Origin of the sequence: Mesorhizobium intechi, assembly GCF_002879535.1 — a bacterium.
Lineage (GTDB): Bacteria > Pseudomonadota > Alphaproteobacteria > Rhizobiales > Rhizobiaceae > Mesorhizobium > Mesorhizobium intechi.
The window spans coordinates 1-56,465 of record NZ_PNOT02000176.1 but is presented as its reverse complement, the minus strand read 5'-3'; the positions used below and the strand labels follow the sequence as shown (position 1 = coordinate 56,465).

Below are 56,465 nucleotides of genomic sequence, written 5' to 3'. Positions count from 1 at the left end.
AGCGTGATCATGTCCTGCGGACCGGTCAGCCAGCCCATGCGCCAGCCCGTCATGCCGTGGCTCTTGGACATGGAATTGATGACCAGCGTGCGCTCGGCCATGCCGGGCAGCGAGCGTGGCGAGACATGCTCGCCGCCGCCCAGCGTCCAGTAGACCTCGTCCGACAGCAGCCAGAGGTCGTGCTCCCTGCAGATTTCGGCCAGCTGTTCCAGCCGCTCGCGCGAATAGACCGCACCCGTCGGATTGTTCGGCGTGTTGATCAGGATGGCGCGGGTGTTGGGCTTGAGTGCCGCGCGGATCATGTCGGCGCGGGGTTGAAACCCATCGTCGGCCGGCGTCTCGACGACGGTGAAACTGGCGCCGGCGGCGCTGAATGTGTTGGGGTACGTGGCATAGTAAGGGGCTACGACGATGGCATGATCGCCCTGGTCGAGAACGGCCTGCACGGCCGCGTACAGGGCGGCCTGGCCGCCCGGCGTGGCGATGACTTGATCAGGCGTCGTCTCCACGCCGGTGCAGGCGCTCGAAGCGGCCGCCATGGCAAGGCGCAGGCGCGGCAGACCGGGAAGCGGCGTGTAGTGGTGATTGCTGCCGCGAACCGCTGTCACGCAGGCCTCGATCGTTTGCGAGGGCGTGTCGAAGTCGTGATCGCCGACCGACAGCATGATGATGTCCTCGCCGGCTTCCTTGCGGGTCCAGGCGGCGAAATGAACCTCCCAGCCATCCTTGCCAGAAGGCACGATGCCGGAGATGCGCGATGAAGGTCTGGGCATCACTGAACTCCCGAGATCTGGTAGCCGGCCTGTTCGAGCCGGCCGCGCAGTGCGGCGATATGGGCGGGGCCGACTTCGCAGCAGCCGCCGACGATGTCAGCACCGGCCTGCACCCAACCGATCGCTTGCTCGGCATAGGCGTCCGGGCCGAGGTCGTGGCGGGCGTGCAGCACATCGACGGTGCCGCCGTGCTTCAGCGCCTCCGTGGATGTGAAGCCATTGGCATAGGCGCCGACCGGGCCGCCGAGATCGATCAGTTCAGGCAAGGCGGCGGCGATCGCTTCCGGCCGGCAGCAGTTGAGTAGCCGCGCCGCTATCGGCAGGCCGTCAAGCGCGCTTGCCGCGGCGGCTATTGTTTCACCGCTGCGCAGCCGCGGCGCTCCGTGATCGGCGAGCGTCCACGACACCCAGACCGGCTTGCCGCTTTCCGATGCCGCGGTGACGGCCGCGCGCGCCTCATCGGCGGAGGCCATGGTTTCGCAGAGGAAGAGATCGACGCCATCCGCCTGCTCGGCGACGATGCGGCGGTAGATGTCGAGCGCCTCCTTGTAGGGAATGGTCAGCGCCGGGGCGTAGCTGCCGAAAAGCGGCGACAGGCAGCCTGCGATCGCTGCCTCGCCGGCTTCGTCACAGGCCTGCCTGGCCAATTCGATGCCACGCTTTTGCAGCGGCTTGAACAGGTTCTCGGCCCCCTCGCGCGCCAGGCGTTCAGGTGTCGCGGAATAGGTGTTGATTGTGATGACGCGGGCGCCGGCACGGATGAATTCGGCATGCAGGTCGCGCACCAGATCGGGTTCGTCGATCAAGACCCTGGCCGACCACAAAGGCGTCGGCTCGGATTTGCTGCGCCGGACCAGTTCCTGCCCCATGCCACCATCGGTGAGGATGACGTTTTTCATGCGCGAAGCCTCTCGTTCCGGGGATCCCATAGCGGCTCATCCTTCTGCACGACCGCATGGAAACGGTCGCCGAAGATTTCGACCTCGACGGAGGTGCCTGGCTCGGTCAAATCCGCGCGCAGCATGCCGAGCGCGATCGACTTGTCGATGCGATGGCCCCAGCCGCCCGAGGTGGTCTCGCCGACGATCTGGCCGCCATGCCACAGCGTCGACATGTAGGGCGCGTCGCAATCGCCGGGGTTTTCGACGACCAGCGTGACGAAGCGCTTCTTCACGCCTTGCTGCTTTTCATTCTGAAGCGCGGCCTTGCCTCGGAAATCAGGCTTCTCCCATTTGACGAATCGATCGAGCCCGCCCTGCAGGATGGAATAGTCGGTCGACAGGTCACCCTTCCAGGTGCGGTAGCCCTTCTCCAGCCTGAGCGAATCCAGCGCGTACATGCCGAACGGTTTCAGCCCGTGCTTCTGCCCGACCGCCCAGATGGCGTCGAAGATGGCGGCCGTGTCGCCGATCTTGGTGTGGATTTCCCAGCCGAGTTCGCCGGCGAAGGAGACGCGAACGAGCTTGGCCCAACGGCCGGCTATCTCGGTTTCCTGATGCGTCAGCCACGGCAGGGTAAGATCAGCGTCGCAGACATCGCCGAGGATTTTTCGCGAATTGGGGCCGGCCAAGATCTGAGTGGAATAGTCCTCCGTGCGGTCGGTCAACATGAAGCCCGCATCCCGGGGCATGCGAGACTTCAGCCATTCGAAATCATGCCATTGCGCGACCGCCGCGGTGATCAGCGTCATCTGGTCCTCGCCGTGGCGCACGACCGACATTTCGGTGACGATGCGGCCCTTGTCGTCGGCGAAATAGACAAGGCCGATGCGGCCGGGCTTCGGCACCAGGCCGGTGACCTGCAGGCTCAGCCATTCGGCGGCGCCGGGACCTTCCAGGTTGAAGCGCGAGAAGCCGGGCAGGTCCAGTATCCCGGCGGCGTCGCGGACGGCGAGGCATTCTTCGCGCACGCGCTGTTGCCAGGGTCCGTCGCGACGGAAGGTCAGTGTTGCTTCCTCGGAAATGTCATCGCCGGGTTGCGCGTACCAGGTGGCGCGCTCCCAGCCATTGTACGCGTCGAAGCGACCGCCCAGCGCCTTGGTGCGGTCGTGGATCGGCGACAGCTTGCGGTCGCGCCCTTCCGGCCAGGCATGGCGCGGGAACTGGATGGCGTATTCGTTGCCGTAGATTTCCATGCCCTTGGCGACGCAATAGTCCGGCGCCGAGGCAAAGGACGTAAAGCGGCGCGGATCGCAGGACCACATATCCCATTCCGTCTGGCCCTGCGTGACCCATTCGGCCAGCACCTTGCCGGCGCCGCCGCCCTGGGCGATGCCGAAGGTGAAGACGCAGGCCTCGAAAGCGTTGGGCACGCCAGGCATCGGCCCGATCAGCGGATTGCCGTCCGGCGCATAGGGGATCGGTCCGTTGATGACCTTGGACAGGCCGGCCGTGCCCAGGATCGGCACGCGGGCGACGGCGTCCGCCAGGTAATGTTCCAGCCGGTCGAGATCGTCGGGGAAGAGCTGGAAGGAAAAGTCCTCCGGCATCGGATCGTCGCGATCAGCCCAGTGCGCGCGGCAATTGCGCTCATAAGGGCCGAGATTCATGCCGGCCTTTTCCTGGCGAAGGTAATAGGACGTATCGACATCGCGCAGCAGTGGCAGCTTCCTGCTCTGTTCCTTCGACCATGCGGCGAGCTCGGGGATTTCCTCGAACAGGATGTATTGGTGGCTCATCACCATCATCGGCACTTCGCGGCCGAACATCCTGCCGACTTCGGCGGCACGGTAGCCGGCGGCATTGATGACGATTTCGCAGCGAATCTCGCCTTGCGGCGTGGCCACCACCCATTCGTCCTTCTCGCGGCGCACGCCGGTGACGGGGCAGAAGCGGATGATTTTCGTACCCAGGTCGCGCGCGCCCTTGGCCAGCGCCTGGGTCAATTGCGCCGGGTCGATGTCGCCGTCGCTCGGGTCATAGAGCGCGCCCTTGAGGTCGTGCGTCTCGATGAAGGGGTAACGGCGCTTGATCTCGTCGACGCCGACCACGTCGATATCCATACCCTGATAGCGGCCCATGCCCTTGGCGCGCTGGAATTCCTGCATGCGCTCTTTCGTATGGGCAAGGCGCAGCGAGCCGGTGACGTGGTAGTTCATGGGATAGTCGACCGCGTCGGCGAGCCCGCGATAGAGCTCGGTCGAATAGCGCTGCATGTTCATCAGCGACCAGGACGAGGAGAAGGTCGGGACATTGCCGGCGGCATGCCAGGTCGAGCCCGAAGTCAGCTCGTTCTTTTCCAGGAGCACGCAGTCGGTCCAGCCCGCTTTGGCGAGATGATAGAGCGAGGAGGTGCCGACGACGCCACCTCCGATGATCACCACGCGCGCCGTGCTCGGCAAACCCGCCATGTTTTTCTCCCAAGTCTTATTTCAATAAACCGGTGGCGAGACCACCCAGATGACAACCGCCGGCACGGTACCTGGATTGCGCCAGCGATAGGGCTTGCCTTCGAAGCGGAAGGAATCACCTTCGCCGAGCCGGTGCCAGACGCCTGCTATCTCGATCTCGAAAATACCCGAGACGAGATAGCCGGCTTCCTCGGTCGGCCGAAGCTGCTCGGTCTTCATCTCCGCGCCCGGCGCGAAGATCGAGCGCACCATCTCGAAACTACCACCGAGATCGGGCGACAGGAGTTCTTCCACCAGGCCGGATTCGCTGGTGCCAAGCGTGCGACGCCTGCCTGCCCGCACCACCACGCCCCGCTCGCTTTCGACCGGCACGTCATGGCTGAAGAACAGGCTGATCGGCACACCGAACAATTCGGCGAACGCTCTGAGATCGCTGAGCGACGGCGTCGACAGGCCGCGTTCGACCTGGCTGACCCAGCCGACCGAACGGCCAAGTTTCAGGGCGATTTCGGCGAGCGTAAGCCCGCGTGCCCGCCGCAGCGCCCTGATATCGCCGGCCAGCACGCGTTCGTCAGGTCCTTGCAATGTTCGTGCGCTAGGAGACGCCAAAACGCTCACGTCATGAAAAATTCAACCTGAATTTCATGAGAAATCAAGCTCATGAAAAAATCAAGTAGATTTTCACCAATGCTCAAGATTTGCTTGCAGGATTTTGACGCTTCATGCAAAGGCTCCGCCGCGAGCGGCGAGTGGGGACGTCCGATCGATGCAACGGCTAAGGGACGGCCCATGTTGGAAAAGAAGGCTCGAATCGCGGATGAGGCCGAGATCGTCGACGAGGCGATCGTGTCGCGCCGTTCGGTGCGCGCATTTCTGCCCGACATGATCGACGATCACACCATTCGCGACATCCTGGCGGTTGCTGCGCGCGCTCCGTCCGGCACCAACATGCAGCCATGGCGGGTCTACGTCACCAAGGGCGAGACCAAGCAGCGGATCTCGAATGCCATTCTGAATTCCGGTATCCGCGCCGAAAAGGCCGACTGGGACGAGTATCGCTACTATCCCACCCAGTTCTTCGAACCTTATCTGACGCGGCGACGCGCCAACGGTTTCGGCCTGTACGGCGCGCTCGGCATCGGCCGCCGCGAGGTCGACAAGATGCGTGCCCAGCACGACCGCAACTTCGTCTTCTTCGACGCGCCGGTCGGCATGATCTTCACAATCGACCGCCGGCTCAACCAGGGCTCGTGGATCGACTACGGCATGTTCCTGCAGAATATCATGGTCGCTGCGCGGGGCAGGGGCCTGCACACCTGCCCGCAGGCCGCCTTCGCGCCCTATCATCGCCAGATCCGACCGGTGCTCAACATTCCAGACGAGGAGATCGTCGTGTGCGGCATGGCGCTCGGCTATGAGGACACCTCCAAGCCGGAAAACGCCTTCCGCACCGACCGCGTGCCGCTGGAAGAGTGGGTGACGTTCAGCGAATAGCCGCTCCGGCGGTTGACTTCCCTTGGCATGCCATTGTCGCAAAACCGCTGCACACTTTTGGGCGACCTACACTATTCCGTATTCAGGTGAGCGCCGTGACCGCTGACATGGGCGCCGTCCTGTGGCGTCAGCTTGAGATAGGCAAGCAGCGCGCAGAGCGTGATGACGCCCTCGATCGCGAACAGGATCCGGAAATCATTGGTCACAGCAGGCCCGCCGCCAGCCAGGAACGACAGCATGGCCGCCGCGAGGCCGACACTGACCGCCACCGCCAGCTGCCAGAGGATGTAGTAGAGCGCGCTGAAGCGGGCGAGCTGGTCGGGGGCGATGTCGGAATAGGCGAGGTTGCCGGTCGAGGCCCATTGGACGGACCGAAAGATGCCGAAAGCAAAGATATAGCCAAGCACGATCCAGACCGGCGTCGTCGCCTGGATCAAGGCGAAGCCGGCGACCATGGCGGCAACAACGGGCGTGTTGAACACCAGGACGCGGCGAAAGCCGAACCGGTTGAGGATACGCGGCATGAAGAAACGCATGATCACCGAGCCGAGCGCGGCAACGAAGGTCAGCGATCCCGCCTGCACCGCGCTCATGCCGAAGCCGAGCTGGAACATCAGCGGCAACAGGAAGGCGACGGAGCTCAGCCCGATCGTATCCAGCCCGCCGCCGGTGAGGAAGGAGATGCGGAAGGTGCGGATGCGCAGGAGCTTGAGCTCGAGCAGGGGATTTGGCACGCGCAGGCAGTAGAGCGAGGCTATCGACAGGATCATGACCGCCAGCGCCAGTTCACCGGCGATCATGCCGCCGGCGGCGTCCTTGGCGGCCAGTGAGTCCATGCCGAACACCAGCAGGGTCATGCCGCTGCCGACCAGCAGGAAGCCGGGAAAATCGAACCGCGTGCGAACGGGCTTGGTCGCGGTCGGAAACAGCGAGGCGGCAAGGACGGCCGCCGCCAGCGCGAACGGCACGTTGATGAAGAAGATCCAGCGCCAAGAAATGTAGGTGGTCAGCGCGCCGCCGACGAGCGGCCCGACCAACGGCCCGGTCTGGCTGGCGACCGAGATATACATGTTGATCTTCAGCGTCCGGTTGCGCGGAAAGCTGGATAGGATGACGACCTGGCCGAGCGTGCCCATCAGCGCCCCGCCAAATCCCTGCAGCGCGCGAGCGCCGACCAATGTCCAGATGTTATCAGACAGGCCGCAGATCGCCGACGAGGTGGCGAACACCAGCAAGGCAAAGCAGTAGACGTTGCGCAGGCCGAAGCGGTCGGCGGCCCAGCCGCCGAGCGGCATCGAGATGATCAGGCTGGCGACATAAACGGTGATCAGCAGGCCTAGCTGGCTCGGCGGGCGGGCGAGGCTTTCGCCGATACCGGGCAGCGCCGTCACCACGACATTCTGGTCGAGGCTGGTCATGAACACGCCGCAAGCGACCGTCAACGGCAGCAGGAGCAACGCTCTGGCCGACACATCGGCGCGATCCGTGGCGCCGGCGGATAGTTCTGCGGTCATGGGGATGTTCGAACCAAACGAATTTGCCGAGCCTGAGACGGGACTTTTTGTCCCTTGGGCCGATCTGGCGGCCATGTTCGCCACCATGGCCGCCCGCGGCGCGATTCTCTAGCGGCAGAACCGGCCGGCATTGAGGCCAGAATGTTCTCCGAGGCGTCTGGTCACTCAACCGTCAAGCAGATGCTGAATCTGCGACCGCAGCCATTGGTGCGCCGGGTCGCCGTCGCGTCGCTTGTGCCAGATCTGCGTGAACTGGAAGGCCGGAATTTCGAAAGGTGGGGCGAATACGCAAAGTCGGCTGTCCTGTGCTGGCAGTATCCGGCTGGCGACGGTAAGCACCAGGTCCGTGCCGGCGATCAGGCGCGGCGCCACGCCCCAATGCGGGATGACGAGGCAGAGCCGCCGCTTGTGACCCAATTCAGCAAGAGCCTTGTCGACCTCACTCTGACGCTCTGGCCGCAAGTCGACCAGCGCGTGCGGCCGCCCGAGATAGGTGGCGAGATCAATCGCCTGCTTGCCGCCAAGGCTTGCCACATCGGCGAGACAAGCAAAGCGCTCGTCGAGCAGACGATGCGAGCGCACGGATGGATCCAGGCCGGAAAAGACACCAAAGGCAAGATCGATCTCGCCGTCGATGATTTGCGAAACCATCACCTCGCGGCTCGCCTGGCTTACCACGAGGTCGACCTGCGGAGCCAGGACCCGCATGACCGGCAGCAGGGCCGGCAGGACAACTGCGGCGCCATAGTCCGACATGGCGAGCCGAAACGTTCGACGCTCCGTCGCCGGCTCGAAACCAGCCGGCGCCAGAAGGTGACGCATCCGGTCGAGCGCCTCGGTGAGCATCGGGGTGATTTCCATGGCGCGCGCTGTCGGCTCGAGGCCACCTTGCCGCCTGACCAGAAGCGGGTCATCGAGAAGGTGGCGCAGCCTGGCGAGCGCATGGCTGACGGCGGGCTGACTTTTGTTCAGGCGGATCGCCGCCCGCGAGACGTGGCGTTCGGCCAGCAACGCGTCCAGTACGACGAGCAGGTTGAGATCGATGCCGGCAAGACTATTCATCTTATGCATATTATGCGTGCAGAAATCGAATTTCCATATGTGAGAGTGATCATTTATTCAACCGTGATCGATTTGGAGACAGTCTCATGGCCAGCACCTTTCCCTTTCTGATGGCCGCCCTGTTGGCAGGGGCCGCCGTTCCCTTCCAGGCGGCGGCGAACGCAATGCTTGGCCGCCTGCTCGGTCATCCGCTCTGGGCAACCTTCGTTTCGCTGGGTGTCAGCGTCGTGCTGATCGTTCCGGTCATGGCAGGCTTCAAGCTGCCCGTTCCAGCCGTCGGGATGGCCATCAAGGGTCCCTGGTGGATCTGGGTCGGCGGCGCGGCAGGCGTGGTCTACATCACCGCCGCACTGCTTCTGGCACCCAAGCTCGGCGCTGCGAGCTTCATCGTTGCCGTCATCGCCGGCCAGATGGTCGCGTCGCTGGTCATCGATCATTTCGCCTTGATGGGCTTTGCCCATCGGCCGGTGACCGTCGCTCGTTTCGCCGGCCTTGCCCTGATTATCGGGGGGCTGGTCGTCACGCAGTGGGCAAGCACGATCGCACCGCGGGCAAACCAACTCGACCTCAGGCCGACCGAAAACAAGGAGATGAAAAATGAAACCTAACCTCGTCCTGCGTGTTGCGCGGCCGACCAACGACCTGCCGGAGGTCATCCGGTTCTACCGGGATGGTCTCGGCCTTCAGGAACTGTTTCGCTTCAGCGATCACGATGGCTTCGACGGGATCATGCTCGGGCAGCCCGGCGACGCCTATCATTTCGAATTTACCCACGCCCATGGTCATGAAGCGGGCAGGGCGCCCACGGCCGACAATCTGGTCGTCTTCTACATGCCGGATCGTGACGCCTGGGAAGCAGCCATCCTGCGCATGAAAAGCCTAGGCTACACCACTGTGCCGTCCTTCAATCCCTATTGGGACAGGCAAGGTGCCACCTTCCAGGATTGCGACGGCTATCGCGTTGTATTGCAGAACGCCGACTGGCACGCAGTCGCGCAGCAGTCCTAGCTGGCGCCGGGCGAGGCGAACCTACTGCACCTCGTAGCCGACTTCCTCGCTGGCATGGCAAAGCGCCTTCCAGAACGAACGTGCGAATGAGCGGAAGACGTATATGTCGAACTGGTCGGCGCCGGTGCGCTGAATCTGGGCGAAGACGTCGTGATGGGCGGCCGAGCGGCCGGCACCGACCGGGAAGGCCGGCAGCGCGAAGTCGATCGCGAAGAATTTCGCCAGCACCCATTCGGCCTTCGGCCCGGCAATGCGGATGGCGGTGCGGCCGTGCGACAGGTCGGTCACCGTGCCGATGGCCGGGGTCACCACCTTGTTGAAAGCCGCTGCCAGCCCTTCGGCCTCGTCGGCCGCGGTGAACTTTCCCGGCGCGAAGCCGAACACCGATTTCACGCCGTCGCTCGAGCCGCCGCCGGCACCGTCGGGCAGCGCCAGCCCGGTGACGGTGCGGATGGCCGCGATCAGTTTCTTCTCCTCGCCCGGCCAGGCGGCCAGCTGAACGATCGAACCTGGCCTTGTCTCGGTCAGCAGGATCTCGACGCCATGTTCGAAATTGCCATGCGAGCCGACGTGAAACTCCGGCTCGAGGGGGGATTGGCGCTCAACCATGCATGCGGGTCCCTTCCGGATCGTAGAAATGGTTCGAGACGATCTCGACCGGTCCAAAACGGTTGCGCAAGGGATCCGAGACATGGGCGCGTGTACCATGCCGCGCCTTGCCGCCCTCGACCAGTGCCAGCGCGATGTGCTTGCCGAGCGCCGGCGAATAGCAACAGGCGGTGATGTGGCCGATCGAACCATGCGGATTGGTCTCGTCCAAAGCCTCGACAATGTGCGCGCCGCCGTTGAGCGGCCGGTTGTCGAGCGCGATCAGGCCGACCAGTTCCAGACGGTCGGACGCGATCAGGCCTTCGCGGTCCATCATCGCCGAGCCGATGAACGGCTTCTTCTTCGACAGCATCCAATCGAGATGCAAGTCGCGCGCCGTGGTGCGGCCGTCGATCTCGGCGCCGGTGACGTGGCCCTTCTCGATGCGCATCGTGCCCAGCGCCTCGAGCCCGTAGGTGACCAGCCCGAACGGCTTGCCTGCTTCGATCAGCGCTTGCCAGACATGGGTGCCATGGCCGGCACCGGAATAGACCTCGAAGGCCATTTCACCGGAGAAGGAAAGCCGGCAAATCATCACCGGCACACCTGCTATCTGGCCGTGGACGATGCCCATGAAGGGCAGCGTCGCATTGTCGACCGCGGTGCCGGTGACGCAGGCGGCGAGGATCTGCCTGGCTTTCGGGCCGCCGATCGCCGCACCTGCCCATTCGTCGGTCACCGAGGTGACATGGACCTTGAGGTCGGGCCAGATCACGTCGAGGAAATATTCCAGGTGCTGCATCACCTTGCCGGCATTCGCCGTCGTGGTGGTCATCAGAAAATCCTGTTCGCCGAGCCGCCAGGTGGTGCCGTCATCGAAGGCGAAGCCGTCCTCGCGCAGCATCAGCCCGTAGCGCGCCTTGCCGACGGCGAGCGTCGAAAACATGTTGGTGTAGACGCGGTCAAGGAAGGCTGCGGCATCGGGGCCCTGCACGGCGATCTTGCCCAGCGTCGAGACATCGACGATGCCAGCACTTTCACGCGTCGCCTTGGCTTCGCGGACATAGGCCTGCTCGATTGTTTCGCCCGAAAGCCCGTAGATCATCGGCCGGTACCAGAGGCCGGCGGAATACATGGTCGCGCCATTGGCGAGGTGCCAGTCATGCATCGGCGTCAGCCGTCCCGGTTTCAGGTCGCCGAAGCGCTCCGCAGCCAGCGAGCCGATCGACACCGGCGCAAAGGGCGGCCGGAAACGCGTCGTGCCGACTTCAGGGATCGGCTTGCCCAGCGCCTCGGCCATGATAGCCAGACCGGGAACATTGGAGCTCTTGCCCTGGTCGGTGGCCATGCCGAGCGTGGTGTAGCGCTTGAGATGCTCGACCGAGACGAAGCCTTCGCGATGCGCCAGCCGGACATCCTCCGCCGTCACGTCATGCTGGAAGTCGACAAAGCTCTTGCCCTTCGCCCTGATCTCGAAGACAGGCGCCGGATCGGGATCTCCGTCGACGGCTTCGACCGTGGGCAATGCCGCCGGCGGGCTCGTTCCACCGGCCGCTCTGAGGCCGGCGGCGCGGCCTTCCGCGATCGCCTCTGCCGTGGAAAAACTGCCGGTAAAAGCGCCGGCTCCAATCCACTGCTGTGTTGGCCATTGCTGCGCCGGCTTCGGCGGCAGGAAGGCCTGGCGCGAGGCATTCCATTCCGCTTTGGCGCCGGCCTGGCTGGCCAGATGGATGGTCGGCGACCAGCCGCCCGACATCAGCAGGCAGTCGGCATGGATGTTGCGCTCTTCGCCTGAGAGCGCGCCGGTGACCATGTCGAAACGCTGCACCTTGACGCCGGAGAGCGCCTTGCCGCCCTCGGTGGCGACGACCGCGTGGCCGGCAAGGATCTCGGCCTCGGCCTCCGTGGCCAGCCTGCGCATCTCTGGCGAAAGGTCGGACCTGACGTCGGCGATGGCGACGATCGCCGCACCGGCCTTCTTCAGGGCGATGGCCGCGCGATAGGCGCTGTCATTGTTCGTGAACAGAGCGATCCGCTCGCCCGGCAGGACGCCGAACTCGTTTGCATAGCGCTCCGCCGCATGGGCCAGCATCACGCCCGGTCTGTCATTGCCGGGGAAGACCAGCGGCCGTTCGAAGGCGCCGGTGGCAAGCACCACGGATCTGGCGCGGATCGCCCAATAGCGATGCCGCGGCTCGCCCTTGGCGGGGCGTTCCTTATGGTCGCTGACCCGTTCGAGCGCGGCAAGCGTGTTGTTGTCGTAATAGCCCCACACCGTGGTGCGCGGCAAAAGCCGGACATTGTCGCGGCCTTCGAGCTGGGCGACGGTGCGGCGCGCCCAATCGGCGGCCGGCGCGCCGTCGATGGTTTCGTCCGACCAGTTGGTCGAGCCGCCAAAACGCGGCTCGAGATCGGCCAGCATGACGCGGGCGCCCTGATCGGCGGCTGCCTTGGCGGCCATCAGGCCGGCCGGGCCGGAGCCGACCACCAGCACGTCGCAAAAGGCGTTCATGCGCTCGTAGCGCGCGGGATCCTTCGCCGGTCCGGCGCTACCCAGACCGGCGGCGCGGCGGATGAAATGCTCGCAGAACATCCAGAAGTGCGTGCCTTTCAGCGGACCGATCACCGGCCCCATGAAGGTCTTGTAGTAGAAGCCGGCCGACAGGATCTTGCCGCCGAGCTGGTTGACGGCGTGGACGTCCCAGGCCAGCGAAGGGAAGCGGTTCTGGCTGATCGCAACCAGCCCGTCATGAATCTCGACCATCGTCGCCGCAATGTTGGGCTCGCGTACCTCGCCCCTCAGCACCGTCACCAGCGCATTTGGCTCCTCCACGCCCGCGGTGAGCAGGCCGCGCGGACGGTGGTATTTGAACGAACGGCCGAAAAGCGTGACGCCCTTGGCCAGCAGGGCCGAGGCCAGCGTGTCGCCGGCGTGGCCGGTATAGGCAACGCCGTCGAAGGTGAAGCGGATCGTCTTCAGCCGGTCGATGCGTCCGCCAGTGTCGGTGCGGCGCGGGCTCATGCCTTGTCCTCCGCATTGCGGCGCGCGGCCGAGGCATGATCGCCGCGCGCAAAACCGACGCTCGAAATCTCATGCGTCAGCGTGTTGCGCACGACGCGCAGATGCGCGCGGCATCCGCCGGAATGCTGCCAGATCTCATTGTGGTCGCCGGCCGGGTTCAGCCGGTCGTAGACATAGGCGTTCCACGCCTCGAAATTCTGCGAGGCCGGGTCGGGACGTTCGCGGTTGCCGTCACCCTGATAGGTGAATTCGATGACGTCGCGCGGGCCGCAATAGGGACAGGTGATCAACATCGGATATTCCTAATGCAGTCTTGCTTAGTGAAGGCGGGGATTCGCGCCCTGGCCCTTGTCGTCGATGACGAGGCCGCGGTGGAAGCGGTCAAGGGTGAACGGCGCGTTGAAATCGTGCGGCTCATCCTTGGCGATGGTCCAGGCAAAGGTCCAGCCGGAGGCCGGCGTCGCCTTGAAGCCGCCATAGCACCAGCCGCAGTTGAGATACATGCCGGGCAGGGGACCGGTGGTGATGATAGGCGAACCGTCCATCGACATGTCGCATACACCGCCCCACGAACGCAGCATGCGCACCCGCGCAAGGCCCGGAAACAGCGCCAGCATCTCGCTCATGACCTCGTCGACGATGGGCAGGTTGCCGCGCTGGGCGTAGCTGTTGTAGCCGTCGATATCGCCGCCATAGACGAGGCCGCCCTTGTCGGACTGCGACATGTAGAAATGGCCCATGCCGAAGGTCACGACCGTGTCGATGAAGGGCTTCAGCGATTCCGTCACGAAGGCCTGCAGCACATGGCTCTCGATCGGCATCGTCTCGACGCCGGCCAATTGCATGACGCGCCCGGTACTGCCGGCCACGGCGACCGCCACCTTCCTGGCCCTGATGTCGCCGCGCGACGTGGTGACGCCGGTGACGCGATCGCCATCGCGCAGGAAACCGGTGACCTCGCAATTCTCGATGATGTCGACACCGCGCCGGTCGGCGCCGCGCGCATAACCCCAGGCCACCGCATCGTGGCGGGCGGTGCCGGCGCGCCGTTGCATCAGGCCGCCGACGACGGGAAAGCGTGCTTCGCTGGAGATATCGAGCGCCGGGATCAGGCGCTTTATTTCGGCCGGCGTCATCAGTTCAGCGTCGACGCCAAGATGGCGCATGGCGTTGCCGCGCCTTGCGTAGTCGTCGAACTGGGCCGGCGTGTGCGCCAGATTGAGGCAGCCGCGCTGCGAGAACATGACGTTGTAATTCAGCTCGTGCGACAGGCCTTCCCACAGCTTCATCGAATGTTCGTAAAAGCGGGTGTTGGCGGGCAGCAGATAGTTCGAGCGCACGGCCGTGGTGTTGCGGCCGACATTGCCGGAGCCGAGCCAGCCCTTTTCCAGCACCGCGACGTTGGTGATGCCGTGCTCCTTGGCCAGATAATAGGCGGTCGCCAGCCCGTGACCGCCGCCACCGATGATGATGACGTCATAGGAGGCCTTCGGGTCCGGCTTGCGCCATGCCGGCTTCCAGTCCTTGTTTCCCTTGAGCGCGTTCGCGAGCAGCGAAAAGGCCGAGTACTCTGCCATCATTGTCATCCGGTTCGGGCGATGCGGCAGACTATAGAGCAGGCCGCATCCGCAAAGCCAATATTGCGCCATTGCCTTTCGACTGGCCGACGCCGCGATGCGACGGCTTGCCCCACGATATGGCCGTCTTTATCAAGGACAGGCTTTTAAATGCCTTTGCCGCCCGTGAGTCGCCAAGAGTCATGCTTTTGAGATTGCTTCGTCTCATTTTGATTTTCACGCTGGTCATTTCGGCGTCGCCTTCGTTCGAAGCGATGGCGCAGGCGCTTGGCCAGGGCTCGATCGGCCTGATCACCGATCAGCAGAAAGTCATCCAGGGCCTGACTGGCAAGACCGACGATCTCGAGAAGAAAATTCAGCTGGATGCTGAGGACGATGCCTCACTCGTGGATATCCGCCTGCAGCTAGAGGATCTGTCGCGGGCGGCACTGACCAGTGCGCTGGCGTTCCGTTCGCGCCTCACCGAGATCAACAATCGCATCGAGGTGCTTGGCCCGCCGCCGGCGGCGGGCCAGCCGCAGGAGCCCGACATCGTCACCGGCGAGCGCCAGGCGCTGGCGTCGGAAAAGGCCGAGATCAACGCGGTCGTGGCCAGCGCGCAGAACCTGTCGATCCGCATCAGCGGGCTGATCGACAAGATCGGCAACATGCGCAGCGCACTGTTCCGCAACCTCTTGACCAAACGCTACGTGCTGTCCGACGCGCTTAGCCCGCAGGTCTTCTCCGACGCCCAGGAGGAATACGCCAACTTTTACAAGGCAGTGTCGTCCTGGCTGAGCTTCGCGTTCAAGTTCAAGTTCCAGGCCATCCTCGCCGCTACCTTCGTGGCGCTCGGCCTTGCGCTGGTGCTGCTGGTCGGCGGTCGGCGGCTGTTCGGGCGGGTGTTCGAAGCCGATCCCGCCAACGAGGCCCCGTCCTATCTCAGCCGTCTGTCGGTGGCCTTCTGGTCGACCCTGCTGCCGACATTGGCGGTCGGCGCCTTTCTTGGCTCGACCATCTTCTTTTTCAACTATTACAATGTGTTGCGTGGCGATATCGGCCTGTTTCTCAATTCGCTGGCAACCGCCATCGGCGTGATCTTCTGCGTCAACCGCTTGACCAATGCGGCGCTTGAGCCGCGGCTGCCGAACTGGCGCCTCATCCCGGTCGAAACCGTGCCGGCGCGCTGGCTGGTGCGCCTGTCCACCGCATGGCGGTGGTCATCAGCGTCAACACCTTCCTCTCCGTCATCAATGACAAGATGGGCTCGCCGCTGTCGCTGACCATCGCGCGCAGCTTCGTCGCCACCATTGTCGTCGGCATCATCCTGATCCTGATGGCGATGCTGCGGCCGTTCAGGGCACGCGACGGAAGCTGGCGGCCATGGCCGGCGTGGCTGCGCTATCTGGCGCTGGCGCTTGGCCTGTTCACCATCATTGCCGCACTGCTAGGCTATATCGGCCTTGCCTTGTTCGTCTCGCTGCAGGTCGTGGTCACCGGCACGGCGCTGATCACCGCCTATATCGGCTTCCTGTCGGCGCGGGCGATCGGCGAGGAAGGGGCGTTCGCCAACACCACCGTCGGCCGCTGGCTGTCGACCCATTCCAGCTACGAGGACACGGCACTCGACCAGCTCGGCCTTGTCGTCAGTGTTGCCATCAATCTGTTGATCGTGCTGGTTTTCCTGCCGCTTATCCTGCTGATGTGGGGGTTCCAGCCAGGCGACATCCAGGCCTGGGCCTACAAGCTGGCGACCGGGATCAATATCGGTTCGGTGACGATTTCGGTCACCGGCATCCTTTCGGGCATCGTCGTCTTCATCATCGGCTATTTCCTGACGCGCTGGTTCCAGGGCTGGCTCGACGGCTCCGTCATGGCGCGCGGCAAGGTCGATACCGGCGTGCGCAACTCGATCCGGCTGGCTGTCGGCTATGCAGGCGTGGCGCTGGCGGGGCTGGTCGGCATATCGGCGGCGGGCATTGATCTTTCCAGCCTTGCGTTGGTCGCCGGTGCCCTTTCCCTCGGTATCGGTTTCGGCCTGCAGAATGTCGTCTCCAACTTCGTCTCCGGCCTGATCCTCCTGGCCGAGCGGCCGTTCAAGGTCGGCGACTGGATCGTCGCCGGCGACGTCAGCGGCACGGTCAAGAAGATCAGCGTGCGCGCCACCGAGATCGAGACGTTCCAACGGCAGTCGGTGATCCTGCCCAATTCAAACCTGATCAACAACGCCGTCGGCAACTGGACGCACCGCAACAAGCTCGGCCGTGTCGAGATCAGGGTCGGCGTCGCCTATGGCAGCGACGTCAAGCAGGTGCATGCCGTCCTTCTGGAAATCGCGCGCAGCCATGCGATGGTGCTCAAGAACCCCGAGCCCTTCGTGCTGTTTTCCAATTTCGGCGCGTCCGCGCTGGAGTTCGAAATCCGCGTCTTCCTGGCCGATATCATGAACGGCAGCGTCGTGCAGAACGACATTCGTTTTGCCGTGCTGGAGAAATTCAACGACCAGCATATCGAGATCCCGTCGACGCCGCGCGCCGTCGTCGAGGTGAACAAGCCCAAGGCCTGGCCAACCGACGACGACAAGATCGAGGCCGACTTCGCCGAACAGGAACAGGCGAAGGCGCAAGCCGCGGCCGAAGCGAAAAAGCTGGCCAAATCTGGACGCAAGGCGCGCAAGCCCGATCCCAGTTAGGGCCGGTGGCCGTCAGCTTCTCGCGACCAACGCCGCCAGCGCCGTGCGAAGATCGGTATCGCCGCGTCTGACTTCGCCGACACCGTGCTCGACATCGATGCGGCCGGCATTGTGGGCGTCGAACATCGCGGCGACCAGTTCCGCGTAGCTCGTGCCGATGCCGCCACCGATGAGGGCAGGAACCCAGTCCTGCCTCGGCAGTTCTCGGGCGACGATCGCGCGGCCGGCAATCTCGCCAAGCGTTCGCGCCACATCGGCCGCGCTGTAGCGATCTGGCCCTTCGGCGTGGACCACGCGCAGCGCATCGCCGCTGCCCGAAAGGAGGAGATCCGCCGCCATCAACCCGACATCGCCGGCCGACACCGTCGGAAAGGATTTGGTCACGGGATGGTGCAGGCTCGGCAGCACGCCGGTCTCGATTGCCAGGCCGGCCAGGCGGTTCCAATTCTGCATGTGCTCGGCCGAACGCAGCAGCGTCAGGGCTGCCGGTATCGTCCTCAACTGCGTTTCCAAATGATGGAACGTGAGCGTGATGCCGGTGCCGGCGGCAAGCTGGGCGCCATAATCCGAGATCGCCAGAATTCTTTGCGGCCTGACTTGATCGAGTGCATTCACAACGGATCGAATGGTGGCTTCCATCTCCGCCGACGCATCATCGGCGCGGACGCCGGTTGGACAGATGACCTGTACGGCGGCCGCGCCCTTTGCTGCCCGCGCCACCGCCGGCGTATCGCGCAGATCGGCAATCTCCGCGTCGCAACCGAGCCCACGGAACTCCTCGGCATGCGACGGGTTTCGCACAAGGGCTCGGACCGGAACGCGATGCCTGCGAAGCGCACCAATCGTGGCACGTCCGATCTTTCCTGCCGCGCCCAACACTACAAACATGCCGGTATCCTTCATCCTGATCAGTAGGACGTCAGGAATGCCGAAAGGACGGGTTCGGGTCGCTCAGATTTGGATGGCGGAGCGCAAGAACGGATGATTAGCTTCGCAAGCCAAAAGCGCGGCGCCGGACCGCCGTCTACCGCCGCATGCGGATCAATGCGGCCGGGGTGGCGCCGAGGATGCGCTTCATGCTTTGCGCCATGTGACTCTGATGCGCGAAGCCCGCCTCCAGCGCGATCTGGCTGAGCGGCATTTTCCCTTGATGCAGCAAGGTCCTTGCCCGCTCGACCCGGCGACGGATGACAAATTGGTGGGGAGGCATGCCGAAGGTGCGGCGAAACAGCACTTTCAGATGCGAGACGCTGATGGCTGACACTTGCGCCATCTCATCCAGCGAAAGATCCTGATCGAGATTGGCTTCGATGAAATCGGTCAGCCTGCGCTTCTGGCCGTAAGAGAGCATTTGCCTGGCCGGAGCTTCCGGCTTTGAAGCGCCCTGGATGATCCGGACCGCCAGCGCCTTGGCCAGGCTTTCGAAATACAGGCGGTCGGATGGCACGTCCGGGTTCAGACCGGTCGCCAGCGCATGGGCGATGTGTTCGATCCTCGCGTCGCGGCGCTGGAACTGCGGATTGACGACGACCCTGTCCGGGTCGATATCGAGGTCCTCGGCAGCGCGGCGAACCAGCGCCGGCCTGACCCACAGCCGCAGGATGGTGCAGTCCGCGTCATCCTTCCAGTCGCCATCGAGCCCGGCGGGCACAATATCGATGTCGCCGTCCGACTGAACCCGGCGGTGATGTTTTCCATTGCAATGGCACGACGCGTTGACCGGCGCTCCGACGTGGATCCCAAGCCGATGGTTGATGGACGGGGGCACATAATGGGTCAGCCCCGCGACAATCCTTCGACTCAACCCCAACGCCGATCGTTTCAAGCCAGTTGTCGTGCATGGTTTCTTCTTCGCGTTGCCGCCTCGCATCATATCGTGCCGGCCAGCGAAATTAACAGGGTCGGGCGTATGCTTGCGGATAGGCAAAACCAATTGCGGCATGAATGCGGCATTCAGTTGCGGTTCAGCTTCCATCTCATATAAGCTCCCATGCAAAGGGCGAAAATGCCTTGCGAAATGCAACAGAGGCGGTGGGAACACCGATATTGCAACATGTGGAAGTCTCTCGTCGCTGCCGTGGCCTTGCTTGCCGTGAGCGGCTCGGCCCATGCCGCCAGCGCGGTCAACAAGGACGCCGAGACCCGCACGCTGGTCGTGACGGAAGGCGGCAGCAAGACCGAGCTTGCGCTGGCCGGTGGTGAAACCGTCGAATTCTGCCAGAACGGCTGCTTCGTCACCTTGCCGAACGGTGACCTCGAAGCCCTGACCGGCTCGGAAACCGTCGAGATCTCGGGCGGCGTCGCCCGCATCAAGTAACCCAGGCGGCATGATTGGAAAGGCCGGGCATTTGCTCGGCCTTTTATCGTTTCCGGCAGTGGTTGTTTAACAATGACGCCGGAAATACCGCCACGGCAGCCGCCTGCAACCAGGCGTTTTAACGTTCGCTACGCCATCCCCGGCTATACCAGCGTCAAGACGCCGAAAAGCGGCGCGCAACGGGATTCCGGCTTTCCGGATCAGACGCTGGCAGGGCAGGACGGGCATGGATGCGCGGTCGGACAGGAACGCAATACCGCTTGCGGTCGATCTCGACGGCACGCTGATCGCGACCGACCTGTTGTGGGAAGGCTTGTTCCTCCTCCTCAAGAAGAACCCGCTCTATATCTTCCTGGTGCCGTTCTGGGCCGCCGCCGGGCCTGCGCGGCTGAAGCAGGCGATCGCACAGCGCATCGATATCGACCCCGCGACGCTGCCTTATCGCGCGCCGCTGCTCGACCGGCTGCGCGCCGAGCACGGCGAAGGCCGCAAGATCGTGCTGGCGACCGGCACGCCGCGCAAATTCGCCGACGCCATATCAGCCCATCTTGGCATTTTCGACCGTGTGCTGGCGACGGACGGCCTCGACAATCTCACCTCCGGCAAGAAGCGCGCCTCGCTGGTATCAGCCTATGGCGACGGCGGCTTCGACTATGCCGGCAACAGCCGCCATGATCTCCAGGTCTTCGATGCCGCGCGCAACGCAATCATCGTCGCGCCCGACCGTCACGCGGCGCGCTGGCAGGCAGCGCATGGCGGCGAAACCATGCCGGCGCCGAAGCCGACCTTGCGGACCATCATCAAGATGCTGCGCGTGCATCAGTGGCTGAAGAACTCGCTGATAGCCGTGCCGATGGTGCTGTCGCACGAATATTTCAACACCAACATGATCTGGGAATGCCTGCTGGCGTTCGTCTCGTTCAGCGCGGTGGCGTCGGCGATCTATATCCTCAACGATTTCTTCGATCTGGCGCTAGACCGCAAGCATGTCACCAAGCGCAACAGGCCGTTCGCCAGCGGTGCGCTGTCGATTCCGTTCGGTCTGGGCGCGATCGCGGTGCTGCTGGCGATCGGTGTCTGTACCGGGCTGTTCCTGTCGCCTGAATTCCTGGCCGTGCTTGGCGGTTACATGGTCGTCACGACGGCCTATTCGCTGTCGTTCAAGCGCATGCTGCTGGTCGATGTGTTGACGCTTGCCGGCCTCTACACGATCCGAGTGATCGCCGGTGCGGCCGCGACCGGCGTTGCCGTCTCGTTCTGGCTGCTCGCCTTCTCGATCTTCTTCTTCCTGTCGCTGGCGCTGGTGAAACGCTTCGTCGAACTGCGCACAACCGCCATTCCGCCCGGCGAGCGGATTGCCGGGCGCGGTTATCGCACGGAAGACCAGGAGATCGTTGCCCAGGCCGGTATGGCCTCCGCCTTCTCCTCGGCGCTGGTGCTGGCGCTCTACATGGATAGTGTCGCGGTGCGCGAGCTTTACCCACATCCGTGGCTGATCTGGCCGCTGCCGCCCATCGTGCTCTACCTCACCATGCGCGTCTGGATCCTGGCGCGCCGCGACGAGATGAATGACGACCCGGTCGTCTTCATCATCCGCGATTGGCGCAGCCAGATCGTGGTGCTGATCGGCGCCGTGCTGCTGGTCATCGGGGGCTGGTAGGCATGGCCGAACGTTTTTTGAGCTTTGGCCTTGCCACGCCGCCGGCGCCACGCGCGATCAACGCCGACGATGCCATTGCGCTGCTGAAGGGTGGTCAGGCGAAGGAAGCCTCGTTGCTCGCCTATGGCAATGGGCGTTCCTATGGCGATTCCTGCCAGAATCAGGCCGGTGCGGTCGTCGACATGCGGACGCTGAACCACATCCGCGCCTTGAACTCCGAGACGGGCGTGCTCGAAGCGGATGCCGGTGTGCTGCTGTCCGACATCATCGCGCACGCCGCACCTTACGGTTTCTTTCCGGCGGTGGTTCCGGGCACGCAGTTCGTCACGCTCGGCGGTGCCATAGCCAATGATGTGCACGGCAAGAACCATCACCGGCGCGGCACGTTCGGCTGCCATGTCGAAAGCTTCACGCTGCTGCGGTCCGACGGAAAGACCTATCGCTGCTCGGCATCAGACAATCCGCGCCTGTTCGCGGCGACCATCGGTGGCATGGGGCTGACCGGCCTGATGCTCTCGGCCTCGATCCGGCTGATGCGGGTGCCTTCGCTCGACATCGTCGAGAAGGCGACGCCGTTTCGTGATCTCGCCGAATTCTTCGATCTAGCGGCGGCGGCGGACCAAGCCAATGAGTATTCGGTGGCCTGGATCGATCAACTCACCGGCGGCCGCAACAGCGGGCGTGGGCTGCTGTTCAGCGGCAACCATGCCGAGCATGGCTCGCATGCGGCCTCGCGCGCCGGCGGCAACCTTTCCGTGCCGTTCCAGCCGCCCTTCAATGTGCTCAACCGGCCATTCCTGACCGCTTTCAACGCCGCCTACCGGTGGAAGAAGAGTCACGCGACCGCGCCGCGTCGGACCGGCTACCACGGTTTCTTCTTTCCGCTCGACGGCGTGCGTGACTGGAACCGGCTCTATGGGCCAAATGGGCTGTTCCAGCACCAGAGCGTGGTGCCGGAGGAGGCGGCGCGCAGCGTCGTGCCGGAATTGCTCGCGGCGACCCGGCGAGCCTGGCAGGGATCTTTCCTCACCGTGCTGAAGCGCTTCGGTTCGATCTGCTCGCCCGCGCTGCTGTCGTTCCCGCGCCCCGGTTACACGCTGACGCTGGATTTCCCCAACAAGGGAGCGGCGACGCTTGCTCTGCTTGGCGAACTCGACCGCATCACGGTCGCGGCCGGCGGGGCAGTCAATCCTTACAAGGATGCGCGCATGAGCGCAGGAGTTTTTGCCGCCTCCTTCGCGGATTGGCCGAGGCTGGAAGCGCTGCGCGACCCTGCCTTCATGTCCGATTTCTGGGCGCGCACGGCTGGCAGCATCGACCTGCGGCGGGGCGGCGTCGAGGCTGCCGAATAGATAGAATTAGAATGAATATTGGTTAGCGAGCGGTTAATCGCATGATTTACTCAAAATGGTCTTGTGAATTCACGAAATCTTTTCGGGTTTGTATTATTGGAAGTCACGGGGCGGGCGCGCGGGTATGAAATATATCGTCTTCATTCTCTTTACAGTCATGACCAATGCCGCTGCGCAGCTTATGCTGAAGCAAGGCATGATGTCGCTTGGGCCGATCTCGTTCGAGGGCGTCAATCCGCTCGTCAGGCTGCTGCAGATAGTGTTCAGCCCCTGGGTGTTCCTCGGGCTCTGCACCTTCGTGATTTCCATGGCCTCGCACCTCTATGTGCTGTCCAAGGTCGAGCTTTCCTTTGCCTATCCCTTCCTCAGCCTCGCCTATGTCGCCGTCGCCATTTTCGCCTATTTCGTCTTTCGCGAGGACCTCAATGGCTGGCGTATCGCCGGCATCGCCTTCATCTGCGTCGGCACCGTGCTGATCGCGCAAAGCGGGCGGGGGCATGAGGACCAGACCGCTTCCATCACGCCCGACAAGATCCCTGCAAACGAGACCGTTCGATGAGACATGTCATTTTCGGCGGTGACGGCTTCGTCGGCCGCCACCTTGCGCCCAAGCTCGTGGCCGATGGCGAAGACGTCGTGGTCGCCGACATCGCCAGGAGCGAGCTTGCTCACTACCGCAACGTCCGGTTCGTCCAATGCGACGTCACCGATCCGGCCTCGGTCGCTGCCGTCGGGCTGAAGGCCGACGACATGGTTTACAATCTCTCGGCCAAGATGCTGTCGCCGATCCAGGTGCGCGCCAAACGACACGACTTCTTCTTCCCGGTGAATTTCCATGGCACTGAGCACATCATGCAGGCCATGGACATGGCTGGCGCGCCAAGGCTTGTCCATTACACCACCGACATGATCTACGGCCATACGGTCACCCAACCGATGACCGAGGAACACCCGGTCGCGCCGCTCGGCGAATATGGCTGGTCGAAGCAGAAGACCGAGGAACTCGCCGCCGAGTGGCGCAAACGCGGCATGTCGATCTCGCTGTTCCGGCCGCGCCTGATTATCGGTCCCGGCCGGCTCGGCATTCTCGAAAAGCTCTTCAAGCTGATCGACTGGAACCTTCCGGTGCCGATGATCGGCTCGGGCAGGAACCCCTATCAGTTCATCTCTGTTTTCGATTGCGCGGAAGCTGCCCGCGCGGCCTGGAAGGCCGGCGTGCCCAACGAGGCCTATAATCTGGGTTCCCTCAATCCGCCGCCGGTGAAGAAATTGCTCGGCGACCTGATCCGCCATGCCGGCTCGAAGTCGATCCTGCTGCCGACGCCTGGCTGGGCGGTCAAGCGCACGCTCGACCTGCTCGATCTCATGAACATGCCGATCATGGATCCGGAACAATATCTCATCGCCGACGAGGAATGCGTGCTCGACGTGTCCAAGGCTGAGCGTCAACTCGGCTGGGTGCCGCGATATCGCGACGAGGACATGCTGATCGCCGCCTACAGCGAATACCGCACCAAGAAGGCCGGGGCCGCTGTCGCCACCAAACATGTGCCCGCCGAGTAGTGGTCCCGCCAAACAGTTTTATGGCGCACGACGCCGGTCGTCAGCGCGGACAGGAGATTGAAATGACCGTCATGGCCAAGCCCGAACAGACGAATACGCGCACCCTGGTGAGCGCGCCGGCACTGTCGCCCGCTGCAACAGCCAAGCCCGATCTGATCAGTGTCGAGCAGGCCAAGGCGATGGACGTCGCCGGAATGACCGACCTGTTCAAGGCGCATCTCAATCCCGGCCAATTGCATTTCATGAAGCTGCTCGGCTTCCACAAAATCAAGATCGAGCGTGCGGAAGGCATGTTCTACATCGACCAGAACGGCCGCAAGATCCTCGACTTCTTCGGCGGCTTCGGTTCGCTGGCCTTCGGCCACAACCATCCGCGTATCCTGGACGCGCGCAAAAAGTTCCAGGAGGAGAAACGCCAGGAAATCGCCATCGCCTTCATGTCGCAATATGCGGCAGCGCTCGCGCACAACCTCGCCAAATGTTCGCCCGGCGACCTCGACATGGTGTTCTTGGGTTCGTCCGGTTCGGAGGCGATGGAAGCGGCGCTGAAGCTCGCCGAACGCGCCGCCGGCCCAAAGCGGCCGAAGGTGGTCTATGCCGAGAATTCCTTCCACGGCAAGACCAAGGGCGTGCTCGGCATCACCGACGGCCAACTCTACCGCGCCGATTTCAAGGTGGCCGATAATACGGTGCGCATTCCCTTCGGCGACATCGAGGCGGTCGAGCGCCTGTTTCGTTCCGATCCGGAGGTCGGCGTCATCGTGCTCGAAACCATTCAGGGCGGCGGCGGCATCATCCAGGCAGAGGCGCAATACTGGCAGAAGCTGCGCGCGCTCTGCGACCGGCATGGCGTGCTGTGGGTCGCCGACGAAGTGCAGTGCGGCTATGGCCGCTCGGGTCGCTTCTATGCCTTTGAACATTACGGCGTCGCGCCTGACGTGACGGCGCTGGCCAAGTCGCTCGGCGGCGGCAAGGCGGCGGTCGGCGCGATGATCGCCAGACGTGAAATCTACATGAAGGCCTATGGCACACCGAAAACGGCAATGATCCATGCCATGGCGACCTTTGGCGGCATGGGCGAAGCCTGCGTCACTTCGATCGAGGCGCTCAACGTGCTCTATGACGAGGGGCTGATCGACAATGCCGCCGTCACCGGCGACTATCTGCTGCAGCGGCTGCAGGCACTCAGGGAAAAGTTCCCCAAGATCATAAAGGACGTGCGCGGCAAAGGCCTTATGGTCGGCCTGGAGTTCCACGACTTCTCGCAGACATTGCCGATGGTGCTGCGTCCGGTGGTCAGCGTGCTCGACGACAAGCTGAAAGGCTCGCTGTCCGGTTTCGTCGGCGCGCTGCTCCTGCGCGACTACGACGTGCTCGTCGCCTTCACCGAATACAACCGCAACGTCATCCGGCTCGAGCCGCCGCTGATCTGCCGGCGCGAGCATGTCGACCGCTTCGTCGATGCCTTCGATAGCCTGCTGTCGCGCGGCATCGTGTCGATCGTGAAGGATTTCGTCAAAAGCCAGGTCCGTTAGAAGAAAGTCCGTTGAGAGCGACGATGCTGACCAAGTCTCCCGCTGCGAATGACCCGCTTGACCGGCTTGCCGAGACCGGTCTGGCGTGGGGCGAGGGGATCTACGCGCGGTTGGCTGCACCCATCGGTGCGGCGGCTTTCGCGCTCTACATCCTTCTGACGGCTTTCACGGCGTGGGTGATGCCGGACGCCAACTGGGACATGCTGCCCTACCTTGCCGTCGCCGAAGAGGGCGCCCATCCCGACGCGCAGGCGTTGCATGATTATGCCTACAGTGCCGTCAAGGCAGGCGTGTCGGCGGGGGACTACAAGGTGCTGACCGATGATGGCGGCGGCTTCCGCAGCCACATGAGGGAGAATGCCGCCGACTTTCATTCGCTGCTCGGCATGTACCGGATAAAGTTCCTCTATGCCGAGATCCTGTCGACGCTGAGCGCGGTGATGTCGCCGGTCGAGGCGATGCGGCTGGTACAGGTGTTTTCGGTGCTGCTGTTCGGCGCGATCGCGCTGCTTTGGCTGCACAGGGAAAAGGCCCTGGCCTTGGCGCCAGTGGTCGGCGCGGTGCTGATCATGGCTGATTTCGGCGATGCGGCGCGCGCTTCGACGCCGGATCTGCTGACATCGGCGCTGCTGCTCGGCGGGCTCTACGCCTATGTCCGAGGCCGCGATGTGGCGACGGCGATGCTGCTCTTCCTGGCCTTCATGGTGCGGCCCGATAATATCGTTTTCCTTGCCATATTCGCGGTGCTGCTGGTCGTCTTCCGGCAAAAGGCGCGGGGCGCGCTGGCCGGTTTTGCCGCGTCCTTCGTTGCCTATTTCGCCATCTCGCACTGGGCCCAGCATCCTGGCTGGTGGCCGCATCTTTGGTTCTCCAGCATCGAGCAGCACTACAATATGGATGGGTTCGAGCCGGCGTTCTCGGTCACCGCCTATCTCAAGGCGTTTGCGACATCGCTGCTGCGCGCCGTCAACCTGAACAGCTGGGTCGGCGTTTCCGTGCTGGCACTGGCTGGCTGGTTCGCCACCAGCCGCGCCGGCTTCCGACTTGATCGGCGCGCTGGCATTTTGTTCGCGGCGCTGGTGCTGGGCGCTCTGACAAAGTTCGCGGTCTTTCCGATCCACGACACGCGCATCTATTTCCCGCACCTGATCCCGCCCTTCCTGCTGCTGGCAGCGCCGTTCATGGCGCTCTGGGCAGCCGTGGTCCGCGGCCAGCATAGCGCGGCCTTGCACGTCATTCCCGGAGACAAGCCATGAGTTCGCTATCCAGCCTGGCGCGCATCGCCTTGTCGCTCGGCCTGCCCTCAGGCCTGCTCGATCGTGGGCCGTCGCTGCGCGGCACGAAATTCCTGGCCAAGGCAGCGCTGAAAGCGCGCTTCGGCGGGGCGGGGCAGCCGTTCCAGATGGTCAATGTCGGCGCTTGCGACGGCGCGCTTTTCGACGATGTGACGCCGTGGCTGCACAGGATTGCCGGCGCCCGCGCCATGCTGGTCGAGCCGATCCCGTACAATCAGAAGCGGCTGCGCGCCAACTATCCTGACACCGAGCGCTTCATCATCGAGCCGGTGGCCGTCACAAAAACCAAGGGCACGATCACCGTCCATACTTTCGATGCCGCGGCCCTCGAGGCCGGCACGCTGCCGATCGAATTCATCGGCTGCTCCTCGGTCACCGACACCAACTTGATGTCGGGCAAGAATGCCTGGGGCGAGGCCGACAGCAATTTCAACAAATTCGCGCCGCACCTCAGGGATATCGAGGTGCCGTCGGAAACGCTGCAGACGCTGCTCGACCGCAACGGCATCAGCCATATCGATGCTTTTCTCGTGGATTGTGAAGGCGCCGACTGGATCGTCTTCGAACAGCTCGATCTGAAACGCTACCGTCCCGGCATGATAAAGATCGAGGTCGGCGCATTGCCTGCTCCGGAGATTGGCCAGGTCGTGGTCAAACTGAAGACAGCGGGCTATCAGGTCGGCTTCCAGGCCGAGGACGTCTGGGCCTTCGCCTGACGTCTCAGGTTTTCCCCGATCCGGATCGGGTCGCGCCGCACCCGCGGCGTGTCGCAAACAGGCGGTAGCGCCGTGCCGGTCGTCTGCATATTGTGCGCCGATCAAACGGGCGCCGACGCTGCCCGCAATAGCATCTGGAGTCGCGGGCAATGGCAGAGTTTCCGAAAAAGGCGAAGGTCGTCATCATTGGCCTTGGCGGTATTGTCGGCGCATCGATCGCCCATCACCTGATCGAACGTGGCTGGACCGATATTGTCGGCATCGACAAGTCGGGCGTCCCGACCGATATCGGCTCGACCGCGCATGCCTCGGACTTCTGCTACACGACCAGCCACGATTTCCTGTCCTGCTGGACGACGCTCTATTCCATCGATTTCTACGAGAAGATGGGCCACTACGCGCGCATCGGCGGCCTCGAAGTGGCTCGCGTCGGTGACGACAGCCGCATGGACGAAATCAAGCGCAAGATCGCCTCGGCAAAGGCCTTTGGCACGCGCGCTCGCCTGATCGAACCCGCCGAGATCAAGGAGAAATTCCCGCTGATCGAGGAGGGGATGGTGCAAGGCGGCCTTTGGGATCCGGACGCGGGTCTGGTCATCCCGCGCTCGCAGACCGTCGCCGGCAAGCTGGTCGACCAGGCTGAAGCGTCGGGCAAGCTGAAATCCTTCGCCAACACGCCTGCTAGGTCGCTGGTCGTCAAGAACGGCCGCATCAGCGCCGTGGTGACCGACCGCGGCACCATCGAGGCCGACTGCGTCATCGTCTGCGCCGGCATCTGGGGACGGCTGATCGCGGAGATGGTCGGCGAAGATTTGCCGGTCATGCCGATCGACCATCCGCTGACTTTCTTCGGCCCGTACAATGAGTTCGCCGGCACCGGCAAGGAGATCGGCTGGCCGCTGCTGCGCGACCAGGGCAATTCGGCCTATATGCGCGACACCGGCGACCCCAAGACCGCCGAGGGCGGTCAGATCGAGTGGGGCTATTACGAAGAAAACAACCCGCGCCTTTGCCATCCTCGCGACCTTCTGGAGAAGGACCAGGCGCGCTTATCGCCGTCGCAGCGCGACCTCGATATGGAGCAGATCCTGGCGCCGCTCGAACGCGCCATGGAGCTGACGCCCATCCTGGGCGAACTCGGCTACAATGAAAGCCATTCGTTTAACGGCCTGCTGCAGGTGACCGCCGACGGCGGCCCGTCCATGGGCGAAAGCCAGAAGGTGCGGGGACTCTGGTATGCCGTCGCCATCTGGGTCAAGGACGGTCCGGGGATGGGCAAGCTGATCGCCGACTGGATGACGGACGGCCGCACCGCGATCGACCATCACGCCATCGACTATGCGCGCTTCTATCCGCACCAGACGAAGGAGCAGTTCATCTGGGATCGCTGCACCGAGACGGCGATGAAGGTCTATAATCCCGCCGTGCATCCGCGCGAGCCCTTCTCCAAGGCCCGCAACATCAGGCGCTCGCCGTTCTGGGAGCGCGAGAAGGAACTCGGCGGCTATTTCATGGAACTGGGCGGCTGGGAGCGTGCCCATGGTTACGCCGCCAACGAGCACCTGCTCGAGAAATACGGCAACCGCGTTCCCGTACGCGAGAACGAGTGGGACAACCGCCATTTCTGGCGCGTCTCCAATGCCGAGCATCTGGCGATGAGCGAGGATTGCGGCATCGTCAACCTGTCCCATTTCTCTATGTATGACGTCGAAGGACCAGACCACGTCGCGCTGCTGGAATGGCTGTGCGCGGCCAAGATCGGCGGCGACAACAACATCGGCAAGGGCATCTACACCCACTTCCTCGACGAGGAAGGCATGGTGCGCGCGGACTTCACTGTCATCCGCATGGCCGATCGCTGCCGGGTGATCGACGGTGCCGATGCCGGCCCGCGCGACTTCCGCTACATGCAGCGCACCGCGCAGGACAAAGGCTTTGACGCCACCATCACCGATGTGACAGAGAAATACGTCACCATCGGCATCTGGGGCCCGAATGCCCGCACCACTTTGCAGAAGGTGGTCGAGAATCCCGAGGGCCTTTCGCCGGAGAATTTCCCCTTCGCGGCGATCAAGCCGGTCAGGATCGGCGGCAAGAATGTTACCGCCTTCCGCATCTCCTATGTCGGCGAGCAGGGCTGGGAACTGCACATGCGCTACGAGGATGGCCTCGCCGTCTGGGACGCACTGCGCTCGACCGGCGTGATGCCGTTCGGCGTCGAGACCTATGCCAACACGCGCCGCATGGAAAAGAGCCTGCGCCTGCAGAATGCCGACCTTCTGACCGAGTACAATCTGTTGGAAGCCGATCTCGCGCGTCCGAAGGTGAAGGAGAACGATTTCTGCGGCAAGGCCAAGCATGTGGAATACCGGGCCCGCGAGCACCAGCCCGCGACTTTGTGCACGCTGGTGATGACCGAAAACACCGATTCCAAGGGCGTGGCGCGTTATCCCGTTGGCACGATGCCGGTGCTGGATCCGGCCACCGGCGAGACGCTGGTCGATGAACTCGGCCGCCGCTCCTTCACCACCTCGGTCGCCTATGGGCCGACGATCGGCAAGAACATCGCGCTCGCCTACCTGCCCCATTCGTATGCGCAGGAAGGCCGCAAGCTTGAGGTGGAATATTTCGGCGAGACCTATCCGGTCGAGGTCGCCGGCGTCGGCTACAAGCCGCTCTATGACCCGGAGAACCTCAAGCCGCGCAGCTGATCGGCCGGGCCACGGGACTTATCGCAAAAGCCTGGCTTCGAGCCGGGCTTTTGTCTTTTTAAGCGGGCGGTTTTCGCTTACCCTTGCGGCATGTCTGCTTTGTCGCGCGCAAGACATCTCCTTTCCGGCTGCGCCGCGCTGGCGGCGGTGCTTTGGCCGACGCCGGGATCTCGCGCGGATGAGCCGGTCGATGTCGAGCTGGTGCTGGCGGTCGACGTTTCGCTGTCGATGTCGGCGGACGAGCTCGAGATCCAGCGTCATGGCTACGCGGCGGCGCTGACGCACGACAACGTGCTGCAGGCAATCACCGATGGCGCCCATGGCAAGATCGCCGTCACCTATGTCGAGTGGGCCGGCACCACATGGCAGCGCGTCATCGTGCCATGGACCGTCATCGCCAACCGTGCCGACGCAGAGCGGATGGTCGCGCAATTATCCGCGCAGCCGCCCAACAGCGCGCGGCGCACCTCGATCTCCGGCGCGCTGGAATTCGGCAGCGACCTCTTTGCCGAAAGCGGCTACCAGGGGACCAGGCGGGTCATCGACATTTCCGGCGACGGGCCCAACAACCAGGGCGCTCCGGTCAATCTCACCCGCGACGGCGTGGTCAGCCAAGGCATCGTCATCAACGGCCTGCCGCTAATGACCCGGGGTGGCATTTCCGGTGCCTACGACGTCAACGATCTCGACCGCTACTACAGCGACTGCGTCATCGGCGGCCCGGGCGCCTTCATGATCCCGGTCAACGACTGGACGCAATTTCCCGAAGCCATTCGCCGCAAACTGGTTCTGGAGCTTGCCGGCCCGGCCTCACCGCAATGGGCGGCGGACGAGGCCGATCACCCGCCGGTGGTGCTGGCGCAGGACAAGCCCGCGGCCGACTGCCAGATCGGTGAGAAAATGTGGCGCAACCGCAACTGGATGCTCGACAGCCGCTGAGCCGAGCGAGCCGACCAACGGTGACGACTGGCACGAATCGCCCGGGCGCCGTTGCGGCGACTGTCCATGGGCACGGCGTCAATCCTGCCCCAACGCAGGTCGTGAGATGAGCCTGCTTGCAGCAGCCGAACACGTTCCTGTTGATTGACAAGCCGACAGGCCTCTGTGAACACTTCCGCCCAGAGATAAAAAAGGGGAACCGACATGAACAGGATCGCCGTTTTCGCCGCGACTTTGACGCTTGCCCTCGGTTTGTCGGCGCCGGTGATGGCCGCCACATCGGTCACCATCGGCATCAGCGGCTGGACCGGCTTCGCACCGCTGACGCTTGCCAAGCAGGCAGGGCTCTTCGAGAAGCACGGTCTCGATGTGACCTTGAAGAAGGTGCCGCAGGCCAGCCGTCCGCTCGCCATCGCCAGCGGCGACCTGCAGTGCGCCGCCACCACCGTCGAGACATGGCTGGTATGGAACGCCAGCGGGGTGACCACCAAGCAGATCTTCCAGCTCGACAAATCCTATGGAGCCGACGGCATCGTCGTGCGCAACGACATCAAGACGGTCGCCGATCTCAAGGGCAAGAACGTCGCCTCCTCGGCCCCGGGCACGTCGCCGTATTTCCTGCTCGCATGGGTGCTGAACAAGAACGGCATGTCGACCAAGGACGTGACGGTCGTCAATCTGGAGCCGGACGCGGCGGCGCAAGCCTTCCTCGCCGGCCAGAACGATGCAGCTGTCACCTATGAGCCGTTCATCTCGGCCGTGCGCGACAAGGCCGACCAGGGCCACATATTGGCGACCACGCTCGACTATCCGATGGTGCTCGACACGGTCGGCTGCACACCCGAATTCCTCAAGGCCAATCCCGAGGCGGCCAAGGCGCTCGCCGACAGCTATTTCGAGGCGCTCGACCTGATCAAGAAGGACCCGCAGAAATCCTACGAGATCATGGGCGCCGACGTGAAACAGTCGGCCAAGGAATTCGAGGATTCGGCGAAGTACTTGAAATGGGCCGACAAGGCCGAGAACCAGCAGTTCTTCACCAAGGAATTCCAGGATTTTTCCAAAACAGCGGGCGAGTTGCTGCTGCAGATGGGGCTGATCAAGGAAGCGCCCGACGTCGCCACGCTGGCCGACACCAGCGCGGTGGCGAACTGACCGCCCGACCATTGCCCATCGTGCGGCGACGCTCTTTCCTGGATACGTGACCATTTGATGGGGACGATGTGAAGATGCGCCCGTTGCATCCAGTCTCGCCGGGCCTACGAATCGCGCTCGGCATTTCCTTTTTCGTGTTGTTTATTGCCTTCTGGGCGTGGATCACCCTTGGCGGCCACGTCAACCGCATCTTCCTCGCCGACCCGCTGTCGATGCTGAGGGACGGCTGGCGGCTGCTGGTCGAGGACCGCTTCTGGCTCGACATATTGATCACCATCTGGCGCGTTTTCGGCGGGTTCGTGCTGGCCTCGGTCGTCGCCGTGCCGATCGGCATCGCCATGGGCGCATGGAAGCCGGTGGAAGCGTTCCTGGAACCCTTCGTGTCCTTCGCGCGCTATCTGCCGGCCTCTGCCTTCATCCCGCTGCTCATCCTGTGGGCCGGCATTGGCGAACTGGAAAAGCTGCTGGTCATCTTCGTCGGCTCGGTGTTCCAGATCATCCTGATCGTTGCCGTCAAGGTCGGGTCGACGCGGCGCGATCTGGTCGAGGCCGCCTATACGCTGGGCTCGACCAGCAACGGCATCGTCAAACGGGTGATCATGCCGGCCAACGCGCCCGAAATCGCCGAGACGCTGCGGCTGGTGCTCGGCTGGGCCTGGACTTATGTCATCGTCGCCGAGCTTATCGGCTCGTCCTCCGGCATTGGCTACATGATCATCAACAGTCAGTCGCGGCTGGCGACCGGACAGATCATTTTCGGCATCATCGTCATCGGACTGATCGGGCTGTTGTCCGATTTCGCCTTCAAGGCGTTCAACCGCTGGCTCTTTCCATGGAGCCTGGCGTGAGCAAGCTTCTCATCGAGGGCGTCTCGCGCGCCTTTGCCGGCGTGCGTGGCGGACTGCCGGTCAAGGCGCTGATGCCGATCGATTTGGCGGTCGCCGCCAACGACTTCATCACCATTCTGGGGCCGTCCGGCTGCGGAAAGTCGACGCTGCTTAGAATCGTCGCCGGCCTGGAAGCACCGAGTGAAGGCCGCGTGCTGCTCGACGACAAGGCTGTGGCGCGGCCGGGACCCGATCGTGGCATGGTCTTCCAGTCCTACACGTTGTTCCCGTGGCTGACGGTGACCGAGAACATCGCCTTTGGCCTACGCGAACGCGGCATGGCGCCAAAGGAGCGGGACGACATCGTCGCCTCCTATGTCGATCTGGTCGGGCTGAGGGGCTTTGAAAATCATTGGCCGAAGCAGCTTTCCGGCGGCATGCAGCAGCGCACGGCGATCGCCCGTGCGCTCGCCAACGATCCGGAGATCCTGTTGCTGGACGAGCCGTTCGGCGCGCTCGACAACCAGACACGCGGGCTAATGCAGGAGCTGCTTCTCGGCATCTGGGAGCGACGCAAGAAGACAGTGCTGTTCGTCACCCACGACATCGAGGAGGCGATCTTCATGGCCTCGCGGGTCATCGTCATGACGGCGCGTCCCGGCAGTATCAAGTCGGACGTCGCCATCGACCTGCCGCATCCGCGCCACTACACGCTGAAGACCAGTCCGGAATTCTCGGCGCTGAAGGCGCGGCTGACCGAGGACATCCGGATAGAGGCGATGCGCACGGCACAGACGCGGCCGGCCGCGGCCTGATCCGGCGATCAGGCCGCCAGCAACTGCTTGCGGTCGACACGCTCCTGCTGCGGCGAGCGGGCATAGAGCTCGCGGTAGCATTTCGAGAAATGCGAGGCCGAAACGAAGCCGCAGGCGACCGCCACCTCGACCACCGGCATCGAGGACTGGATCAGCAGATGCCGCGCGCGGTCGAGGCGGATCTCCAGATAGTAGCGGGCAGGGGAACGACCCATCTCGGTGCGGAACAGGCGTTCGATCTGGCGACGCGACAGGTCGACATGGTCTGCGATCTCGATCAGCGACAGCGGCTCGGAGAGATTGCCTTCCATCAGCTCGATAATGGTCAGGACCTTCGAGTTCTGCACGCCGAGGCGGGCGCGCAGCGGCAGGCGCTGGCGGTCCGTCGGGCTGCGCACGCGATCGGTCAGCACCTGTTCGCAGACCCGGTTGACGAGGCTCTCGTCGAAATCGTCGCCGATCAGCTTCAACATCATGTCGAGCGCAGCGGTGCCGCCGGCGCAGGTATAGATGTTCTGGTCGACCTCGAAGAGGTCGGCAAAGACATTGGCCTTCGGGAACGCCTCGGAAAAGCCCGGCAGGTTTTCCCAATGGATGGCGCAGCGCTTGTTGGACAGGAGGCCGGCGGCGGCAAGGATGTGTGCGCCGGTGCACAGGCCGCCAACGGCGACTCCACGATTATACTCCTCGCGCAGCCAGGCGAAGGCCGACTTGTTCTGGTAGCGCTCGACATCGATGCCGCTGCAGACGATGGCCATGTTGGGCCGGTCGGGGCCCGCCATCTTCTTGCGCTCTTCCTCCAGCGAGGTGTTGACCGCGCATTCGACGCCGTTCGAGGCGCGCACCGGCTTGCCGTCGATGCTGGCCAGGCGCCAGCGATAGGCCTCGTAGCCGAGCATGCGGTTGGCGGAGCGCAGCGGGTCGAGTGCGGTCGCAAAAGCGATCATGGTGAAATCGGGGACAAGGAAAAAGACAAACGATCGCTTGATCGGATGCTTGATGGCGTTCACGGGAACCTCACCTGGCCATGGCGCGAACAGGATGTCGCGAATAGCATAGCGACATCAGGAAAAACCTTGGCTGTCAATCGGCTACGCTGCCTCAGTGAGACAAAATTTGCGACATGGGTCGCAAACGGGCAATCAGTCTGCGGTAATGCTCAGGCGAACGGCATCAACTGTTCACGCGACAGGCAAAATGTACAAAGGCACAACAAAACGCCGCCGTGGTCGGAGCCAGGCGGCGTTACAGTCTTGAAGCAGCAGCGGCAGGGAGGCGCTGCCTGGAAATGGTCAAGCGACAAAACCGAGGCGCGCCGCAGCCATCGCCCCGGTCTGGCCGGGCATGGTTTTGGCAAGGCGCTGGCGCTCGAGAGCGGTGGTCAGGTTCATTTCGCGGCGGGTAAAGAGGCGGGCAAAAAGCTTCATCATCATCTCCTATCGGTTGCTCAGACGGGTCGCCTTCGCTTGATGGAGTGGGGCAGCTCGTTTGCTGGCGGTGATATAGGCTTGTGTTGGGTAAAACTAAATCGCAAAAACGAAGCACTTGATATGAAATGCGACACCGATTGCGACAAATTTGGGCAAACTGCTCGAAATTTGTGATTGTTTACAAGGCATTACTCGAAACCGGAGCCGCTATGCGGCTTGCTCATATGCGCCATGCGTTGGCGACATGGCTTCGAAACTCATTTGAATGCAAATAAAATAGAGAAGGCCTGCCGGGCTGGTGGGCGCGGCAGGCCTTCAGCATTTGATACACACGATCTACTTTGCTCCAGCCCAGGATCCAACGCCGTTGCGAGTGCCGGTCTTGGTGTCGGAAGCCTCAGGCCAGCCGATGTCCTTCTGCAGTTCGATCGGCAGGGAGCGGATGGCGCGTTCGGTCTGATAGCGGGCGCGTGCCGCGCTGAATTCAGTCGCGATGCGACCGAGGGACGACAGGATAGACATTTCATTCTCCTTTGGGTGCCGGCCGGAGACATTCCGGCCTTTGGCGTGGGGCTTACACGCAGCGTGTTTCAACCCGGTTTCATGTCGATTGCAGGCCTGTGACATGGTGGTTTCATGGCTGCTTGTGGCAGCAACCTCAATCGATGGAGTTGACTATCCTCCTTATCCGGTGTTCAATCAAACGAAATGGAATGATGTTTTGTATCAGAAAAATTGAAGGTCGCTTTGCATGAACGCCCCGCTCAATCATCCGCTGCCGCTACTCGATCTCGACGTTTTGCGCACTTTCGTGGCGATTGCCGAGACCGGCAGCTTTACCACCGCCGCCAATGCCGTCTTCCGTACACCGTCCGCCGTGTCCATGCAGATCAAGAAGCTGGAGGACATTCTTGGCCGTTCGGTGTTCGCGCGCGATGCGCGTTCCGTGTCGTTGACCACGGATGGCGAGATGCTGCTCGGCTATGCCCGCCGGCTGCTGTCGATCAACCGCGAGGTGGTGTCGAAGTTCATCATTCCCGAGATTGTCGGGGTGGTGCGGCTCGGTTCACCGGATGATTACGGCGAGCGCGTGCTGCCGCATGTGCTGAAGCGTTTCGCGCAGTCGCATCCCTCGATCGCTGTCGATGTCACCATCGACCAGAGCAGCAATCTGCGCCGGCGGATGGACGACCGCGCGCTCGACATCACGCTTCTGACCAACTCCTACAAGACCAGCGCGCTCGGCGCCGAAGTGCTTTTGACCGAGCCGATCGTGTGGGCCGGCGCCAAGGGCGGCTGCGCGCATCTGCGCGAGCCCTTGCCGGTTTCGCTTTGGGAAGAGGGCTGCGCCTGGCGTGCCGGCGCGCTGGAAGCGCTGGGGCGCGAGGGCCGCAGCTACCGCGTCGCCTATATGAGCGCGCATACGGCCGGTCAGCGCGCCGCGATCATGGCCGATCTCGCGGTCGCGCCCCTGCCGAGATCATTCCTCGGCAACGACATGGTCGAGCTCTGCCCGAAGGACGGCATGCCAGATATCGGCACCTACAATCTGGCCATGGTGGTGGCGCCCGACGCCAGCGCGCCGGTAAAGGCCGTCGCCGACCACATCCGCGCGACCTTCGAAGTCTTCCGGGAAACCGGCAAGTTCTGATCTGCCGCCGGATCGAAAGGCGCTACTCCGCCGCCTCGGCGGAGGGCGCTCGAAACAGCGTTTTCCTGTCTTGCCTGACCGGTGAGCGGCTTTCACCGAGGAACGTGACGATGTGCTGTCGCGCGCGTCGCGATTCCGGCATATCGATCAACGGCCATGCATGGAACATGCCTTCCTCGTGGACAACATCAACCTCGACACCCGCTTCCCGCGCCTTTTGCGCGAAGATCAGATTGTCGGGCGTCAAGAGATCGCGCGAGCCGGTCAAAAGCAGCGTTTTCGGCAGCACCGACAGGTCGCCATAGATCGGGCTGATGTGCCAGTCGCTGCGGTCGATGCCGGCGCTGTACATGCGGATTGCTTCGAGGCCGCCGGGAATACCGAGCCAGGGATCGTTGCGCTCTGCCTCGAACAGATCGGGATTGGAGAGCGACATGTCGAGGCCGGGCGAGATGAGCACGTGGCGCGAGGGCAGGGGCAAGCTTTCTTCGGCGGCCATCATGGTCAGCACCACCGCCATGTTGCCGCCGGCTGAATCGCCCATGAAGATGATGTCTTCCGCCTCGGTCTCGTCGAGCATCTGGCGATAGACATCGCCGACCATGCCGAACATGGCGTGGAAATCGTGCTCCGGAGCGATCGGATAGATCGGCACCGTGATGCCATGGCCGAGCCGGTCGGCCATGTCGGCAATCAGGTGCCAGTGATAGGGCGTGATTTCAAACACATAGGCGCCGCCATGCAGGTAAAGAATCCGCTTCTGCACGCCAGATCTTGGGCCGATTTCGTAGACCGGAAAGCCGCCGACGGTCCGTGTCTGGATGTCTAAACGCTGACGCAGCGAGGCCGGCGGATGGTGATCCTCGGTCTTGCGCGCGGCCGCTATCCAGCGCTTCAGGTTTTCCGGGCTGGCAAACGCCTTCTTGCGGCTGTACCTGAGCACGAAGGACACGACGTGGCTTTTGAAACTTGGCATGCGGATACACGAACTTCGGCTGCAGCCGACTAAGAGAAACCTCCACCATCTGCGAAGATCGTACGCTCGCCCGAAATGTCAAGTTTTGCGCCCTGTCCACACGGCGGTGTGATCGGCGCCACGGCGTCTGCGGCGCGGCAAAAGGGCGGCGCGCAGCCGGTTGCTGGTGGCAGACGGGGATTTTCGAGATCCCCGGCGCCTGCCGAGCAAGTTGCATTTGTCGGCAAAGGTCATCAGCGCGCCGTGCCCAGAAGCAGCGACGTGAGCGCGGCCTGCGGGTCGCTGGGCGGCGATGCCGGCCAGCCAATGTCCTTCTGGACATGCGCCGGCAGGCTGTTCAGCGCGCGGATCGCCTTGTTCCTGGCATGGTTCTGCCTGATGGTCACACCGAAGCGGCCGAGATTTTCGAACATCGACATTTTCATCTCCCTTGAAGAACGGCGACGACCGAGGATTATCTCCGGCCGCCGTTCGATGCGGGGTAAATGCGCCTGCCGTGTATCGGATGGATTTCGCGAAAACAGTGTTTCGGTTTCCGGATCGGTCGATCCGGAAACATTTGCATGCAAATGAGTTTGAGGTTCGAGACGGCCTGTGAAGGTCGAGTCTATTCGCGGCCACGCCTTGCCGCGTGGCCTTCACGCGAGCGTCGCCGCGGCGTGGCGTCGCCGGCGATGCCGTCCTCGCTCACCGTCTTGCGCGGCGGCAGCTTCACCGCCGCCGACAGTTTCGGGAACGGGTCGACCTTGTTGGGTAGCGCCATGGCGTAGACGAAATGCTCCTGGAATTTCGGTTCCAGAGCGGTCTCGATCTTCTCGATCTGGCTCACCGTCTCCTCGATCTCGCGGCGATAGCCACGGTTCAAGAGCGCCATGCGCGCACCGGCACCCGCGGCGTTGCCGACGGCTGAAACCTTGTCGAGGTCGCAATCCGGGATCAGGCCCAGCACCATGGCGTATTTCGGATCGATGAAGGAGCCGAAGGCGCCGGCGAAATGGATGCGGTCGACATGGTCGGTGTTCTGCTTTTCCATCAAAAGCTTGGTGCCGGCATAGAGTGCCGCCTTGGCGAGCTGGATGGCGCGTACGTCGGTCTGGGTGATGGTGATCTTCGGCTCGCCTTCCTTCAGCACATAGGAGAAGGTGCGGCCATTGGCGGTGACCCGCGACGAGCGCGCACTCAGCGATCCGTCGACGACGCCGTCCTCGGAAATGATGCCGGCAAGATACATTTCCGCCACCACCTCGATGATGCCGGAGCCGCAGATGCCGGTGACGCCGGTCGCCTGCACGCTTTCCAGGAAGCCCGGTTCGTCGGACCACAGTTCCGAGCCGATGACGCGGTATTTGGGCTCCAGCGTGTCGGGATCGATGCGCACGCGCTCGATGGCGCCGGGCGCGGCACGCTGGCCGCCGGAGATTTCGGCGCCCTCGAAAGCCGGACCGGTCGGAGAGGAGGCCGCCACGACCCGCGCACGGTTGCCGAGCACGATCTCGGCATTGGTGCCGACGTCGACGATCAGCATCATCTCGTCCTGGCGATGCGGGCCTTCCGACAGCGTCACCGCCGCCGCATCGGCGCCGACATGGCCGGCGATGCAGGGCAGCATATAGAGGCGTGCACCTTGGTTGAGCTTGAGGCCGATGTCGGAGGCCTTGATGCGCACCGCGCCCGAGACGGCGAGCGCGAAAGGGGCGCCGCCGAGTTCGGTCGGATCGATGCCGAGGAACAGATGGTGCATGATCGGATTGCCGACAAAGACGGAATCCAGAATGTCGTTGCGCTGGACGTTGCCCTCCGCGCAGACCTTGTCGACAAGGCTGGAGATCGCTTCGCGCACGGCCACCGTCATGCCTTCGCGTCCGTCCGGGTTCATCATCACATAGGAGACGCGGCTCATCAGATCCTCGCCGAAGCGGATCTGCGGGTTCGAGGTGCCGGACGAAGCGGCGACGCGGCCCGACAGCAGCGACACAAGATGCATCGCGATGGTGGTCGAGCCGATGTCGCAGGCCAGCCCGTAGGCCTCGTTCTTGAGGCCGGGCCACAAGGCAATGACGCGCGCGATGTCACTGTCGGCATCCTTGTGGATGGCGGCGGTCGCGGTCCAGTTGCCCTTGCGCAATATGCCTTGTACCTGAGGCAGCAGGTAGAAATCGAATTCGAGGTTTTTGAAGCCCCAATCCTTCATCAGGGCGATCTTCAGCCGGTCGAGGTCGCCGAGGGGCTTGTGCATGTCGGGTTCTTCGATCTCGACGTAGCACATGCGGATCGCCGTATCGCGAGCGATCACCCTGGTGTCGGCATCCTTGCGGATGGTCTGCGCGTTGATGACCGTGTCCTGCGGCACGTCGATGACGAGGTCGCCGAGGATCTGAGCCGAGCAGGAGAGGCGACGCCGCTCAGGCAGGCCGCGCACGCGCTCGTAGCGCTCTTCCTTGGGGCCCTTGGATGAGATGTGGTCGTTGGAGGAGACGATCTTGTGCTTGGCGAAATTGCCTTCCTGGACCTCGATCTGGCAGCGCCCGCACGTGGCGCGGCCGCCGCATACGCTCTCGACATAAACGCCGAGCTGGCGCGCGGCATCGAGCACCGGCGTGCCGACAGGAAACCGCCCGCGCTTGCCCGACGGCATGAACAGCACTAGTGGATCGGTAATGTTGGCAGGCGAGTTCATGCGTACACGTGTCTCGGAAGGGATTGTCGATACCGTTTAACGGATCGTTTCATTATTGGGCGGAGTGTCTGATGGTCCAGAGGCCAATCATGTCCGATCTCCTGCTGTCCAGCATATTTACCGCCTTTACCATGGTGCGGGTGCTGAAAGGGCCGTGGCTGCGCAATCCGCAATATCTGGCCACCGGAATTCTCGGAGCGATCGTCGCGGTGCTGCTGCTGCACGGACTGTGGCCCGCCTATGACGATGACTTCGTCATAGGCGGCGTGACAGGCATATTCGGCTCGTGGGCCGGAATGGCGTTGTTCGACGCCATATTGGGCGTCGCCTGACCGCAACGCAGACGCGTCCGACCGCATCGATGATGCGATCGGTCCAGCGTGGTTTGCAGTCCCGTTCACGATTGCGCGCTTACCCCCGACCCATGCGGGCTTCACGACCGCCGCGGCGGCGGCCACCGTTTGCAGCGCCATCACCTGGCGCATTGACCTGGGTCGGCGCCGCGACGGCATGGCCGCCTTCGGCCGGCTTGTAGTCCTTGTAGGTCCTGATCCAGTTGGTGCAGTTCTCGTCGGTGCCGTTGAGCACATTGGCGCCGCGCACGGCTTCCATTTCCTGCGGACGCACCGGGTTCATGATGGCGCTGGTCATGCCGGCGCCGATCACCATCGGGATGAAGGCGGCGTTGATGCCATGGCGATGCGGCAGGCCGAAGGAGATGTTGGACAGGCCGCAGGTGGTGTTGACCTTGAGCTCTTCGCGCAAGCGGCGCAGCAGCGCGAACACCTGGCGGCCGGCATCGCCCAGCGCACCGATCGGCATGACCAGCGGATCGACGACGACATCGTGCGCGGGAATGCCGAAATCGGCGCAGCGCTGGACGATCTTCTTGGCGACGGCGAAGCGCACATCCGGGTCCATCGAAATGCCGGTCTCGTCATTGGAGATGGCGACGACCGGGACGTTGTATTTCTTGATCAGTGGCAGGATGGCTTCGAGCTTCTCTTCCTCGCCGGTGACGGAATTGACCAGCGGACGGCCCTTGGCAACCTTGAGCGCCGCCTCGATCGCGGCGGTGACCGAGCTATCGATCGACAGCGGCAGGTCGACGAGACCCTGGACGATCTCGAGCGTCTGCACCAGCAGCGCCGGTTCGGTCGCGTTGGGGTCGACGGCGGTGACGCCGGCATTGACGTCGAGCATGGTGGCGCCACACGCGGCCTGTTCCAGCGCGTCCTTGATGACGGTCTCGAAATTGCCGGCGACCATCTCGGCGGCGAGCTTTTTGCGGCCGGTCGGGTTGATGCGCTCGCCAATCACGCAGAAAGGCTGGTCGAAGCCGATGATGATTTCTCGTGTCGCCGAGGCAACGATGGTCCGGGTCATGAAATCTCTCCGTCGTGATATAAAGAGTTCTTTATATCGTTATCTCTTGTCGATCAAGCGAATGGTGGTCTTCCGCGCGGATCAATGCGCGGTCTTGACCATATCCACCTGGGTTTCGGTAATCTCGTCGTGCAGGATGTGGTCGAGCCGGTCGGCAACCATCTGGTCGTCGCGACGGATTTCCCGCTTCCAGGGTTGGCGGCCCTTGAGCACGCCCGATTCATCGACGATCTCGGCGACATACTCCTCCTGGCGGTAGGCCATCACATGGACGCCCGAGATCCCAGGGATTTCCTTCACCTCGTTGATGATGTCGATGCAGAGCTGCTTGCCTTCCTTCTTCTGGTCCTGCGCGCCTTCCAGCCGCTTGATGACGGCATCCGGGATGTGGATGCCCGGCACGTTGGAGCGGATCCACTTGGCGGTCTTGGCCGAAGCGAGCGGGCCGACGCCGCACAGCACGAACACTTTTTCGGTGTGGCCGAGATCGCGCGCCTTCTGCATGAAGGTCCTGAACATCGGCACGTCGAAGCAATATTGCGTCTGCACGAACTGCGCGCCGGCGGCGATCTTCTTGCCGAGATGGATCGGGCGGAAGTCGAAGGGCGGCGCGAACGGGTTGACGGCGGCGCCGAGGAAGACCTGCGGGGGCGTCGTCAGCTTGCGGCCGGACAGGAACTTGCCGTTGTCGCGCATGATGCGGACGGTTTCGAGCAGCGACATGGAATCGAGGTCGAACACCGGCTTGGCGCCGGGCTGGTCGCCGGCCTGCACGCCGTCGCCGGTCAGGCACAGCATGTTGGCGACACCCATGGCAGCACCGCCCAGCACGTCGCCCTGGATGGCGATGCGGTTCTTGTCACGGCAGGCGATTTGCATGATCGGAGCATAGCCCATGCGGGTCAGCAGCGCGCAGATGCCGACCGAGGACATGTGGCAGTTGGCGCCGGAAGCATCGACGGCGTTGATGGCGTCGACCCAACCGTCGAAGATCTTGGCCCGGTTGTAGACGTCCTCGGGATCGGCGCTGTCGGGAGGATTGAGCTCGGTCGTCACGGCGAATTCACCGCGCCGCAGCACACGCTCCAGCCGGCCGCGGGAGGAGTGGCCGGGCAGGGGATCGAGCGGCAGGTGAATGCCCGCCGGGTTCTCGTCACGCTGACGGGCGGTCATGCGCCGGCTCCGGTCTTTGGCGCGGCGGCTGCTTCACGGGTGGCCGCCGCCTGCGCGGTGACCCGCAGCCAGGCGGAGGTTTCGCGCAGCGACTGGTCGACCGGCTTTTGCACAGCCAGGATCTTGTCGGAGTTGACCATGTTCTGCGAGCCTTCCCACGCCTTGACCCAGACGCAAGGCATATCGGGCTCGACCTCGCAATTGCCATTGGCACGCACGCCGCCGCAGGGGCCGTTGCGCAACTGCTTGGGGCAGTTCATCGGGCAGGACATGCCGGTCGACGACAGGATGCACTGGCCGCACATGCGGCAGTCGAACATGAAACCCTTGACGCGCTTCTCGACGAATTTGATCGGGGCCTCGACGCGGCCGTAGCCGATGCCTTTCCACAGAGGATGGAGGAGCAGAAACATGTCGGCGAAACGGGAATAGAACCATTCGAGCAGGCGCGAATGCCGGATCGACCATAGTCTCACCGCGAAGGAGCGCTGCACGCGCCGCTGCGGCGACACGTCGGCCGGCTTGTAGTCGGATTTCGGCGCCGCCTTCTTGACCAGGGTGGCCTGGGTCACCGTCGGCCCATCGTTCTTGACAGGAGTGGTCTCAGACATGTTCTTTGCCGCCCGCCTTGACCAGAGCGACCAATCTTTCACGGTCATATTTCGCATCGAGGTCTTGGAAAGCCTTTTCGACCTCGGCTTCGAGATCGTCGCCGACAGGAACCGGATCGGCCTTGCGCCATTCGGCCAGATAGTCGTCTGTGCCGCCGGCGCCGGTGCGCATGGCGCACATGTCGATGGCTTCGGTGAAGCGCAGCGGCAGCTCGCGCTTGGCATTCTGCCGACCCTTCTTGACGATGACCTGGGCAGGGATGTCGCGCCAGTAGACGACGATAAGATCGGCCATGAATTCTCGCTCCTCGATCCCAGAGCATTGCCGGATGCGCAATGGACCCGCTTGTTATGGGACGACGCGCGCGCATTCAAAAGCGACGCATTTCAATGTCGTAAAATGAAAGGCGTGTTTATTCGTTCGCGGGGCGCACCGGCGGCAGGCTCGGCATGCCGAAAGGCCGTCTGGCCCTGTGCGGCTCCTGGCTGACGAGACCCTACCAAATTCCGGTTCTGAGGCCGGTCCAGAGGTAGAACCAGATCGTCGGATGATACCACTGTTTCGAAGGCAGGCCGGGATCGAAAGTCGTTAGTTTTCCGGCCAGGGCATCGCCGACCGCCTCGATGCAGATATCGCGCGAGAACGCCGCTTGGCGCAGCGCGTGGCTTGAGATGGTGTCGCCTTTTTGCGGTCTGCCGCGTGCCTGCTTCAGCACGCCGCCGGTGTCGACGCCAGCGTCGACGAGGTGGATGGTCGTGCCGAAATTCTGCGCATCGCCTGATACCAGGGCCCAATAGCCGCCATTCATGCCGCGATATTTCGGCGTGATGCCCGCATGGTAGTTGAGCACCGGGCAGGGCATTTCGCGCAGCATCTCGGCCGAAATCAGTCGGCAACCGTTGAGCAGCACGACGCCTGGCTGGATCTTCTGGATCGCCTGCAGGCACTCAGGTCCATTGGCCGAGGGCACCCGGATGATCTCCTGGCCTGGGCGCGGCTCAACCTCCAGTCTCTCCTCGGCAATCAATCGCGCGCTATGGCCGGCCCGCAGCCGCTTGCCCAACCTGCTCAGCACCATGGTGCCAAGCTGGCCCATGGCCGAGACCCAGCCCTGGCGGCGAGCCCGAGCACGCAGCAATTGCTTTTTGGATTCAGGAGTTTCGAGGATGACGCTGACAGGACCAACGCGATCGGCGATGGCGTTGATCATGGCCCAGACATGCTGGCCGCCGCCGGTCACGACGACGATCGACGCGCTGGTTCGAACCGGTGAAGACATGGCCCGCTTTCCTGCCTTGCACGCGGCCGGCTGCCGCATGCTGGGCGGATTTGTGCCGGAATGGGGTTAAATCTTGATGACCACGTTCAGCGCTTGAACTCGATGATGTCGAGCTTCGATTCGTAGTAGGGCGCGGGAAGTTCGATGCGCCATTCGCTGGCACCGGTGCGGAATGCATAGCCGACCTGGTCGGTCTGCGGACCGCTGCCGTAAGGTTTTGCCCGATCGTTGTTGACGGAACCGGAGCCGAGATAGATGGCGCGCTTCTCGCCATCGTCGAAGAAGCGACCCTGGGTCCGTTGCGAGCCGCTGACCTTTGCAAGCCGCCAACCGGAACCATCGTCGGTCACTTTGCACTTGAACCAGCCATAGATGACGAGCGGGCTCAGACCGCCTGCCTTGATGGTGCGGCACTTCCAGTTGCCGGTCAGGTCCTTGTCGGAGAACGACACCAGCGGCTTGGCGAGCATGGCATCGAGTTGTTTGACGTCGGCCGGGTTGCCCGCTTTCGCCTCGGCGAGCGCCGCCTTGCGCGTTTCGCCATATTTGTCGAGGCGGACCTTGTCGGCAGGTGTGATCAGCTTCTGCACCTGGCCGTCGGCAAGAGCGGGCAGGGTCCAGCAGAGCAGGCCGATGGCGGCGAAAAGGTAACGAAGGATCATCTGGAACTCCCTGAGTCTCTAAAATGGCGGTCGAAAAAATGGCAGTTGGTGTCTGGAGGGGCGCCGTTGCCGGTCGATGGCTGGTTTTATCGGGTCGCTCGCGCCTGTCATCCGTGCTTAACAGCGTTGCCGTCAGAAATCATGGTGTGACGTATGCGAATCTTGCTGACGGGATCGTCGGGTTGGCTGGGCAGCGCGCTGGCGCCGCGCTTGCGCGCGCTTGGTCACGAGGTGACGGGTCTCGATCCTGTTCCTTCGGTGGAAACGCGGATGATCGGCTCAATCGCCGATCGCGATCTGGTCATGCGGGCGGTCGCGGACAACCGAATCGAAGCCATCATTCACAGCGGAGCGCTGCACAAGCCCAATATAGAGAGCCGCGCCAATACCGATTTCGTCGCCACCAACGTGCAAGGGACGCTGAACCTTCTCGACGCCGCGGTGGCGAGCGGGGTGCAGCGCTTCGTCTTCACCTCGACCACCTCGCTGATGATCTCGCAGACGATACGCGACGGCTTCAAGGGCGGTGCGCGAAAGGCCGCCTGGCTGACCGAGGCTATGTCGCCCGAGCCGCGCAACATCTATGGCGTGACCAAGCTTTCAGCCGAACATCTCTGCCGTCTCTATCATCTGCAGCATGGCCTGCCGGCAGTCGTGCTGCGCACGGCCCGCTTTTTCCCCGAATCCGACGACATGGCGCACGCGATCGAACAGTCCGACGCCAACACCAAGGCAAATGAATTGCTGTTCCGGCGGCTGACGGTGGAGGATGCGGCGGAAGCTCATGTCGCCGCGCTGGAGAAGGCGCCGCAACTTGGCTTCGACATTTTTATCGCCTGTGCGCCGACGCCGTTCCGGCCTGATGATTGCGCCGAACTGATCGCCGATGCGCCGTCGGTGGTCGCGCGCTATTTCCCGCACTTTCCGGCGCTGTACGCGCAAAAGGGCTGGACGATGTTTTCCTCCATCGACCGCGTCTATGACGCCTCGCGGTTGCGGGAGAGGCTCGGCTTTGTCTGTAAGACGAGCTTTGCCGATGTGCTGGCGGCGCTAAGGGCGGAGGAGGGCGCCTAGCGCATTGCGCTCAGGCGATCTTCGCCGCCTGCGCCATCTCCGTCGTCAGGTCGCCATAGCCGGTCGCGCGCCGCTCATAGGCAAGGCCGAGCAGGGCGGCGGCCTTTTCCGCGACCTTGTCGAGTTCGGGATCATCGGTCTGGGCCAGATAGACCAGCTTTTCGTAATTGCCGAAATAGTCCTTGATCAGCTCCGGGTGCTTGTCGAGGCCGAGCGGCTTCATGAAGAAGGCATCGAACTGACGGCACAGGAAGTCCGTCATATAGAAGGACATCATGTCGTCGTCGGCGATCTTCGCGTAGGCTTCCATGCCTTGATAGAAGGCGAAGCAGTGCGGGCCGGCCATGCGCTCGACGCCATGCTTCTCGATGACGCGGTCAAGCAGGCCACCGGTGCCGCAATCGGCATAGCCGACGAAGATGTGCTCGTACCCCTCCGTCTTGGCCTTCTCGATCGCCTTGTCCATGGCGGGTGCGATGCGGTCGGGATAAAAATGAAACTCCGCCGGCAGGCAGGTCAGTTGCAGGTGATCCAGCCCGAGCTGTTCCTTGACGGCCAATACCTCACGCGCAATCATCCCACAGGCGATGACAAGCAACCTGTCTGTTTGATTCGGTTTCGTTTTTTGCGTCTTGACCAAGTCGATCAGGCTTTCGCTGCGGGGCTAATTTATCTGTCGAGGGAAACACCGTCCATGAAACTTCTACGCATCGCGCCGATAGCCATTCTCGCCTGCGCACTTGCACTCACCGCCTGCGCCAACACCGTTCGGGGTGTCGGCAAGGATGTCAAATCGACGGCAAGGGCGGTCAAGGAGACTGTCGCCAACTGATCGGCAGCCTCTGCCATCATCCGRGAACAAAAAAGCCGCGCTGCAAGGCGCGGCTTTTCTTGTCGGTCATCCTGATGCCTTGGGTCAGGCCGAAGCGCGGACATTGTGCTTGCGCTTCATGAAGTCCTTGGCGGTCTCGACGGCCACCGCGGCATCGCGGCAATAGGCGTCGGCGCCGACGGCCTTGCCGAATTCCTCGTTGAGCGGCGCGCCGCCGACCAGCACGACATAGTCGTCGCGAATGCCCTTTTCCTTCATCGTGTCGATGACGACCTTCATGTAGGGCATGGTGGTGGTCAAAAGCGCCGACATGCCAATGATGTCGGGCTGATGCTGCTCGATCGCATCGAGATATTTCTCGACTGCATTGTTGATGCCGAGGTCGATGACGTCGAAGCCCGCGCCTTCCATCATCATGCCGACGAGGTTCTTGCCGATATCGTGGATGTCGCCCTTGACGGTGCCGATCACCATCTTGCCCTGCTTCGGCGCGCCGGTGGCGGCGAGCAGCGGGCGCAGGATGAACATGCCGGCCTTCATGGCATTGGCGGACAGCAGCACTTCGGGCACGAACAGGATGCCGTCGCGAAAATCCTCGCCGACGATGCGCATGCCTTCGACGAGTGCCTCGGTGAGCACCTTGTAGGGCGCCCAGCCGCGCTCCAGCAGGATGCGCGTGCCTTCCTCGATCTCTTCCTTCAACCCGTCATAAAGGTCGTCGTGCATCTGCTGCACCAACTCGTCGTCGGAAAGTTCAGACAGGATGATTTCGTCGTCGGACATTTTTATCCAGCTCCTCACGGCATCGCGACTGCGTCGCAAGGCACAAAATATTAGCGTTCATACCTAACCCGCAACGGGCGGGTATCCATAGCTGATTTGCGACTTCCCGCAAAAGGAAAGCGACTGGAAAATCTATTGGTTTTCTTGTCGATTTTGCGACAGGCGTTGGCGCGGACGGGCCGTTTCGAATAGGGTGCATGGCTACGATCCGGCGAAAGCCGCGCAATGCGGCCACAACGGCTACGGACCAGCCATCGTCAGGCCAGGCCATATTCAGGGAAGAGCGATCATGAGCGAACACGCGGCAGTCGACCAGGAAGCGTCAAACGCGCGGCGTGGGCGAGGCGCGAGCGGCGGAGCGGCGGCAAGGCGCGCCGCGCGTTCGGGCGGCGGACCCGGCACCCAACTCACCTACATCAAGCGCAAGATCAACATCTATGAGGTGCTCGACGAGGAAGGCCTGGCGCTAATCGAGAAGAACACCGATACGGTCCTCGAAGAGATCGGCATCATCTTCCGCGACGACGCCGAAGCGTTGCAGCTGTGGAAGGAGGCCGGCGCCGACGTCAAGGGCGAGCGCGTGCATTTCCCGAAGGGGCTTTGCCGTTCGTTGCTGAAGACCGCGCCGTCCATCTATACCCAACATGCCCGCAATTCCGAGCGCTCGGTGCAGATCGGCGGCAATGCTACCGTCTTTGCGCCAGTTTATGGTCCGCCCTTCGTGCGCGACCTTGACGGGGTGAGGCGCTACGCGACGATCGAGGATTTCCAGAATTTCGTGAAGCTCGCCTATATGGCGCCGTCGATCCATCATTCGGGCGGCACGGTGTGCGAGCCGGTCGACGTGCCGGTCAACAAGCGCCACCTCGACATGATCTATTCGCACATAAAATACTCGGACAAGCCGTTCATGGGCTCGGTGACCGCGCCGGAACGCGCCGAGGACACCGTCGCCATGGCCAAGCTCGTCTTCGGCGACGATTTCGTCGAGAACAACACGGTGCTGACCAGCCTGATCAACGCCAACTCGCCGATGGTGTTCGACGAAACCATGCTGGGCGCGCTGAAGGTCTATTCGCGCCACAACCAGGCCTGCATCGTCACGCCGTTCATCCTTGCCGGCGCGATGAGCCCGGTGACGGTCGCCGGCACGTTGACGCAGGTTCTGGCCGAAGTGCTGGCCGGGGCATCGTTCACGCAGCTCATCCGGCCGGGCGCGCCCGTTCTGTTCGGCACTTTCGCCTCGTCGATCTCGATGCAGTCGGGAGCGCCGACCTTCGGTACGCCGGAGCCGTCTCTGGTGTCCTATGGCGCCGCCCAATTGGCGCGTCGCCTCGGCCTGCCGTTCCGCACCGGCGGTTCGCTCTGCGCGTCCAAGGTTCCGGATGCGCAGGCGGCCTATGAGAGTGCCAACACGCTGAACTCGACGATCCTAGCCGGCACCAACTTCGTCCTCCACTCGGCCGGCTGGCTCGAGGGCGGGCTGGCGTCCTGCTATGAAAAATTCATGATGGACATCGACCAGCTCGGCATGCAGCAGAAATTCTCCGAAGGTGTCGACCTGTCGGAGAACGGGCAGGCGATGGACGCCATCCGCCAGGTCGGCCCCGGCAGCCACTATCTCGGCTGCGACCACACCCAGGCCAATTTCCAGACGGCGTTCTACCGCTCCAGCATCGCCGACAACAATTCCTACGAACAGTGGCTGGCCGAAGGCGAGAAGACCGCCCCGCAACGCGCCAATGAGCTCGCCCGCCGCTGGCTGGAAAGCTATGAGGCGCCGTATCTCGATCCGAGCATCGACGAAGCCCTGAAGGAGTTCATCGCCAAGAAGAAGGGGTCGATGCCCGACGCCTTCACTTGAAAGGAGCCCGAGTCAGGCGGGGCTAAAGTCGCCAACATCATCCACAAGGAAGTCTGGCGGAGCGCCTTCTCCGACCCGGACAAGAAGGGATGATTCCGTGCGCGGCATGATCGAAGAGATCTCGGCCGCGCTCGTCGTCAACGGCCTCATCCTGCGTGGCGGTTTCGTTTTCCCCGTTGATGAGGATGCCCCCCACATCGCCTCGGGGGCTTTGGCGAAATCCGTGCTGCTGGTCGGGCAGGCAGGTGCGGCACCCTGGCCGCATTTCCTGCGCTGGCGGGAGCAGCAGCCGTCGACAATCGCCAATCCGCTCGACAGCTGGTCGCGGCAGGTCATCGGCGACGTAGCGGAGGCATTTGGCGCGCGCGCGGTTTCTCCATCCGACAAGCCCTATCTGCCGTTCCAGCAATGGGCTGTTCGAGCTGAGGGGCTAAAACCGTCGCCGCTCGGCATCCTGATGCATCCGCAATACGGCCTTTGGCATGCCTATCGCGGCGCTTTGCTGTTCGAGGACGAGATCGCGCTTCCGGGGCCGGGCGAGCCAGCGCATCTCTGCGATGCGTGTGTCGAGAAACCTTGCCTGAAATCCTGTCCGGTCGATGCCTATTCCACGAAAGGCTTCGCCTATCAGGCCTGCCTAGCGCATGTGCGGGGCGGCAATGGCGAACCGTGCCGGAGCGGCGGCTGCCTCGACCGCAATGCCTGTCCCTATGGCACGGAATATCGCTATCCGCCTGATATTCAGGCCTTCCACATGGCGGCATTCGCCGGGCTGTGATCGTCACGCGATCCTGCACGAAATGTTGACGGGTACTTTCAAGGAATGCCTTGCCGTGGCGGGCCGCGTGGATATGTATCGCGCATCCGACAGAAGGAGCACGCAATGGCAAAGCAGGACCTCAGGATCAAGACCCGTGACGGCGTGGCCAAGGCGGGCCTGTTCCGCTCAGCCAAGACGTCTCCTGCCAGGTCCGGCGTCATTCTCTACCAGGACGCCTTCGGTCCGCGTCCGGCGCTCGACGGCATGGCCGAACGGCTGGCGGGCGAGGGCTATACGGTGCTGGTGCCGGACCTGTTCCATCGCAACGCGCCCTACGGTCCGTTCGACGCCAAGACCGCCTTCACCGAGGAAAGCACCAAGGCCGCGCTGATGGCGCTGGTCACCGGCACGACACAGCAGATGACCATCAGTGACGGCGAGGCCTTTCTCGATACGCTCGCCGGCGAAGGCGCTACGGGTCCGATCGGCACGGTGGGTTATTGCATGGGCGGCGCGCGGGCGCTCAACGCCGCCGCGGCCTACCCGGACAGGATCCGGGCCGCCGCCAGTTTCCATGGCGGCAATCTTGCCAGCGATGCCGCCGACAGCCCGCACCGCAAGGCAGCCGCCATCAAGGCGCGTGTCTATGTCGGCATGGCGGGCGTCGACAGGAGTTTCCCGCCGGAGCAGTCGACACGGCTGGAGGAGGCGCTTCGCAATGCCGAAGTCGACCATGTGATCGAGAACTATGTCGGCATGGCGCATGGCTGGTGCGTGGCGGACCACAGCGTCTACAACCAGGCCGGCGCCGAGCGGCATTGGCAAAGGCTGATCACGCTGTTTGCGGAGACGCTGGGATAGGGGTTCTGCCTGCTGGGACAAGCGCCAATTTCGGGCACTCCGGCACGAACCTTCGAGCGTTGGCCCCCATCCGCCCTCCGGGCACCTTCTCCCCGTGAGCGGGGAGAAGGAAGAGGCCGTTTGCCAAAAAATCTTTCCATCATCCCAAGGATTAGCCATTAGCCTTCGTCCAACAGGCAAATGATGGCGATGATGCTGGATGAGAGCGAAGCCTCCGACGCCGAACTGATCGGGCGGGCGAAGGGCGGAGACAGGGGGGCCTTCGGCATATTGCTGGAGCGCCACTACGACTTCGTCTATCGCGCCGCCTATCGCTGGTGCGGCAAGAAGGCGGATGCCGAAGACATCGCCCAGGAAGTCTGCGTCCGGCTCGGCAAGGCGATCCGCGACTATCGCGGCGGCAGCGCCTTCACGACATGGCTCTATTCCGTGACGATGAACGCGGCACGCGACATGATGCGCAAGACAGCGCGCGAGACCGTGAAGACCGAGGCCTATGGCGTCCATGCCCTGATTTCGGGCGAGGCGGCGGCCGAGAGTGAGGATCCGGCCGAGGCGCTGTGGATCGCCGTGCGGCAGCTTCCGGACAAGCAGCGCGACGCCGTGCTGCTGGTCTATGGCGAAGGCTTGAGCCACGCGGCCGCCGCCGAGGCGATGGCGATCTCGGAGACGACGGTTTCCTGGCACATCCATGAAGCGAAGAAACGGCTGAAGACGCTGATGCGCTCGGCCGGGGAAGTGTGACCATGGTCGACGATAACGAACTCAGCAAACTGCGCGACGCGGCAGTGCCGGCACCGGGCGAGAGCGCAAAGGCGCGCGCCTTCGAAGCTGCCTTGCGCGCCTATGATCAGGAAAATATTTCGGCAGTCACCCAAGGATCGGTCGGCGGTCTTCGTCTCACGGAGCGAGCACAAAAGCTCTGGAGCGAGATCATGCAAAAGAAACTCATTGCCACGCCGGCCCTTGCCGGGCTCGTCGCCCTGCCGATCGCCGGATACGCCACTTTCCATCTGCTAAGGGAACAGCCTGCCAAATTCGGCGGCGACGAAAAGATCACCGAAACGCTGGCGGACAAGCCGGCGACGCTGAAGCCGCTGGCCAAGCAGGCGCCGGGAGATCTGACGGTCAACGAGCCCACCGTGGCCAACCCTCAGGAAAAGGACAAGAAGGCCGATGCGGATGTCGAGAGCCGCGACGCCACGGAAGTTCTGGTCGCGCCGACCGCGCCGCCGAAGGCCGAATCGACCGTTGCCGGGATTGCGCAGCAGAATGCCGCTGGCGGCAAAGGGGTGGTGATGAGACTTGCGCCTCCACCTCCGTCCGGGGAGTTCGCTCTGGATGGTACGACCAGCGCGCCCAGGAGTTCGAGGGTTGCGCCCATGGCCGAGTCCAAACTGATGGCGCCGCAGCCGACCCCGGCACCGGCGGATCAGGTCGCGCCGCAGGAGGAAAACCGCAACCGCGTCCAGGATTTCAAGACCAATCCGGTGCATGCGGCGCTCGAAGATCCGGTCTCGACCTTCTCGATCGATGTCGACACCGCCTCCTATTCTTTCGTGCGCCGTTCGCTGAAGGAAGGCTCCGTGCCGCAGGCCGACACGGTCCGTATCGAGGAGATGATCAACTACTTCCCCTATGACTGGAAGGGGCCGGAGTCGGCGTCGACGCCGTTCAACTCGACTGTCAGCGTCATGCCGACGCCGTGGAACGGGCACACCAAGCTGATGCATGTCGCCATCAAGGGCTTCGACATCAAGCCGACCGAGCAGCCGAAGGCCAATCTGGTCTTCCTGATCGACGTTTCGGGCTCAATGGACGAGCCGGACAAGCTGCCGCTGCTCAAGTCCGCATTCCGGCTGCTGGTCAGCAAGCTGAAGGCCGACGACACCATCTCGATCGTCACTTATGCCGGCGAAGCGGGCACTGTCCTGGAGCCGACCAAGGCCTCCGAAAAGGACAAGATTCTCAATGCTATCGACAATCTGACGCCGGGTGGCAGCACGGCCGGCGAGGCGGGCATCAAGGAAGCCTATAGGCTGGCGCAAAAATCCTTCGTCAAGGACGGCGTCAACCGGGTGATGCTGGCCACCGATGGCGACTTCAATGTTGGACAGAGCGACGACGATGATCTCAAGCGCCTTATCGAACAGGAGCGCAAGAGCGGTGTCTTCCTGTCGGTGTTCGGCTTCGGCCACGACAATCTGAACGACCAGATGATGCAGACCATCGCCCAGAACGGCAACGGCACCGCCGCCTATATCGACACGCTGGCCGAGGCGGAGAAGGTGCTGGTCGAAGATGCCTCCTCGACGTTGTTCCCGATCGCCAAGGACGTGAAGATCCAGGTCGAGTTCAATCCGAACAAGGTCTCGGAATACCGCCTGATCGGCTACGAGACCCGGGCGCTCAACCGCGAGGACTTCAACAATGACCGCGTCGACGCCGGCGATATCGGCTCGGGCCATTCGGTCACCGCGATCTACGAGATCACGCCAAAGGGCAGCGGTGGCGAGCAGATCGACCCGCTGCGCTATGGCCAGGCCACGGTCAACAATGGCGGCGTCGCCAATGCGGACGAATATGCCTTCGTCAAGATCCGCTACAAGCTGCCGAACGAGGACGTCTCGAAGCTGATCACCACGCCGGTGACCTCGGCCAACGAGGTGACGTCCTTCGACCAGGCCAGCACCGACCAGCGTTTCTCCGTCGCGGTTGCCGCCTTCGGCCAGAAGCTGCGCGACGAGGATGCGACCGCGAAGTTCGGCTACGACAAGATCATGGAGATTGCCACCGCCGCCCGAGGAGCCGACCCGTTTGGGTACAGGTCCGAGTTCCTTTCGCTTGTGCGCCTTGCCTCGGCGCTGGGCGGTAACCGGTAGTGGCAATACGGCCGGTTCCTTTCAGACGGGGGATCGTTCTGACACGGGAGCCGGCCTACGGGCGGGTGAGGCAGGCCGGCGAGGGGTTCATTCCCTTGCCGGCCTTTTTTCGGATCTATTGATGTTCAGGTGAGAGCGGCCTGACCTGAATCTCAACAGATCCCAGGGCGCGGCCTTAACCCCGCATGATCGTTAAATTGCGCGGCATTTCCGGTACCGGATCGCAACTCCCTCTTGCTACATCGGTCATGTCTAAAGGCTTGAGGGAGCCGGAATTGCAGATCACGACTATCGCCAACTCGCCATCGCCGGCACGCGACACCTCGGCGGTTTCACCAGCCCCGTCCTCAGAAACCAGACGCATCGGCGACGACGTCGCCCAGGCGCGCAAAACCGCCATGTCGGCGCTGACCAACGACCGCTTCCGCGCCATGCTGGAACAGATAACCGACCCGGCTTCATCAGGCGCGCTGATGACGATGCGCGGCGACAATGTCGTCGATTTCAAGTCGGCGCAGGCGAGCTACGCCGACAACAGCGAATAATCAAAGAGGTTCAGGCGCGGCCCCGGCGCCGTTCGCGGCGGGCTTCGCTTGTCTCGGCGGTGTTTTCCGTCGCCACCTTGTTGCGCATCGGACCGATGCGCTCGACGATCGTCTCAATCGTCGGACGGCTGGCTTTGGTGTGGGCATCGAGCGCCTTGCGCATGGCGGCGAGGTGTTGGAACGAAGTGCCGCAGCAACCGCCGACAATCTTGGCGCCGGCATCTACGGCGAGGCGAACATAATCAGCCATCAGCTCCGGCGTGCCGGAGTAATGGATCTCGGTGCCGCGGAATTCCGGAATGCCGCAATTGCCCTTGACGATCACCGTCGCCCGCGGTTTCGCCTCGGTCATGTCGAGCAGCGAGGCCAGGATGTCCGAGGCGCCGACGCCGCAATTGGCGCCAACGCCGAGCGGTGCTTCCGACAGTCCATCAACGACACCATGAATGTCTTTCGGCAACAGGCCCATCATGGTGCGGCCGGCGGTGTCGAAGGAGCCGGTATAGGTGTAGGGCAGGCCGACGCGGATGGCGGCTTGCGCCGCGGCGCGGATCTCGTCGGGCGCCGACATGGTCTCGATCCAGGCGACTTCGGCGCCGCCTGCCTTGAGACCCTCGATCTGCTCGGCGAAGGCGTCGACCGCCTCGTCATAGGTCATGGCGCCAAGCGGCACCAGCAATTCGCCGGTCGGGCCGACGGAGCCGGCAACGATCACCTTGCGGCCGGCCTTGTCGGCGACGGCACGGGCAATCTCGGCGGCACGCTTGTTCAGCGCATGCACGCGGTCCTGCGCGTGGTGAAGCTTGAGCCGGTGGCGGGTGCCGCCGAAGGAGTTGGTCAGGATGATGTCGGCGCCGGCATCGACGAAATTCTGATGCAGGCTGGTGATGGTGTCGGGTGCTGTCTCGTTCAACAATTCCGGCGCCTCGCCGGCCTCCAGACCCATCGCGAACAGATTGGTGCCGGTGGCGCCATCGGCCAGCAGCACGCCCTTTTCGGCGAGCAGGGCATCGATCGGATTGGTGGTGGTCATTGGATTGGCTTTCGTGTTTCAAATTCAAATAAGGATATAAAG

At 63.2% G+C, this 56,465-nt stretch carries 53 protein-coding genes and 1 pseudogene (1 of these 54 running past the window's edge); 28 read left to right on the top strand and 26 right to left on the bottom strand.

From position 1 onward, the window contains the following. The 4 genes in view from C1D09_RS15185 to C1D09_RS15170 are tightly spaced (at most 21 nt apart) and all read right to left on the bottom strand, a layout consistent with a single transcriptional unit that may run on beyond the window. Positions 1-773: the 5' portion of a pyridoxal phosphate-dependent aminotransferase gene (locus C1D09_RS15185; RefSeq protein WP_143975080.1), read on the bottom strand. It extends 409 nt beyond the left edge of the window; 773 of the gene's 1,182 nt are visible here — the first part of the coding sequence; the start codon lies at positions 771-773; its stop codon lies off the left edge, out of view. Then, positions 773-1,672, bottom strand: a complete 900-nt coding sequence (locus C1D09_RS15180; RefSeq protein WP_143975079.1) for a homocysteine S-methyltransferase family protein — start codon at positions 1,670-1,672, stop codon at positions 773-775. The genes C1D09_RS15185 and C1D09_RS15180 overlap by 1 nt, the downstream gene beginning before the upstream one ends. Beyond that, positions 1,669-4,122 carry a GcvT family protein gene (locus C1D09_RS15175; protein WP_143975078.1) on the bottom strand — a complete coding sequence of 818 codons (2,454 nt, stop codon included), beginning with the start codon at positions 4,120-4,122 and terminating at the stop codon, positions 1,669-1,671. Before C1D09_RS15175 ends, C1D09_RS15180 begins: the two co-directional genes overlap by 4 nt. Before the next feature lie 21 nt (positions 4,123-4,143). Next, a complete protein-coding gene (locus C1D09_RS15170) occupies positions 4,144-4,686 on the bottom strand; it encodes a helix-turn-helix domain-containing protein (protein WP_167514624.1) in 543 nt (180 codons plus the stop codon). A gap of 225 nt (positions 4,687-4,911) precedes the next feature. Between C1D09_RS15170 and C1D09_RS15165 the strand changes: the two genes are divergently transcribed. Beyond that, positions 4,912-5,616, top strand: a complete 705-nt coding sequence (locus tag C1D09_RS15165; protein ID WP_167514622.1) for a nitroreductase — start codon at positions 4,912-4,914, stop codon at positions 5,614-5,616. A 71-nt stretch (positions 5,617-5,687) separates the two neighbouring features. On the opposite strand, the gene C1D09_RS15160 is transcribed toward C1D09_RS15165, so the two are convergent. Beyond that, complete coding sequence (locus C1D09_RS15160) at positions 5,688-7,130, bottom strand: MFS transporter (protein WP_143975075.1); 1,443 nt, start codon at positions 7,128-7,130, stop codon at positions 5,688-5,690. Positions 7,131-7,295: 165 nt separating this feature from the next. After that, on the bottom strand, positions 7,296-8,192 hold the full coding sequence (locus tag C1D09_RS15155) for a LysR family transcriptional regulator (protein WP_143975074.1): 897 nt from the start codon (positions 8,190-8,192) through the stop codon (positions 7,296-7,298). 86 nt (positions 8,193-8,278) lie between these two features. On the opposite strand from C1D09_RS15155, the gene C1D09_RS15150 reads away from it, so the two are divergent. Both C1D09_RS15150 and C1D09_RS15145 read left to right on the top strand, forming a co-directional pair. Then, on the top strand, positions 8,279-8,800 hold the full coding sequence (locus C1D09_RS15150; protein ID WP_143975073.1) for a DMT family transporter: 522 nt from the start codon (positions 8,279-8,281) through the stop codon (positions 8,798-8,800). Then, a complete protein-coding gene (locus tag C1D09_RS15145; protein ID WP_143975072.1) occupies positions 8,790-9,200 on the top strand; it encodes a VOC family protein in 411 nt (136 codons plus the stop codon). The genes C1D09_RS15150 and C1D09_RS15145 overlap by 11 nt, the downstream gene beginning before the upstream one ends. A 21-nt stretch (positions 9,201-9,221) precedes the next feature. On the opposite strand, the gene C1D09_RS15140 is transcribed toward C1D09_RS15145, so the two are convergent. Genes C1D09_RS15140 through C1D09_RS15125 form a run of 4 tightly spaced genes read right to left on the bottom strand, consistent with a single transcriptional unit; the run spans position 9,222 to position 14,387 of the window. Further along, the gene (locus tag C1D09_RS15140) at positions 9,222-9,809 is read right to left on the bottom strand and encodes a sarcosine oxidase subunit gamma (RefSeq protein ID WP_143975071.1); all 588 of its coding nucleotides are present in this window, start codon (positions 9,807-9,809) and stop codon (positions 9,222-9,224) included. Then, entirely contained in the window at positions 9,802-12,810 is a 3,009-nt protein-coding gene (locus C1D09_RS15135) for a sarcosine oxidase subunit alpha (protein ID WP_143975070.1), read from the bottom strand. Before C1D09_RS15135 ends, C1D09_RS15140 begins: the two co-directional genes overlap by 8 nt. Further along, complete coding sequence (locus C1D09_RS15130) at positions 12,807-13,103, bottom strand: sarcosine oxidase subunit delta (protein WP_143975069.1); 297 nt, start codon at positions 13,101-13,103, stop codon at positions 12,807-12,809. The genes C1D09_RS15135 and C1D09_RS15130 overlap by 4 nt, the downstream gene beginning before the upstream one ends. Positions 13,104-13,127: 24 nt before the next feature. Further along, entirely contained in the window at positions 13,128-14,387 is a 1,260-nt protein-coding gene (locus C1D09_RS15125; protein WP_143975068.1) for a sarcosine oxidase subunit beta, read from the bottom strand. Positions 14,388-14,569: 182 nt separating this feature from the next. On the opposite strand from C1D09_RS15125, the pseudogene C1D09_RS15120 reads away from it, so the two are divergent. Beyond that, positions 14,570-17,058, top strand: a pseudogene (locus C1D09_RS15120) (mechanosensitive ion channel family protein). Between the two features lie 12 nt (positions 17,059-17,070). Here the strand turns inward: C1D09_RS15120 and C1D09_RS15115 are convergent. Then, positions 17,071-17,961: an NAD(P)H-binding protein gene (locus tag C1D09_RS15115; protein WP_143975067.1), complete on the bottom strand. Its 891-nt coding sequence runs from the start codon at positions 17,959-17,961 to the stop codon at positions 17,071-17,073. 121 nt (positions 17,962-18,082) lie between these two features. Beyond that, positions 18,083-18,709 (bottom strand): helix-turn-helix domain-containing protein, encoded by a 627-nt coding sequence (locus C1D09_RS15110; protein WP_143975066.1) that lies wholly within the window; start codon positions 18,707-18,709, stop codon positions 18,083-18,085. 402 nt (positions 18,710-19,111) lie between these two features. Between C1D09_RS15110 and C1D09_RS15105 the strand changes: the two genes are divergently transcribed. The 13 genes from C1D09_RS15105 (at position 19,112) to C1D09_RS15045 (ending at position 33,943) form a co-directional block, all read left to right on the top strand. Next, on the top strand, positions 19,112-19,375 hold the full coding sequence (locus tag C1D09_RS15105) for a hypothetical protein (protein ID WP_027145877.1): 264 nt from the start codon (positions 19,112-19,114) through the stop codon (positions 19,373-19,375). A 226-nt stretch (positions 19,376-19,601) separates the two neighbouring features. Continuing rightward, the gene (locus C1D09_RS15100) at positions 19,602-21,035 is read left to right on the top strand and encodes a UbiA family prenyltransferase (RefSeq protein WP_143975065.1); all 1,434 of its coding nucleotides are present in this window, start codon (positions 19,602-19,604) and stop codon (positions 21,033-21,035) included. A 2-nt stretch (positions 21,036-21,037) separates the two neighbouring features. Then, a complete protein-coding gene (locus C1D09_RS15095; RefSeq protein WP_143975064.1) occupies positions 21,038-22,387 on the top strand; it encodes an FAD-binding oxidoreductase in 1,350 nt (449 codons plus the stop codon). A 124-nt stretch (positions 22,388-22,511) separates the two neighbouring features. Continuing rightward, the gene (locus C1D09_RS15090; protein ID WP_143975063.1) at positions 22,512-22,946 is read left to right on the top strand and encodes an EamA family transporter; all 435 of its coding nucleotides are present in this window, start codon (positions 22,512-22,514) and stop codon (positions 22,944-22,946) included. Further along, a complete protein-coding gene (locus C1D09_RS15085) occupies positions 22,943-23,950 on the top strand; it encodes an NAD-dependent epimerase/dehydratase family protein (protein WP_143975062.1) in 1,008 nt (335 codons plus the stop codon). The genes C1D09_RS15090 and C1D09_RS15085 overlap by 4 nt, the downstream gene beginning before the upstream one ends. A gap of 62 nt (positions 23,951-24,012) precedes the next feature. Next, entirely contained in the window at positions 24,013-25,485 is a 1,473-nt protein-coding gene (locus C1D09_RS15080) for an aspartate aminotransferase family protein (protein ID WP_143975061.1), read from the top strand. A 23-nt stretch (positions 25,486-25,508) separates the two neighbouring features. After that, the gene (locus C1D09_RS15075) at positions 25,509-26,741 is read left to right on the top strand and encodes a glycosyltransferase 87 family protein (RefSeq protein WP_143975060.1); all 1,233 of its coding nucleotides are present in this window, start codon (positions 25,509-25,511) and stop codon (positions 26,739-26,741) included. Continuing rightward, complete coding sequence (locus tag C1D09_RS15070; RefSeq protein WP_143975059.1) at positions 26,738-27,496, top strand: FkbM family methyltransferase; 759 nt, start codon at positions 26,738-26,740, stop codon at positions 27,494-27,496. Before C1D09_RS15075 ends, C1D09_RS15070 begins: the two co-directional genes overlap by 4 nt. 149 nt (positions 27,497-27,645) lie before the next feature. After that, positions 27,646-30,207, top strand: coding sequence for a GcvT family protein (locus C1D09_RS15065; protein WP_143975058.1), 2,562 nt, complete (start codon positions 27,646-27,648; stop codon positions 30,205-30,207). Between the two features lie 90 nt (positions 30,208-30,297). Further along, positions 30,298-31,146, top strand: coding sequence for a DUF1194 domain-containing protein (locus C1D09_RS15060; protein ID WP_143975057.1), 849 nt, complete (start codon positions 30,298-30,300; stop codon positions 31,144-31,146). A 204-nt stretch (positions 31,147-31,350) separates the two neighbouring features. Continuing rightward, positions 31,351-32,301: an ABC transporter substrate-binding protein gene (locus C1D09_RS15055; protein ID WP_143975056.1), complete on the top strand. Its 951-nt coding sequence runs from the start codon at positions 31,351-31,353 to the stop codon at positions 32,299-32,301. Between the two features lie 74 nt (positions 32,302-32,375). After that, positions 32,376-33,149 carry an ABC transporter permease gene (locus C1D09_RS15050; RefSeq protein WP_143975055.1) on the top strand — a complete coding sequence of 258 codons (774 nt, stop codon included), beginning with the start codon at positions 32,376-32,378 and terminating at the stop codon, positions 33,147-33,149. After that, entirely contained in the window at positions 33,146-33,943 is a 798-nt protein-coding gene (locus tag C1D09_RS15045) for an ABC transporter ATP-binding protein (protein WP_143975054.1), read from the top strand. The genes C1D09_RS15050 and C1D09_RS15045 overlap by 4 nt, the downstream gene beginning before the upstream one ends. A gap of 8 nt (positions 33,944-33,951) precedes the next feature. Here C1D09_RS15045 and C1D09_RS15040 read toward each other — a convergent pair whose 3' ends face one another. Continuing rightward, on the bottom strand, positions 33,952-34,890 hold the full coding sequence (locus C1D09_RS15040) for a GlxA family transcriptional regulator (protein WP_276315187.1): 939 nt from the start codon (positions 34,888-34,890) through the stop codon (positions 33,952-33,954). 129 nt (positions 34,891-35,019) lie between these two features. Here C1D09_RS15040 and C1D09_RS33155 point away from each other — a divergent pair, with 129 nt between their 5' ends. Next, entirely contained in the window at positions 35,020-35,547 is a 528-nt protein-coding gene (locus C1D09_RS33155; RefSeq protein WP_167514619.1) for a hypothetical protein, read from the top strand. Between the two features lie 162 nt (positions 35,548-35,709). Here the strand turns inward: C1D09_RS33155 and C1D09_RS15025 are convergent, their stop codons facing one another. Then, complete coding sequence (locus C1D09_RS15025) at positions 35,710-35,895, bottom strand: hypothetical protein (protein WP_032930657.1); 186 nt, start codon at positions 35,893-35,895, stop codon at positions 35,710-35,712. 229 nt (positions 35,896-36,124) lie between these two features. Here C1D09_RS15025 and C1D09_RS15020 point away from each other — a divergent pair, with 229 nt between their 5' ends. Beyond that, positions 36,125-37,024, top strand: coding sequence for a LysR substrate-binding domain-containing protein (locus tag C1D09_RS15020; RefSeq protein WP_143975053.1), 900 nt, complete (start codon positions 36,125-36,127; stop codon positions 37,022-37,024). 22 nt (positions 37,025-37,046) lie between these two features. On the opposite strand, the gene C1D09_RS15015 is transcribed toward C1D09_RS15020, so the two are convergent. The 3 genes from C1D09_RS15015 to C1D09_RS15005 form a co-directional block, all read right to left on the bottom strand. Continuing rightward, complete coding sequence (locus C1D09_RS15015; RefSeq protein ID WP_143975052.1) at positions 37,047-38,000, bottom strand: alpha/beta hydrolase; 954 nt, start codon at positions 37,998-38,000, stop codon at positions 37,047-37,049. A gap of 233 nt (positions 38,001-38,233) precedes the next feature. Then, a complete protein-coding gene (locus C1D09_RS15010; RefSeq protein WP_027046953.1) occupies positions 38,234-38,419 on the bottom strand; it encodes a hypothetical protein in 186 nt (61 codons plus the stop codon). A gap of 188 nt (positions 38,420-38,607) precedes the next feature. Beyond that, complete coding sequence (locus C1D09_RS15005; protein ID WP_143975051.1) at positions 38,608-40,677, bottom strand: ASKHA domain-containing protein; 2,070 nt, start codon at positions 40,675-40,677, stop codon at positions 38,608-38,610. 71 nt (positions 40,678-40,748) lie between these two features. On the opposite strand from C1D09_RS15005, the gene C1D09_RS15000 reads away from it, so the two are divergent. Next, entirely contained in the window at positions 40,749-41,009 is a 261-nt protein-coding gene (locus C1D09_RS15000; protein ID WP_095772951.1) for a hypothetical protein, read from the top strand. 79 nt (positions 41,010-41,088) lie between these two features. On the opposite strand, the gene C1D09_RS14995 is transcribed toward C1D09_RS15000, so the two are convergent. From C1D09_RS14995 to C1D09_RS14970, 6 genes are all read right to left on the bottom strand, one after another. Continuing rightward, positions 41,089-42,063 carry a methyltetrahydrofolate cobalamin methyltransferase gene (locus tag C1D09_RS14995; RefSeq protein WP_010910015.1) on the bottom strand — a complete coding sequence of 325 codons (975 nt, stop codon included), beginning with the start codon at positions 42,061-42,063 and terminating at the stop codon, positions 41,089-41,091. 81 nt (positions 42,064-42,144) lie between these two features. Then, on the bottom strand, positions 42,145-43,236 hold the full coding sequence (locus C1D09_RS14990) for a methylenetetrahydrofolate reductase (protein ID WP_143975050.1): 1,092 nt from the start codon (positions 43,234-43,236) through the stop codon (positions 42,145-42,147). Next, positions 43,233-43,847 (bottom strand): methylenetetrahydrofolate reductase C-terminal domain-containing protein, encoded by a 615-nt coding sequence (locus tag C1D09_RS14985; protein ID WP_143975049.1) that lies wholly within the window; start codon positions 43,845-43,847, stop codon positions 43,233-43,235. The genes C1D09_RS14990 and C1D09_RS14985 overlap by 4 nt, the downstream gene beginning before the upstream one ends. Further along, positions 43,840-44,142, bottom strand: coding sequence for a virulence factor (locus C1D09_RS14980; RefSeq protein ID WP_143975048.1), 303 nt, complete (start codon positions 44,140-44,142; stop codon positions 43,840-43,842). The genes C1D09_RS14985 and C1D09_RS14980 overlap by 8 nt, the downstream gene beginning before the upstream one ends. A gap of 202 nt (positions 44,143-44,344) precedes the next feature. Continuing rightward, entirely contained in the window at positions 44,345-45,127 is a 783-nt protein-coding gene (locus tag C1D09_RS14975; protein WP_143975047.1) for a formyl transferase, read from the bottom strand. An 86-nt stretch (positions 45,128-45,213) separates the two neighbouring features. Then, positions 45,214-45,789: a DUF4893 domain-containing protein gene (locus C1D09_RS14970; protein ID WP_143975046.1), complete on the bottom strand. Its 576-nt coding sequence runs from the start codon at positions 45,787-45,789 to the stop codon at positions 45,214-45,216. Positions 45,790-45,942: 153 nt separating this feature from the next. Between C1D09_RS14970 and C1D09_RS14965 the strand changes: the two genes are divergently transcribed. Then, positions 45,943-46,863: an NAD-dependent epimerase/dehydratase family protein gene (locus tag C1D09_RS14965; protein ID WP_143975045.1), complete on the top strand. Its 921-nt coding sequence runs from the start codon at positions 45,943-45,945 to the stop codon at positions 46,861-46,863. A gap of 10 nt (positions 46,864-46,873) precedes the next feature. On the opposite strand, the gene C1D09_RS14960 is transcribed toward C1D09_RS14965, so the two are convergent. Next, positions 46,874-47,503, bottom strand: a complete 630-nt coding sequence (locus C1D09_RS14960; protein ID WP_143975044.1) for a DUF1638 domain-containing protein — start codon at positions 47,501-47,503, stop codon at positions 46,874-46,876. 54 nt (positions 47,504-47,557) lie between these two features. Here C1D09_RS14960 and C1D09_RS14955 point away from each other — a divergent pair, with 54 nt between their 5' ends. Continuing rightward, a complete protein-coding gene (locus C1D09_RS14955) occupies positions 47,558-47,695 on the top strand; it encodes an entericidin A/B family lipoprotein (RefSeq protein WP_143975043.1) in 138 nt (45 codons plus the stop codon). A gap of 84 nt (positions 47,696-47,779) precedes the next feature. On the opposite strand, the gene C1D09_RS14950 is transcribed toward C1D09_RS14955, so the two are convergent. Beyond that, positions 47,780-48,478 carry a corrinoid protein gene (locus C1D09_RS14950; protein ID WP_032930649.1) on the bottom strand — a complete coding sequence of 233 codons (699 nt, stop codon included), beginning with the start codon at positions 48,476-48,478 and terminating at the stop codon, positions 47,780-47,782. Between the two features lie 289 nt (positions 48,479-48,767). On the opposite strand from C1D09_RS14950, the gene C1D09_RS14945 reads away from it, so the two are divergent. From C1D09_RS14945 to C1D09_RS33150, 6 genes are all read left to right on the top strand, one after another. Beyond that, the gene (locus C1D09_RS14945) at positions 48,768-50,342 is read left to right on the top strand and encodes a trimethylamine methyltransferase family protein (protein ID WP_010910006.1); all 1,575 of its coding nucleotides are present in this window, start codon (positions 48,768-48,770) and stop codon (positions 50,340-50,342) included. 97 nt (positions 50,343-50,439) lie between these two features. After that, positions 50,440-51,120, top strand: coding sequence for a hypothetical protein (locus C1D09_RS14940; RefSeq protein WP_167514621.1), 681 nt, complete (start codon positions 50,440-50,442; stop codon positions 51,118-51,120). A gap of 105 nt (positions 51,121-51,225) precedes the next feature. After that, positions 51,226-51,963, top strand: coding sequence for a dienelactone hydrolase family protein (locus tag C1D09_RS14935; RefSeq protein ID WP_143975042.1), 738 nt, complete (start codon positions 51,226-51,228; stop codon positions 51,961-51,963). A 183-nt stretch (positions 51,964-52,146) separates the two neighbouring features. Further along, positions 52,147-52,707, top strand: coding sequence for an RNA polymerase sigma factor (locus tag C1D09_RS14930; RefSeq protein ID WP_143975086.1), 561 nt, complete (start codon positions 52,147-52,149; stop codon positions 52,705-52,707). A 2-nt stretch (positions 52,708-52,709) separates the two neighbouring features. Further along, the gene (locus tag C1D09_RS14925; RefSeq protein ID WP_143975041.1) at positions 52,710-54,845 is read left to right on the top strand and encodes a VWA domain-containing protein; all 2,136 of its coding nucleotides are present in this window, start codon (positions 52,710-52,712) and stop codon (positions 54,843-54,845) included. 275 nt (positions 54,846-55,120) lie between these two features. Continuing rightward, positions 55,121-55,390, top strand: a complete 270-nt coding sequence (locus C1D09_RS33150; protein WP_167514620.1) for a hypothetical protein — start codon at positions 55,121-55,123, stop codon at positions 55,388-55,390. A 10-nt stretch (positions 55,391-55,400) separates the two neighbouring features. Here the strand turns inward: C1D09_RS33150 and bmt are convergent, their stop codons facing one another. Next, entirely contained in the window at positions 55,401-56,423 is a 1,023-nt protein-coding gene (gene bmt, locus C1D09_RS14915) for a betaine--homocysteine S-methyltransferase (RefSeq protein ID WP_143975040.1), read from the bottom strand. Positions 56,424-56,465: the final 42 nt, after the last annotated feature.

What these genes read in the sequence shown, in the direction of transcription:
- C1D09_RS15180 (WP_143975079.1), bottom strand. Translation starts at nt 1,672, where the DNA reads ATGAAAAACGTCATCCTCACCGATGGTGGCATGGGGCAGGAACTGGTC.
- C1D09_RS15175 (WP_143975078.1), bottom strand. Translation starts at nt 4,122, where the DNA reads ATGGCGGGTTTGCCGAGCACGGCGCGCGTGGTGATCATCGGAGGTGGC.
- C1D09_RS15165 (WP_167514622.1), top strand. Translation starts at nt 4,912, where the DNA reads ATGTTGGAAAAGAAGGCTCGAATCGCGGATGAGGCCGAGATCGTCGAC.
- C1D09_RS15160 (WP_143975075.1), bottom strand. Translation starts at nt 7,130, where the DNA reads ATGACCGCAGAACTATCCGCCGGCGCCACGGATCGCGCCGATGTGTCG.
- C1D09_RS15155 (WP_143975074.1), bottom strand. Translation starts at nt 8,192, where the DNA reads ATGAATAGTCTTGCCGGCATCGATCTCAACCTGCTCGTCGTACTGGAC.
- C1D09_RS15150 (WP_143975073.1), top strand. Translation starts at nt 8,279, where the DNA reads ATGGCCAGCACCTTTCCCTTTCTGATGGCCGCCCTGTTGGCAGGGGCC.
- C1D09_RS15145 (WP_143975072.1), top strand. Translation starts at nt 8,790, where the DNA reads ATGAAACCTAACCTCGTCCTGCGTGTTGCGCGGCCGACCAACGACCTG.
- C1D09_RS15140 (WP_143975071.1), bottom strand. Translation starts at nt 9,809, where the DNA reads ATGGTTGAGCGCCAATCCCCCCTCGAGCCGGAGTTTCACGTCGGCTCG.
- C1D09_RS15135 (WP_143975070.1), bottom strand. Translation starts at nt 12,810, where the DNA reads ATGAGCCCGCGCCGCACCGACACTGGCGGACGCATCGACCGGCTGAAG.
- C1D09_RS15130 (WP_143975069.1), bottom strand. Translation starts at nt 13,103, where the DNA reads ATGTTGATCACCTGTCCCTATTGCGGCCCGCGCGACGTCATCGAATTC.
- C1D09_RS15125 (WP_143975068.1), bottom strand. Translation starts at nt 14,387, where the DNA reads ATGGCAGAGTACTCGGCCTTTTCGCTGCTCGCGAACGCGCTCAAGGGA.
- C1D09_RS15115 (WP_143975067.1), bottom strand. Translation starts at nt 17,961, where the DNA reads ATGAAGGATACCGGCATGTTTGTAGTGTTGGGCGCGGCAGGAAAGATC.
- C1D09_RS15105 (WP_027145877.1), top strand. Translation starts at nt 19,112, where the DNA reads ATGTGGAAGTCTCTCGTCGCTGCCGTGGCCTTGCTTGCCGTGAGCGGC.
- C1D09_RS15100 (WP_143975065.1), top strand. Translation starts at nt 19,602, where the DNA reads ATGGATGCGCGGTCGGACAGGAACGCAATACCGCTTGCGGTCGATCTC.
- C1D09_RS15095 (WP_143975064.1), top strand. Translation starts at nt 21,038, where the DNA reads ATGGCCGAACGTTTTTTGAGCTTTGGCCTTGCCACGCCGCCGGCGCCA.
- C1D09_RS15090 (WP_143975063.1), top strand. Translation starts at nt 22,512, where the DNA reads ATGAAATATATCGTCTTCATTCTCTTTACAGTCATGACCAATGCCGCT.
- C1D09_RS15085 (WP_143975062.1), top strand. Translation starts at nt 22,943, where the DNA reads ATGAGACATGTCATTTTCGGCGGTGACGGCTTCGTCGGCCGCCACCTT.
- C1D09_RS15080 (WP_143975061.1), top strand. Translation starts at nt 24,013, where the DNA reads ATGACCGTCATGGCCAAGCCCGAACAGACGAATACGCGCACCCTGGTG.
- C1D09_RS15075 (WP_143975060.1), top strand. Translation starts at nt 25,509, where the DNA reads ATGCTGACCAAGTCTCCCGCTGCGAATGACCCGCTTGACCGGCTTGCC.
- C1D09_RS15070 (WP_143975059.1), top strand. Translation starts at nt 26,738, where the DNA reads ATGAGTTCGCTATCCAGCCTGGCGCGCATCGCCTTGTCGCTCGGCCTG.
- C1D09_RS15065 (WP_143975058.1), top strand. Translation starts at nt 27,646, where the DNA reads ATGGCAGAGTTTCCGAAAAAGGCGAAGGTCGTCATCATTGGCCTTGGC.
- C1D09_RS15060 (WP_143975057.1), top strand. Translation starts at nt 30,298, where the DNA reads ATGTCTGCTTTGTCGCGCGCAAGACATCTCCTTTCCGGCTGCGCCGCG.
- C1D09_RS15055 (WP_143975056.1), top strand. Translation starts at nt 31,351, where the DNA reads ATGAACAGGATCGCCGTTTTCGCCGCGACTTTGACGCTTGCCCTCGGT.
- C1D09_RS15050 (WP_143975055.1), top strand. Translation starts at nt 32,376, where the DNA reads ATGCGCCCGTTGCATCCAGTCTCGCCGGGCCTACGAATCGCGCTCGGC.
- C1D09_RS15040 (WP_276315187.1), bottom strand. Translation starts at nt 34,890, where the DNA reads ATGATCGCTTTTGCGACCGCACTCGACCCGCTGCGCTCCGCCAACCGC.
- C1D09_RS15025 (WP_032930657.1), bottom strand. Translation starts at nt 35,895, where the DNA reads ATGTCTATCCTGTCGTCCCTCGGTCGCATCGCGACTGAATTCAGCGCG.
- C1D09_RS15020 (WP_143975053.1), top strand. Translation starts at nt 36,125, where the DNA reads ATGAACGCCCCGCTCAATCATCCGCTGCCGCTACTCGATCTCGACGTT.
- C1D09_RS15015 (WP_143975052.1), bottom strand. Translation starts at nt 38,000, where the DNA reads ATGCCAAGTTTCAAAAGCCACGTCGTGTCCTTCGTGCTCAGGTACAGC.
- C1D09_RS15010 (WP_027046953.1), bottom strand. Translation starts at nt 38,419, where the DNA reads ATGTCGATGTTCGAAAATCTCGGCCGCTTCGGTGTGACCATCAGGCAG.
- C1D09_RS15005 (WP_143975051.1), bottom strand. Translation starts at nt 40,677, where the DNA reads ATGAACTCGCCTGCCAACATTACCGATCCACTAGTGCTGTTCATGCCG.
- C1D09_RS15000 (WP_095772951.1), top strand. Translation starts at nt 40,749, where the DNA reads ATGGTCCAGAGGCCAATCATGTCCGATCTCCTGCTGTCCAGCATATTT.
- C1D09_RS14995 (WP_010910015.1), bottom strand. Translation starts at nt 42,063, where the DNA reads ATGACCCGGACCATCGTTGCCTCGGCGACACGAGAAATCATCATCGGC.
- C1D09_RS14990 (WP_143975050.1), bottom strand. Translation starts at nt 43,236, where the DNA reads ATGACCGCCCGTCAGCGTGACGAGAACCCGGCGGGCATTCACCTGCCG.
- C1D09_RS14985 (WP_143975049.1), bottom strand. Translation starts at nt 43,847, where the DNA reads ATGTCTGAGACCACTCCTGTCAAGAACGATGGGCCGACGGTGACCCAG.
- C1D09_RS14980 (WP_143975048.1), bottom strand. Translation starts at nt 44,142, where the DNA reads ATGGCCGATCTTATCGTCGTCTACTGGCGCGACATCCCTGCCCAGGTC.
- C1D09_RS14975 (WP_143975047.1), bottom strand. Translation starts at nt 45,127, where the DNA reads ATGTCTTCACCGGTTCGAACCAGCGCGTCGATCGTCGTCGTGACCGGC.
- C1D09_RS14970 (WP_143975046.1), bottom strand. Translation starts at nt 45,789, where the DNA reads ATGATCCTTCGTTACCTTTTCGCCGCCATCGGCCTGCTCTGCTGGACC.
- C1D09_RS14965 (WP_143975045.1), top strand. Translation starts at nt 45,943, where the DNA reads ATGCGAATCTTGCTGACGGGATCGTCGGGTTGGCTGGGCAGCGCGCTG.
- C1D09_RS14955 (WP_143975043.1), top strand. Translation starts at nt 47,558, where the DNA reads ATGAAACTTCTACGCATCGCGCCGATAGCCATTCTCGCCTGCGCACTT.
- C1D09_RS14950 (WP_032930649.1), bottom strand. Translation starts at nt 48,478, where the DNA reads ATGTCCGACGACGAAATCATCCTGTCTGAACTTTCCGACGACGAGTTG.
- C1D09_RS14945 (WP_010910006.1), top strand. Translation starts at nt 48,768, where the DNA reads ATGAGCGAACACGCGGCAGTCGACCAGGAAGCGTCAAACGCGCGGCGT.
- C1D09_RS14935 (WP_143975042.1), top strand. Translation starts at nt 51,226, where the DNA reads ATGGCAAAGCAGGACCTCAGGATCAAGACCCGTGACGGCGTGGCCAAG.
- C1D09_RS14930 (WP_143975086.1), top strand. Translation starts at nt 52,147, where the DNA reads ATGGCGATGATGCTGGATGAGAGCGAAGCCTCCGACGCCGAACTGATC.
- C1D09_RS14925 (WP_143975041.1), top strand. Translation starts at nt 52,710, where the DNA reads ATGGTCGACGATAACGAACTCAGCAAACTGCGCGACGCGGCAGTGCCG.
- bmt (WP_143975040.1), bottom strand. Translation starts at nt 56,423, where the DNA reads ATGACCACCACCAATCCGATCGATGCCCTGCTCGCCGAAAAGGGCGTG.